Annotated in this window: 54 protein-coding genes, 1 other RNA gene and 1 pseudogene (1 of these 56 only partly in view); 23 read left to right on the plus strand and 33 right to left on the minus strand. The window is 61.1% G+C overall.

Going from position 1 to position 57,036, the window contains the following annotated elements; all coding sequences use genetic code 11:
- Positions 1-1,952, minus strand: a pseudogene (locus E4656_RS08980) (RHS repeat protein); the annotation flags it as partial.
- A 245-nt stretch (positions 1,953-2,197) separates the two neighbouring features.
- Positions 2,198-3,169: a helix-turn-helix transcriptional regulator gene (locus E4656_RS08990; RefSeq protein WP_135482897.1), complete on the minus strand. Its 972-nt coding sequence runs from the start codon at positions 3,167-3,169 to the stop codon at positions 2,198-2,200.
- A gap of 176 nt (positions 3,170-3,345) precedes the next feature.
- Here E4656_RS08990 and E4656_RS08995 point away from each other — a divergent pair, with 176 nt between their 5' ends.
- Positions 3,346-4,260, plus strand: a complete 915-nt coding sequence (locus E4656_RS08995; protein WP_135482898.1) for an SDR family oxidoreductase — start codon at positions 3,346-3,348, stop codon at positions 4,258-4,260.
- Between the two features lie 27 nt (positions 4,261-4,287).
- Here E4656_RS08995 and E4656_RS09000 read toward each other — a convergent pair whose 3' ends face one another.
- The 15 genes from E4656_RS09000 to gndA form a co-directional block, all read right to left on the minus strand.
- Positions 4,288-4,698 carry an NUDIX hydrolase gene (locus E4656_RS09000; RefSeq protein WP_135482899.1) on the minus strand — a complete coding sequence of 137 codons (411 nt, stop codon included), beginning with the start codon at positions 4,696-4,698 and terminating at the stop codon, positions 4,288-4,290.
- Positions 4,699-4,700: 2 nt separating this feature from the next.
- Entirely contained in the window at positions 4,701-5,696 is a 996-nt protein-coding gene (gntR, locus tag E4656_RS09005) for a gluconate operon transcriptional repressor GntR (protein WP_135482900.1), read from the minus strand.
- A 129-nt stretch (positions 5,697-5,825) separates the two neighbouring features.
- Entirely contained in the window at positions 5,826-6,323 is a 498-nt protein-coding gene (locus E4656_RS09010) for a gluconokinase (protein ID WP_135482901.1), read from the minus strand.
- 66 nt (positions 6,324-6,389) lie between these two features.
- Positions 6,390-7,490: an ABC transporter ATP-binding protein gene (locus E4656_RS09015; RefSeq protein ID WP_135482902.1), complete on the minus strand. Its 1,101-nt coding sequence runs from the start codon at positions 7,488-7,490 to the stop codon at positions 6,390-6,392.
- A 5-nt stretch (positions 7,491-7,495) separates the two neighbouring features.
- Complete coding sequence (locus E4656_RS09020; RefSeq protein ID WP_135482903.1) at positions 7,496-8,428, minus strand: carbohydrate ABC transporter permease; 933 nt, start codon at positions 8,426-8,428, stop codon at positions 7,496-7,498.
- A complete protein-coding gene (locus tag E4656_RS09025; protein WP_167856002.1) occupies positions 8,425-9,387 on the minus strand; it encodes a carbohydrate ABC transporter permease in 963 nt (320 codons plus the stop codon). Before E4656_RS09025 ends, E4656_RS09020 begins: the two co-directional genes overlap by 4 nt.
- Before the next feature lie 89 nt (positions 9,388-9,476).
- A complete protein-coding gene (locus E4656_RS09030; RefSeq protein ID WP_135482904.1) occupies positions 9,477-10,721 on the minus strand; it encodes an ABC transporter substrate-binding protein in 1,245 nt (414 codons plus the stop codon).
- 316 nt (positions 10,722-11,037) lie between these two features.
- Positions 11,038-11,532, minus strand: coding sequence for a gluconokinase (locus E4656_RS09035; RefSeq protein ID WP_135482905.1), 495 nt, complete (start codon positions 11,530-11,532; stop codon positions 11,038-11,040).
- Between the two features lie 11 nt (positions 11,533-11,543).
- Positions 11,544-13,046 carry a tripartite tricarboxylate transporter permease gene (locus tag E4656_RS09040; RefSeq protein WP_135482906.1) on the minus strand — a complete coding sequence of 501 codons (1,503 nt, stop codon included), beginning with the start codon at positions 13,044-13,046 and terminating at the stop codon, positions 11,544-11,546.
- A 74-nt stretch (positions 13,047-13,120) separates the two neighbouring features.
- Positions 13,121-14,086 (minus strand): Bug family tripartite tricarboxylate transporter substrate binding protein, encoded by a 966-nt coding sequence (locus E4656_RS09045; protein ID WP_135482907.1) that lies wholly within the window; start codon positions 14,084-14,086, stop codon positions 13,121-13,123.
- Between the two features lie 92 nt (positions 14,087-14,178).
- On the minus strand, positions 14,179-14,631 hold the full coding sequence (locus E4656_RS09050; protein ID WP_135482908.1) for a tripartite tricarboxylate transporter TctB family protein: 453 nt from the start codon (positions 14,629-14,631) through the stop codon (positions 14,179-14,181).
- Between the two features lie 224 nt (positions 14,632-14,855).
- Positions 14,856-16,010, minus strand: a complete 1,155-nt coding sequence (locus E4656_RS09055; RefSeq protein ID WP_135482909.1) for a hypothetical protein — start codon at positions 16,008-16,010, stop codon at positions 14,856-14,858.
- A gap of 79 nt (positions 16,011-16,089) precedes the next feature.
- Positions 16,090-18,447, minus strand: coding sequence for a GH36-type glycosyl hydrolase domain-containing protein (locus E4656_RS09060; protein WP_135482910.1), 2,358 nt, complete (start codon positions 18,445-18,447; stop codon positions 16,090-16,092).
- A 144-nt stretch (positions 18,448-18,591) separates the two neighbouring features.
- Positions 18,592-19,539, minus strand: coding sequence for a transaldolase (gene tal / locus E4656_RS09065; RefSeq protein WP_135482911.1), 948 nt, complete (start codon positions 19,537-19,539; stop codon positions 18,592-18,594).
- 89 nt (positions 19,540-19,628) lie between these two features.
- On the minus strand, positions 19,629-21,125 hold the full coding sequence (gene gndA / locus E4656_RS09070) for an NADP-dependent phosphogluconate dehydrogenase (RefSeq protein WP_135482912.1): 1,497 nt from the start codon (positions 21,123-21,125) through the stop codon (positions 19,629-19,631).
- Between the two features lie 181 nt (positions 21,126-21,306).
- On the opposite strand from gndA, the gene E4656_RS09075 reads away from it, so the two are divergent.
- Both E4656_RS09075 and E4656_RS09080 read left to right on the plus strand, forming a co-directional pair.
- Complete coding sequence (locus tag E4656_RS09075; protein ID WP_135482913.1) at positions 21,307-22,209, plus strand: PhzF family phenazine biosynthesis protein; 903 nt, start codon at positions 21,307-21,309, stop codon at positions 22,207-22,209.
- A 9-nt stretch (positions 22,210-22,218) separates the two neighbouring features.
- Positions 22,219-23,016, plus strand: coding sequence for a phosphotransferase (locus E4656_RS09080; protein ID WP_135482914.1), 798 nt, complete (start codon positions 22,219-22,221; stop codon positions 23,014-23,016).
- Here the strand turns inward: E4656_RS09080 and E4656_RS09085 are convergent.
- Both E4656_RS09085 and E4656_RS09090 read right to left on the minus strand, forming a co-directional pair.
- Positions 22,977-23,948: an aldo/keto reductase gene (locus tag E4656_RS09085; RefSeq protein ID WP_135482915.1), complete on the minus strand. Its 972-nt coding sequence runs from the start codon at positions 23,946-23,948 to the stop codon at positions 22,977-22,979. The genes E4656_RS09080 and E4656_RS09085 overlap by 40 nt on opposite strands.
- Before the next feature lie 6 nt (positions 23,949-23,954).
- Positions 23,955-24,920 (minus strand): EamA family transporter, encoded by a 966-nt coding sequence (locus E4656_RS09090; RefSeq protein WP_135482916.1) that lies wholly within the window; start codon positions 24,918-24,920, stop codon positions 23,955-23,957.
- A 57-nt stretch (positions 24,921-24,977) separates the two neighbouring features.
- Between E4656_RS09090 and E4656_RS20605 the strand changes: the two genes are divergently transcribed.
- Both E4656_RS20605 and E4656_RS09095 read left to right on the plus strand, forming a co-directional pair.
- Positions 24,978-25,112 (plus strand): hypothetical protein, encoded by a 135-nt coding sequence (locus E4656_RS20605; protein ID WP_276605967.1) that lies wholly within the window; start codon positions 24,978-24,980, stop codon positions 25,110-25,112.
- Between the two features lie 134 nt (positions 25,113-25,246).
- Positions 25,247-25,687, plus strand: a complete 441-nt coding sequence (locus tag E4656_RS09095) for a DUF2147 domain-containing protein (protein WP_135482917.1) — start codon at positions 25,247-25,249, stop codon at positions 25,685-25,687.
- Positions 25,688-26,038: 351 nt separating this feature from the next.
- On the opposite strand, the gene rpiA is transcribed toward E4656_RS09095, so the two are convergent.
- Positions 26,039-26,743 (minus strand): ribose-5-phosphate isomerase RpiA, encoded by a 705-nt coding sequence (gene rpiA, locus E4656_RS09100; RefSeq protein WP_135482918.1) that lies wholly within the window; start codon positions 26,741-26,743, stop codon positions 26,039-26,041.
- A 142-nt stretch (positions 26,744-26,885) separates the two neighbouring features.
- Here rpiA and ilvA point away from each other — a divergent pair, with 142 nt between their 5' ends.
- A complete protein-coding gene (gene ilvA / locus E4656_RS09105; protein ID WP_135482919.1) occupies positions 26,886-28,406 on the plus strand; it encodes a threonine ammonia-lyase, biosynthetic in 1,521 nt (506 codons plus the stop codon).
- A 185-nt stretch (positions 28,407-28,591) separates the two neighbouring features.
- Here ilvA and E4656_RS09110 read toward each other — a convergent pair whose 3' ends face one another.
- The 4 genes from E4656_RS09110 to E4656_RS09125 form a co-directional block, all read right to left on the minus strand.
- A complete protein-coding gene (locus E4656_RS09110) occupies positions 28,592-29,518 on the minus strand; it encodes a patatin-like phospholipase family protein (protein ID WP_135482920.1) in 927 nt (308 codons plus the stop codon).
- Positions 29,519-29,545: 27 nt separating this feature from the next.
- A non-coding RNA gene (ssrS, locus tag E4656_RS09115) (6S RNA) lies at positions 29,546-29,727 on the minus strand.
- Between the two features lie 56 nt (positions 29,728-29,783).
- Positions 29,784-30,065: a cell division protein ZapA gene (locus tag E4656_RS09120; protein WP_135482921.1), complete on the minus strand. Its 282-nt coding sequence runs from the start codon at positions 30,063-30,065 to the stop codon at positions 29,784-29,786.
- The gene (locus E4656_RS09125) at positions 30,062-30,271 is read right to left on the minus strand and encodes a TIGR02449 family protein (protein WP_135482922.1); all 210 of its coding nucleotides are present in this window, start codon (positions 30,269-30,271) and stop codon (positions 30,062-30,064) included. Before E4656_RS09125 ends, E4656_RS09120 begins: the two co-directional genes overlap by 4 nt.
- Positions 30,272-30,375: 104 nt before the next feature.
- Here E4656_RS09125 and E4656_RS09130 point away from each other — a divergent pair, with 104 nt between their 5' ends.
- Positions 30,376-30,930, plus strand: coding sequence for a UPF0149 family protein (locus E4656_RS09130; protein ID WP_135482923.1), 555 nt, complete (start codon positions 30,376-30,378; stop codon positions 30,928-30,930).
- A gap of 113 nt (positions 30,931-31,043) precedes the next feature.
- Here E4656_RS09130 and E4656_RS09135 read toward each other — a convergent pair whose 3' ends face one another.
- Both E4656_RS09135 and E4656_RS09140 read right to left on the minus strand, forming a co-directional pair.
- Positions 31,044-31,832: a tryptophan 2,3-dioxygenase gene (locus E4656_RS09135; protein ID WP_240753949.1), complete on the minus strand. Its 789-nt coding sequence runs from the start codon at positions 31,830-31,832 to the stop codon at positions 31,044-31,046.
- Between the two features lie 127 nt (positions 31,833-31,959).
- Positions 31,960-33,546, minus strand: a complete 1,587-nt coding sequence (locus tag E4656_RS09140) for an adenylate/guanylate cyclase domain-containing protein (RefSeq protein WP_135482925.1) — start codon at positions 33,544-33,546, stop codon at positions 31,960-31,962.
- Between the two features lie 151 nt (positions 33,547-33,697).
- Between E4656_RS09140 and E4656_RS09145 the strand changes: the two genes are divergently transcribed.
- Positions 33,698-35,083, plus strand: coding sequence for a DNA-3-methyladenine glycosylase 2 family protein (locus tag E4656_RS09145; protein ID WP_135482926.1), 1,386 nt, complete (start codon positions 33,698-33,700; stop codon positions 35,081-35,083).
- Positions 35,080-35,556, plus strand: a complete 477-nt coding sequence (locus E4656_RS20610; RefSeq protein WP_135482927.1) for a methylated-DNA--[protein]-cysteine S-methyltransferase — start codon at positions 35,080-35,082, stop codon at positions 35,554-35,556. The genes E4656_RS09145 and E4656_RS20610 overlap by 4 nt, the downstream gene beginning before the upstream one ends.
- 61 nt (positions 35,557-35,617) lie before the next feature.
- Here E4656_RS20610 and E4656_RS20225 read toward each other — a convergent pair whose 3' ends face one another.
- On the minus strand, positions 35,618-35,761 hold the full coding sequence (locus E4656_RS20225; RefSeq protein ID WP_167856003.1) for a hypothetical protein: 144 nt from the start codon (positions 35,759-35,761) through the stop codon (positions 35,618-35,620).
- A gap of 137 nt (positions 35,762-35,898) precedes the next feature.
- On the opposite strand from E4656_RS20225, the gene E4656_RS09155 reads away from it, so the two are divergent.
- On the plus strand, positions 35,899-36,717 hold the full coding sequence (locus tag E4656_RS09155; RefSeq protein WP_135482928.1) for a mechanosensitive ion channel family protein: 819 nt from the start codon (positions 35,899-35,901) through the stop codon (positions 36,715-36,717).
- On the opposite strand, the gene E4656_RS09160 is transcribed toward E4656_RS09155, so the two are convergent.
- The gene (locus tag E4656_RS09160) at positions 36,665-37,276 is read right to left on the minus strand and encodes a gamma-glutamylcyclotransferase (RefSeq protein WP_135482929.1); all 612 of its coding nucleotides are present in this window, start codon (positions 37,274-37,276) and stop codon (positions 36,665-36,667) included. The two genes, E4656_RS09155 and E4656_RS09160, sit on opposite strands and share 53 nt — an antisense overlap.
- Positions 37,277-37,337: 61 nt before the next feature.
- On the opposite strand from E4656_RS09160, the gene pepP reads away from it, so the two are divergent.
- The 3 genes from pepP (at position 37,338) to tkt (ending at position 41,586) form a co-directional block, all read left to right on the plus strand.
- A complete protein-coding gene (gene pepP, locus E4656_RS09165; RefSeq protein ID WP_135482930.1) occupies positions 37,338-38,699 on the plus strand; it encodes a Xaa-Pro aminopeptidase in 1,362 nt (453 codons plus the stop codon).
- Positions 38,700-38,826: 127 nt separating this feature from the next.
- Positions 38,827-39,456, plus strand: a complete 630-nt coding sequence (locus E4656_RS09170; protein WP_135482931.1) for a DsbA family protein — start codon at positions 38,827-38,829, stop codon at positions 39,454-39,456.
- A gap of 135 nt (positions 39,457-39,591) precedes the next feature.
- Positions 39,592-41,586, plus strand: a complete 1,995-nt coding sequence (gene tkt / locus E4656_RS09175) for a transketolase (protein WP_135482932.1) — start codon at positions 39,592-39,594, stop codon at positions 41,584-41,586.
- Between the two features lie 110 nt (positions 41,587-41,696).
- Here tkt and E4656_RS09180 read toward each other — a convergent pair whose 3' ends face one another.
- Both E4656_RS09180 and E4656_RS09185 read right to left on the minus strand, forming a co-directional pair.
- On the minus strand, positions 41,697-42,698 hold the full coding sequence (locus E4656_RS09180; protein WP_135482933.1) for a LacI family DNA-binding transcriptional regulator: 1,002 nt from the start codon (positions 42,696-42,698) through the stop codon (positions 41,697-41,699).
- Positions 42,699-43,416: 718 nt separating this feature from the next.
- Positions 43,417-44,271 carry a helix-turn-helix transcriptional regulator gene (locus E4656_RS09185; RefSeq protein ID WP_135482934.1) on the minus strand — a complete coding sequence of 285 codons (855 nt, stop codon included), beginning with the start codon at positions 44,269-44,271 and terminating at the stop codon, positions 43,417-43,419.
- A 217-nt stretch (positions 44,272-44,488) separates the two neighbouring features.
- Between E4656_RS09185 and E4656_RS09190 the strand changes: the two genes are divergently transcribed.
- A complete protein-coding gene (locus tag E4656_RS09190) occupies positions 44,489-45,238 on the plus strand; it encodes a FecR family protein (protein ID WP_167856004.1) in 750 nt (249 codons plus the stop codon).
- Positions 45,239-45,256: 18 nt separating this feature from the next.
- On the opposite strand, the gene E4656_RS09195 is transcribed toward E4656_RS09190, so the two are convergent.
- A complete protein-coding gene (locus E4656_RS09195; protein WP_135482936.1) occupies positions 45,257-46,135 on the minus strand; it encodes a hypothetical protein in 879 nt (292 codons plus the stop codon).
- 229 nt (positions 46,136-46,364) lie between these two features.
- On the opposite strand from E4656_RS09195, the gene E4656_RS09200 reads away from it, so the two are divergent.
- On the plus strand, positions 46,365-47,177 hold the full coding sequence (locus E4656_RS09200; protein ID WP_135482937.1) for a TatD family hydrolase: 813 nt from the start codon (positions 46,365-46,367) through the stop codon (positions 47,175-47,177).
- Positions 47,178-47,183: 6 nt separating this feature from the next.
- Here E4656_RS09200 and E4656_RS09205 read toward each other — a convergent pair whose 3' ends face one another.
- Positions 47,184-48,578 (minus strand): aminotransferase-like domain-containing protein, encoded by a 1,395-nt coding sequence (locus tag E4656_RS09205; RefSeq protein ID WP_135482938.1) that lies wholly within the window; start codon positions 48,576-48,578, stop codon positions 47,184-47,186.
- A 146-nt stretch (positions 48,579-48,724) separates the two neighbouring features.
- Here E4656_RS09205 and E4656_RS09210 point away from each other — a divergent pair, with 146 nt between their 5' ends.
- From E4656_RS09210 to E4656_RS09245, 8 genes are all read left to right on the plus strand, one after another.
- Complete coding sequence (locus tag E4656_RS09210; RefSeq protein WP_135482939.1) at positions 48,725-49,333, plus strand: LysE family translocator; 609 nt, start codon at positions 48,725-48,727, stop codon at positions 49,331-49,333.
- Positions 49,334-49,418: 85 nt separating this feature from the next.
- The gene (locus tag E4656_RS09215) at positions 49,419-50,612 is read left to right on the plus strand and encodes an MFS transporter (protein WP_135482940.1); all 1,194 of its coding nucleotides are present in this window, start codon (positions 49,419-49,421) and stop codon (positions 50,610-50,612) included.
- A gap of 108 nt (positions 50,613-50,720) precedes the next feature.
- Complete coding sequence (locus E4656_RS09220; RefSeq protein ID WP_135482941.1) at positions 50,721-51,836, plus strand: GGDEF domain-containing protein; 1,116 nt, start codon at positions 50,721-50,723, stop codon at positions 51,834-51,836.
- 96 nt (positions 51,837-51,932) lie between these two features.
- On the plus strand, positions 51,933-52,895 hold the full coding sequence (gene pfkA, locus E4656_RS09225) for a 6-phosphofructokinase (protein WP_135482942.1): 963 nt from the start codon (positions 51,933-51,935) through the stop codon (positions 52,893-52,895).
- 74 nt (positions 52,896-52,969) lie between these two features.
- Positions 52,970-54,292, plus strand: a complete 1,323-nt coding sequence (locus tag E4656_RS09230; RefSeq protein ID WP_205849158.1) for a sensor histidine kinase — start codon at positions 52,970-52,972, stop codon at positions 54,290-54,292.
- On the plus strand, positions 54,282-54,863 hold the full coding sequence (locus tag E4656_RS09235) for a response regulator (protein ID WP_135482943.1): 582 nt from the start codon (positions 54,282-54,284) through the stop codon (positions 54,861-54,863). The genes E4656_RS09230 and E4656_RS09235 overlap by 11 nt, the downstream gene beginning before the upstream one ends.
- Position 54,864: 1 nt before the next feature.
- Complete coding sequence (locus tag E4656_RS09240; protein WP_135482944.1) at positions 54,865-55,584, plus strand: HD-GYP domain-containing protein; 720 nt, start codon at positions 54,865-54,867, stop codon at positions 55,582-55,584.
- On the plus strand, positions 55,565-56,323 hold the full coding sequence (locus E4656_RS09245) for a DUF6901 family protein (RefSeq protein WP_135482945.1): 759 nt from the start codon (positions 55,565-55,567) through the stop codon (positions 56,321-56,323). Before E4656_RS09240 ends, E4656_RS09245 begins: the two co-directional genes overlap by 20 nt.
- 6 nt (positions 56,324-56,329) lie before the next feature.
- On the opposite strand, the gene E4656_RS09250 is transcribed toward E4656_RS09245, so the two are convergent.
- Positions 56,330-57,036, minus strand: the 3' end of a protein-coding gene (locus E4656_RS09250) for an EAL domain-containing protein (protein ID WP_135482946.1). 1,474 nt of this gene lie beyond the right edge of the window; the window shows 707 of its 2,181 coding nt (coding positions 1,475-2,181); its start codon lies beyond the right edge, outside the window; it ends in the stop codon at positions 56,330-56,332.

Consider the following 57,036-nt stretch of genomic DNA (forward strand, 5'->3'; position numbering starts at 1 on the left):
TCGTCAATGCGATGTTGCAGCAGGCCGTCCTGCCAGCTCTGCCGGATGCGCTCGCCGGTGGGCAACTGAATCTCGGTGACCTGGCCCTGGCTGTCGCGCAGGTAGCGGGTGGTGTGGCCGGCCGGGTCAGTAACGGCAATCAGCCGCCCCGCGCTGTCGCGTTCAAAGGTGGTGGTACGGCCTTCGGGGTCGGTCTGGTGGGTGACATTGCCCCGGTCGTCATAGGCCAGCTCCGTGGTGCCGCCCAGTTCATCGATGATGCGGGTGCGGTTGCCGCGGTCGTCGTAGGCGTAGCGCAGTCGGTCGCCGGAGGGAAGATCCGTCTGCTCCAGAACTCGGTTGTGGTCGCCATAGTGGTATTCGATGCGCCGCCCGTCTGCGGGCGCTGAACGCTGGTGTACCACAGTGCGCTGGCCCGCAAAGTCGTAGTCATAGGTGCGGCTGTGGCCTGCGGGGTCAGTCTGTTCGTCGATGACGGTCTTGCCGTCCTGTTCGCGATAGCGATATTCGGCTGTGTCACCTTCGCCGTCGGTGACACGGGTAATGGCCAGGTCATTGGCTGCGTATTCATAGGCATAGTTCCAGATGCGGCCGTCGAACTGGTTGACGGCGCTCAGGCGGCCCTGGCCATCATAACTGAATGACAACTCTCGACCCGCCGGGTCGGTAATACGCTGCAGGCGGGCCCCGTTGTAACTGACGGCATAGGACAGGCCACGTTGATCGCTAATGGCCGTGATGCGCTGCTGGCTGTCGCGCGTGACGTCCACTACACCACCGCCGCCGTCGCGCTGCTGCATCAGCAGGCCGTGCTCGTTGTAGCGATACCGCACACCTTCAGATCCCTGGACTTCCAGGCCTTGGCCTTGCTCGGTGATCTGATAGGCATTGACGCCAATCGGGCGGTAGCCATGGGCTTCCACCGCAAACAGCAGGCGATCCCCTGTCGGCCCTACCCACTTGAGATAGTCGATACCGACTTCTTCCTCGGCGCGATGGGCAGGATCTGTGGCGTACTGATTACGGTCCCGATGAGCCTGGCTCCTGGCCAGTTCCTGTTCCAGTGGTCCGATACGGCTGTCGATGTCGTCGTACAGGGCTTGTACATCGGCTGCATAGCCGTCCAGCATCACAAGGCCGTTTTCAGCCGCTTCGACCACAAAATCGAAGTTGTGGTCGAGATAGCCTTCATAGAAGGCACGTCGATCTTCAATATCATCGAGCAGGTTTTGGAGGTTGGCGCGTGTCGTGGTCAGTGTGGCCAGGCGTTCCTGCACCAGAACGGCAGTACCCCAGATGATGCGACTGTCATAATTCCAGTGCCAGCCCGGCCCGAGTGACCAGGCGGAATGATGGCTCAGGCGATGGCGTCGCGAGAACTGGATAAACTCACTGCCGCCATCCGCGCCATGGGTTACCTTGCTGCCACAGCTGAATGATACCGGGCAGCCGTCAGTATCGGATGCCGCGCCTTCATCGCGGTTGGTTTCTTCTGTGGTTTCGGCTTCCGCCGTCAGTTGGTCGGTTTCGTCCAGGCTTTGATCAGTACCGTCTGTTACCTCTTCGGTCGCTGAGTCAAGGTCTTCGTCATCCTCGTCCTTCTGTTGCTCAATATCTTCTTCATCTTCCTTTGCGGCATTCTCTTCCTGGCATTGTGTGTTACAGCCGTTTCCTCCACCTCCACCTTCGTTTTCGCCTCCACCTTCGCCTTCGCCGTCCCCTTCTCCTTCGCCATTACCATTGCCACCACCGCCACCTCCTCCACCTCCCGGAGGTGACCAGTCACCGCAATCAACTCTGTCGCAACTGCCGTGGCTGAGAGGGCGGATTTGGCCGATGCCGTCATCAGTGCTGGGTTCCGAGTCACTGGTGTCCTGGCACGCCGACAGCAAGATGGCGAGACACAGGGTTGAAAGCGCACGGAGGGCGATACGAAGGGGCTTGAAACTCACGGTAGGACTCTCCCTGATACAACAACATCCTGCGTAACTCAGGTTTTCTGCCTTGTTTCCTTTACCTGAAATATACGCAACATTTACAAAATAAGCTGCGTCTTTACAAAGATCAAAGAAGAGTCTCTTCGGAAGCGTTATTTTGTGATGAAGATCACAAACAGGGGGATATATAAAGAGTGGTGACCCAATGTTCGGCTGGGAGTCCCAAGGCGGGGTCTGCCTCACACCCTTGACTCGTTTTATCAGCCCTTTGGGTTGCTATACAGCTCAATGACTTGTTTTGCCTGTTGTACAATGTCGGGAATCAACTGTTGTGGACTCAGCAACCTGACTTGTCCGCCGAAACCCAGAATGTAGCTTACCGCATCCTGTTCGGTATGAAAGTTCAGGGTTACACGCACCTCTTTCTGGTCAGCAGAAGTTTCGGAATGAATCCTGGTTACGAATTGATTGGCAAAAGTCATCCGCCGGAGAACATCGGGAGGCACTGAAACCTCCACCTGAAAGGTGGGCAGCGCGTCGGCAAAGGCAAGCTTGCTTTGCTGCCAGTGGTCCGCCAAAGAGAACGATTCGGGTCTTGTGAAGCGCTCCGCCAGCAGCTCTGCCTGGACAATGCGTGAAACCCGGAAGTTGCGGAACTCGCCCTGTTCATTGACCGCGGTGAGATACCAGGCGCTCCCTTTTGCGACCAGACCTAGCGGACAGACCGTTCTCTGCGAACGATCACCATTTACTTTTTCATAGGTCATGTTCAGTTTGCGGTCTTCCCACAGTGCCTGTTGTACGATTTGCAGCGCTGCATTTTTCTCTGCGGAAGGCTTCCAGGTTTCCGTGTCTATGTACAGCTTCTCCATGTATTGTCCGGCTACGCCCCTGACATGCTCCGGCACGACTGACAACAGCTTTTGCCTGATGTCCACTCGCTGCGGTGCTACCCCCAGATCCTGCAGCATTTTTGCGGAAGCCGGAATGAACAGAGCCTTCATGTCTTCCAGATTGATTCCGCTCAACTGGCTGCGAAAATGATCCATCAGTCTCCAGCCGCCCGCTTTCCCCCGCTCGGCAACAACAGGAATGCCGGAGACGCTCAGGGCATCCATGTCGCGCAGAATCGTCCGCTGAGACACCTGCAGATGATCAGCCAGTTGCTGTGAGGTCATTTTCCCGCAGTTTTGCAGCAGGATCATGATATTGACAAGCCTTTCGGCTTTCATCGCGCTCTCCTCATCTCACCTCACCTCTCATCCTGAATACTTTCCGGCAACCATTGAACCTGGGCGGTCGCCGCAAGCGATCAACTCCGGTCATTCTCGGGTTTTAATATGACAGGCGGTGTCATATTCATACTGTACTCTTTTCCTGCAGGCAATCAGAACGGAGGCCAACTCGAATGAAAGACTTGCATGGAAAAATTGCCCTGGTGGCAGGTGCCACTCGTGGTGCAGGACGCGGAATTGCACAGGAACTGGGAGCGGCAGGAGCAACCGTATACGTGACCGGACGCACAACACGGAACCAGTCTTCGGAATACGGACGGCCTGAAACGATCGAGGAAACAGCCGAACTTGTTGACCAGGCGGGTGGTCGTGGAATCGCCCTTCAGGTGGATCACCTGCAGTCCGATCAGGTGCAGGACCTGGTCAAACGCATCGAGCGAGAACAGGGCCGTTTGGATATTCTCGTGAACGATATCTGGGGGGGCGAGTACCTTGTAGAGTGGGGGGAGCAACCGATTTGGAAACACTCACTTGAGAAAGGGTTGCGCATGTTGAGGCTCGCTGTCGAAACACATCTCATCACGAGTCACCATGCACTGCCCTTGCTGATCAAGAATGAACAGGGCCTGGTCATCGAGATGACGGACGGGACCGAAGAATACAACCGCCAGCATTACAGGGCGCCGCTGTTCTATGACCATGTGAAAACGTCGGTGATTCGCATGGCCTGGGCACTCGCGCAGGAATTGCGTCCGTTTGGCTGTACAGCGGTGGCGCTGACGCCAGGCTGGATGCGTTCAGAGATCATGCTGGAGCACTTTGGCGTTGCGGAAGAAAACTGGCGGGATGCGGCATCCAAAGAACCGCATTTTGCGATTTCGGAAACACCACGCTATGTGGGACGGGCCGTAGCGGCGCTGGCCGGTGATCCTGATGTTGCCCGCTGGAACGGGCAATCCCTTTCCAGCGGTTTTCTCGCCCAGGTTTATGGCTATACAGATCTGGATGGCTCGCAGCCGGACTCCTTCCGCTACCTGCAAGAAGTTATGGAGGCAGGCAAACCGGCGGATGTGAGCGGGTATCGTTGATGTCGTGCACACTCTCCCGGTGCGTCGTTACACCAGCCGCGCCACCTCGACCACCTGGTCGATCAGGTCCAGTCCGGATGTTTCCAGGTCGTTGACGGATACCCAGCGGACTTCGGCGGCATCGCTGGCGGCTACGGCTTCGCCGCTCTGCCACTGGCAGGCGACGGCAACCAGCAGGTAGTGGTGACGCAGTTCCCCTGTGGGGCCATGGTCCAGGGCGTCGAGGGTGGTCAGCACGCGGCCGGCGCGGGCCTGGAGGCCGGTTTCTTCCGCCAGTTCGCGTTCGGCGGCGGCAGCGATGGTTTCGCCGGGTTCGATCTTGCCGCCGGGGAAGCCCCAGCGATTGCGGTTGGGTGCCTGGCCGCGCCGCACCAGAAGCACTCTGCCCTGATCGTGCACTACTGCAATCACGGCGGGAATCGGGGTGACTGCAGACATGGTCAGAGCGTGCCTCCGACCTCGATGCGGTAGCCCAGGTCTATCACGGTCTCGCTGATCGGGCGGCCCTGAATGCGGTGCAGCAGTTCGCGCGCCGAGGTTTCCCCCACCGCTTCCCGGGGGGTCACCACACTGGCCAGACGCGGCGCCATGACCTGCCCCACATCATGGCCGTGAAAGCCGGCAATGGAGATCTGGTCCGGTACCGGAACACGGCGCCGCAGGCACTCGAAATAGGCGCCCACGGCCACGTCGTCATTGGTACAGAATATCCCATCCGTGTCGGGGTGCTGCTGCAGCAGTTCCGCCATCAGGCTGGCACCGACACTGTAGGAAGAGCGTGCTGTGCTGCGCAGGGTTTCCGGGCGCAGGCCATTCGCTTCCATGGCCTGTACATAGCCCTGCTGGCGTTGCAGTGTGCGGGCGTCCAGGCGCAGGGCCAGGTAGACGATATGGCGTCGGCCGCGTTCTATCATGGCGCTGACCATGTCGAAAGAGGCGCGGACATTGTCGAACCCGACGGCCTGCTGCAGCGGCGGCAGGTGCGTATCCATGATCTCGACGGCAGGAATGCCCGCCGTATCCAGCATGCGCCGGGTGCGTTCGGTGTGCTGGCTTTCGGACAGGATGACGCCGTCCACATTGTAGGACAACAGGGAGGACAGGCTGCGCTCTTCCAGTTCTGCACTGTAGCCGTAGTGCGACAGCATCAGGTGGTAACCGGCCGGTTCGGTGACCGACTCTATGCCCTTGATGACATCGGCAAAGACCTGGTTGGTCAGCGAGGGCACCAGTACGCCAATGGCGCGGCTGGTCGACTTGGACAGGATGTCCGGGCCGCGGTTGGGAATGTAGCCCAGTTCCTCGGCCACGGCGAAGATCTTGTCCCGCAGGTCGGGCGAGACGGAATCGGCCTGGCGCAGGCAGCGGCTGACGGTCATCTTGGTGGCACCAACGCGGTCGGCAATGTCCTGTAGCGTCGGGCGTCTGTTTTTCACGATCTGCAATCCCACCAAAGTTCTGGACAAATGGCGCGCTGGCCCTGTTGTCGTGCCCGTTTCGAGATTGAACGAGGACAGGCGTCCGATACTATCAGACTATGGCCGGTTGATGCAGTGCGCGCCGCTTCAGACCGTGGCCTCCAGACGGCTCAGGCAGTCGGCGACCACAGCCTCGGGGCTCTGCGCGATATCGACGGCATGAGCTTCCGCTGCTGCCGGTTCTTCAAGTTGCTCGAACTGGTTCCGCAGCATGTCGGAACCATTGAAATAGTGGTCCTGGCGCTGGGCCAGGCGGGGCCAGATCAGATCAAAATCGCCTTTCAGATAGAGAAATACGATGGGCCCGGCAGCCGCGCGCAGAAAGTCCCGATAGGATTTCTTCAGCGCGGAACAGGCCAGCACGCAGCCGCGTTCGTTCTGCAGCAGTTGCGCCAGGTCGTTCAGCCAGGTCTGCCTGTCCGGGTCGAGCAGTGGCCTGCCGCTGGCCATTTTGCGAATGTTCTCGGGGCTGTGGAAGTCGTCAGCATCAAAGAAGGTACGACCGAGCGCCTGCGCCAGGTGCTGGCCGACCAGTGTCTTGCCACTGCCGGACACACCCATGACGATGATAGTGATTGAAGCCATATCAGTCTGATCTGCAAAAGATGAAAAAACGCCCGGGGCCGAAGCCCCGGGCCAACTCAGGACACGCTACAGTCTCAAGGTGCTTTCCCGGTCGAAGACCGAGGCTCTTACTGGATCGAACCCGATGGTCACCGTCTGGCCTGGCTCGACCAGCACATCACTGTCACAGCTGAAAGTGATGGTTTGGCCAGCGATCTGCGTCCAGACCAGGGTTTCGGAACCCATGGGTTCCACGATGTCTATCTCGACCTGCTGCTGGAAGGGCAGCGGGCGATTGTCGTCCGCGATATTGATATGCTCGGGACGCACACCCAGGACGGCCGGCAGACCGGCGTCTGGTGCCTCGGCAAAGGGGTAGCCGGCGAGGGGTATTCTGAGCCCGCTGTCGGTGACGAAAAGCGGATCGTTCGCACCACTCTCATGCTGGATTGCGCCCTGCAGAAAGTTCATCGACGGCGAGCCGATGAATCCGGCCACATAGAGGTTGACCGGCTTGTGGTAGATGGTGTGCGGGTTGGCCAGCTGCTGAATTTCACCTTCCTTCATGATGGCGATGCGGTTGGCCAGCGTCAGCGCCTCGATCTGGTCGTGGGTCACATAGACCATGGTGTTCTTCAGCTTCCGGTGCAGGCGCTTGATCTCTACTCGCAGATCCGAGCGCAGCTTGGCATCGAGATTGGACAGTGGTTCATCGAACAGAAACACATCCACATCCCGCACCAGGGCGCGGCCGATGGCCACGCGCTGGCGCTGCCCGCCGGACAGCTCCACCGGCTTGCGCTTCAGCAGCGGCTGAATCTGCAGAATTTCTGACGCCCGCTGCACGCGTTCCTGAATCTCGGCCTTGCCGAAACCGGCCACGCGCAGACCGAAGGACAGGTTCTTTTCGACCGTCATCTGCGGATACAGGGCATAGGACTGGAACACCATGCCGATGCCGCGGTCCTTGGGCTCGGCCCAGGTGACATTGCGGCCGCTGATGTGAATCTCGCCGTCGTCGATGTCGAGCAGACCCGCGATGCAGTTCAGCAGGGTCGATTTGCCGCAGCCGGAAGGCCCCAGCAGGACAATGAATTCACCCTGCTCGATGTCCAGATTGAGCTTGTCGAGGATTCGGGTGTTGCCAAAACTCAGCGACAGATCCCGGATGGAAACACTGGTTTGCATGATGGTTACCCCTTGACCGCGCCGGCAGCGATGCCGCGCACGAACCATTTGCCGGAAATGAAATAGACTGCCAGTGGCACCGCTGCCGTCAGCATGGTCGCCGCCATGTGCACGTTGTATTCGCGAATGCCGGTGGTGGTCTGCACGATATTGTTCAGTTGCACGGTCATGGGCATATGGGCCCGACCGGCAAAGATGGTGCCGAACAGGAAGTCATTCCAGATGCCCGTCAGCTGCAGAATGACGGCCACTACCGTTATGGGTACGGCCATCGGCACCATGATCCGGAAGAAGATCTGCCAGAAACCGGCGCCATCGACGCGGCCGGCCTTGAACAGTTCCGGTGGCAGGCTGGAGAAGAAGTTGCGGTACAGCAACGTCAGGATCGGCATGCCGAAAATGGTGTGCACGATGACGATGCTGGGGAAGGTGCCAAATATTCCCATTTCGCGCATGGCGACCACCAGCGGATAGATCACCACCTGGTAGGGCACAAAGGCGCCAAACACCAGAATGCCAAACACCAGATTGGCGTAGCGGTAGCGCCAGAATGACAGTGCATAGCCGTTGATGGCCGCAATCAGTATGGACACCACGGTGGCCACGGCGGTGATCTTCACCGAGTTGATGAACCCGGGCTGCAGACCCCGGCAGTCACGGCCGGTACAGGCCGAGGACCAGGCCTGAACCCAGGGTTCAAAGGTTATTTCGCGCGGCCAGTAGAAGAGGTTACCCCCTTCGCGGATCTCGGGCAGCGTCTTCAGCGACGTCACCAGCATGACCCACAGCGGGGTCAGGAAGAACAGGGCCGCAATGATCAGAAACCCATAGATGCCAATGCGGGCCATGGTGATCTGTTGCTTGCGCGGGCCTCGCGGGCCGCTGAGGACTCTGTCCAGCGGCGCAGTAGCCTCGGGTTGGACAATGGTCTGAGTCATAGCGCTTTCTCCTTCGCAACACGCCCGCGCCACTGCACAAAGGCCAGCAGGCTGAGCAGGAAGACAACCGGTACCAGCATCATCATGGCGGCGGCCATACCCAGGCCGACGTTCAGACGATCGGTAATGTGTTCGATGACAAAGACGGCCGGCATCTGCGTCGCAATGCCCGGCCCACCCTGAGTCATGGCGATCACGATGTCGTAGACCCGGACCATGCCGACACACTGCAGTACGAATGCGGTGAAAACGGCGCCCTTCATCATGGGCAGGACGATAAAGATATAGGTGCGCCAAGCCGGAATGCCGTCGACGCGGGCGGCCTTCCAGATTTCCCCGTCAATGCCGCGCAGGCCGGCCAGCATGATGGCCATGGTGACCCCTACACTGTTCCAGATGCTGCCCACGATCAGGCCGTAGATGGCGGTATTGGCATTGACCAGCGGCGCGAAACGGAAATTCTCGAAGCCCCAGCCCTGTACCGCCGACTGAATGCCCAGGCCGGGGTCGAGCATCCAGCGCCAGGCCAGACCGGTGACCACCAGAGACATGGCAAACGGATACAGAAAGATGGAGCGCAGCAGGCTTTCGTGGCGGATCTTCTGATCCATGAACACGGCCAGCAGAAAGCCGAACACCATGCTCAGCCCCACCGACAGCAGGCCGAACAGCCAGATGTTGTTGACGGAAATCAGCCAGCGGCTGGTGTTCCAGAGTCGTTCATATTGCGCCAGGCCCACAAAGTTGTAGGACGGCAGCATGCGGCTGTCGGTAAAGGACAGCACGCCGGAATAGATGATGCAGATCACGAACACACCAATGGCGGTGACGATCATCGGTGTGGTGCCGATGATGCTCATCAGGGTGCTCAGGCGAAAACGCGGTCGACGCCCGTACTCGGGCCGCCGGGTGGCGTTTGTCTCTCGCCGTGCTGCTACGGCGGAAGCGGATTGAGCCATGAGAACTATACCTCGGGTTCAGGTTCGACCGGAGAGAAGGTGACAAAGTAGCCAGACCCGGGCCCAGTGGCCCGGGTGGCTCGGGTGCTTCAGTCTGCGTTGGCCAGGATGTTGGCAAAACGCTGCTGGATGTTCTCGACACCCATGTTCGGGTTGTTCCAGACTTCCAGCCACAGGTCGTCCATTTCGCCGCGCGTGTCTTCAGTGATGTACATGGAGTCCGGCGGGATGATCCGGTCCGGATCGGCCAGAATTTCCAAACCCTGCTGCATGCAGACATCGGCAATGGACATGTCGACATCGTCACGCACCGGCAGTGAACCCTTGGCGTTGTTGAACAGCGCCTGTACGCGCGGGCTCAGCATCATGGATGCCAGCTCGAACTGGGCCGCTTCGATTTCGGGATCGGACTGCTTCGGGAACACAAAGACGTCACCGCCGGTGTCCAGATAGGGATCTTCGGACGGGCCGGCCAGACAGGCATAGTCCACTCCTGGCTCCATGCCGGCCATGGCAAACTCGCCGCGCGCCCAGTCGCCCATGATCTGCAGGCCGGCCTGGTGGGTAATGACCAGGTTGGTAGTGTCATTCCAGTTGCGGTTGGCAGAACCGTCATCGGTGTACTGCTTCATGTTCTGGAAGATCTCGATGGCGGCGGCCATTTCCGGGCCCATGGCCACTTCAGGATCCTTGTCGCGGTAGAAGCGCAGATAGCCTTCCTTGCCCAGTTGAGACAGCAGTACGACACGGGCCGCACCATTGATCTGCCAGCCTTCGCCACCGATGGCGAACGGCGTGATACCGGCTTCCTGCAGGGCCGGTGCCACTTCGATGAATTCGTTCAGCGTGCCTGGAAGATCAACACCGGCCTGTTCGAAAGCCGGAATGGACGCCCAGGCCCACTGCCAGGAGTGGATATTCACCGGCAGACAGTAGATGCCGCCTTCGAATTCACAGACTTCGAGAATGGACGAGGGACGGATGATGTCATACCAGCCTTCCTGTTCTGCCAGCGGCGACAGGTCCAGCAGCATGCCCGCTTCAGCCAGCTCTTCGAACTGACGCGAGATATTGAACTGTGCGGCGCCCGGAGGATCGCCACCCAGCATGCGTTGCAGCGCCGCACCACGGGCTGCGGAGCCGCCAGCGATGGCTGCGTCGATCCAGTTGTGGTCGGTAGAGGCTTCGAATTCATCGGCGAAGACAGTTACAGCAGCCTGTTCGCCGCCGGATGTCCACCAGTGAATGACTTCGAGATCCACGGCCTGCACGGCAGCGCTGGAACTCAGAGCGGCAGCCGCAATTGCGGGCACCAGTTTACGAGTGAAGTTCATGGTTGTTCTCCTTGCCGGGCTGCCGTTGCGGAGCAGCCGACGACTCTGATTGTTTTTGTAGTTCAGTTGTTACCAGTAACAACTTTGGTTGGAGTTTTGAGTTACTGGTAACATCCAGAAGTATATTTCATCTTTTATGTAAGCGCTACCATAAAATGTAAGCGATATCATAAATTTGCATTCATTTGTAAAAGCCCGGGAACGGGAGGTCTCAGGTTGCCAATGCGGTCTGGTTGAGTGCCGCCAGACCATCACTATCACGCTGTGCTTTCAGCGCACTCAAAGCCCTGGCGGCTGCGTCATGAGTGTGGACAGGTCAACGGTTGTTGATCTTGCGCAGGCATTCTTCCAGCACCGAGTCTGCAGGCTGGTCGATCGAAATCCGGATCGCCTCGTGGTGGTCCGGTTCTTCCAACTGGTCGAACTGACTGCGCAGCATGCTGTGCCCGCTGAAATAATGGTCTTCGCGGCGCGCAAGCCGAGCCCAGATAGTATCGAAATCCCCGCACAGGTAGAGAAAGGTCACTTCCGGAGAGGCTTCCTGGAGACGCCGTCGGTAGTCCGCTTTCAGAGCCGAGCAGGCCAGTACCAGCCCGGGTTCCGCTTGGAGCAGGGCGGCCAGTTGCTGCAGCCAGCCAGCCCTGTCCTGGTCACTCAGGGGAATGCCATCCGACATCTTGCGTATGTTGTCAGCTGTGTGGAAGTCGTCCGCGTCGTAAAACGGCAGCTGGAGCTCGCGGCCCAGACGAGCGCCAATCAGACTTTTGCCGCTTCCGGAAACGCCCATCACGATGATTTTCTGAGTAGACATGCTTGTTGAGATCAACTCCCTTGTTGCTCCTCTGCCCGAGCAGATCGGATACGCATGCGGATGACGATCACCAGCAGAACAAGGACCATCACCAAGAGGCCGATGGCGAGTGGTGATGCCAGAAGATATTGCGGCAGGGACAGATCCCGGGCGCTGGCAATGCGCATGGAGCGCGCGAGATTGGTTTCAATCAGCGGCCCCAGTACGACGCCGATAATGATGGGGGCGAGCGGCACTTCCATCTTCTTGAATACGGCACCGAAAATGCCGAGCACGATGGCGACGCCGACATCGAACAGGCTGTTGCGCACGCTATAGGCACCAAACAGGGCCAGCACCAGCACTGTGGGCACGATGTACTGCATGCGAATCTTGAGGATGTACGAGAAGTACTTGATACCGACCGCCCCAATGATGGTCATGGCCAGTACCGTAAGCAGCATGCCGTAGAGAAAGGTGTAGGCGACGTCCGGCCGGTTGACGAACAGGCTGGGGCCGAGAATGATGCCGTGTATCACCAGGGCGCCGGCGATGATGGCGCTGGTCGGGCTGCCCGGGACGCCGAGTGCCAGCAGCGGTACCATGGAGCTGCCAACGGTGGCATTGTTGGCGCTTTCTGCCGCAATAATGCCTTCCGGATTACCTTTTTCGAACAGTTCCGGCTGTTTTGATACCCGCTTGGCTTCCCCATAGGACATGAACACTGCCAGGGTGGTGCCGACACCGGGCAACAACCCGATCAGGGTACCGATGAGGCTGGATTTGATGACCAGGAATTTTTTCCGGACTATGGCCATGACTACGGTCAGTCGGGCGATGGACTGATCCTTGTACTGCACCTGCTCGGTCGACTTCTTGCCGATGTTGAGAAACATCTCCGCAAAACAGAACAGGCCCAACACCACCGGTACTACCGAGACCCCCGAACGGAGCTCTGCCTGACCAAAGGTGAAGCGCTCCCGGCCCATGATCATGTCGATACCGATGGTGCTGATAAAGAGTCCGAACAATACGGCAAAGGCGGCCTTGAACAGGCTGCCGCTGAGCGCACCGACAATGATCAGCCCGCTGAGGGAGATAAAGAACATTTCCGCCGGTCCGAACTGCAGGGCGAAGCGGGCCAGAGGTGGGGTGAAAAGGATCAGCACCAGAACACCGATAAAACCGCCGAACATGCTGGAAAACACGGAATAGTAGAGCGCCTCCTTGGCTCGACCTTGCTGTGTCATGGGGTAACCTTCCATGGCAACTGGGGCAGCCACCACATCGCCTGGCACATTGATCAGTATGCCGGTAATGGAACCGCCATACATGCCACCCATATAGATACCGCCCAGCAGAAGCAGACCCAGTTGGGGCTCAAGTGTGAAGGTGAGCGGCAGCAGCAATGAGATGCCGATAGCACCGTTCAGACCGGGAATGGCCCCGACCAGAATGCCGACGAGCACACCGCTGAAGACAATCAGAAAGACACTGGGCTGAGCCAGATAGCCTAACAATTCAATCAGTTCCATAAATCATTACTCATGGCGGTCATCAAGCCGGCGCCCGTAGGCGGCGTTGCCGCTGAAGGCGCCGGCGGCTTTCATCAGTTGTCGGTGAACTGATCCAGGTTGTCCTGAATGATGGGGGTCAGGGTGGCGTTGGAGTCTTCCAGCACCTGGTTGACCGCCTCATGATCCAGGTAGTTGTAGGGAATGGCCGCGTTCTCGAAGTTGCGGATCATGGTTTCGTTGGTGCTGATCGCATCCAGGGCTGATGTCAGAGCGTCGCGAACATCATCCGGAATGCCGGCCGGAGCCACCAGAACCCTGGACACACCCATGACGAGGTCCACACCCTGCTCACGGAAGGTCGGGACATCCGGGAACATGTCCATGCGCTCGGCGGCAGCGAAACCGATGGGCGTGCCGCCGGCATCGACAATGGGGTCATGGCTCATGGACGATGTGGACGCCATGTCGACATGGTTGCCCAGCAGCGCGTTCATCAGCTCGCCGCCCCCGGAGTACTTGATATCTGTCACTTCTATATCCAGGTGGTCGGCAAAGGCCAGAATATGCAGCAGGCCCAGCGCGCCGGACTCACCCACTGTCAGCGACCCCGAGTTGACCTGACCATAGGCGCGAACATCGTCCAGAGTGGTGTGCTCGCTGTTGGGTGAGGCGAATATCCCCATGGGCATGTCATCGAAACCGGCCAGGTATTCGAGATCATCGAAGGAGAAACTGGTCTCCCGGGTCTGTTCCAGGACAAAGTTGTCGGGGTACCCGAAGACACCCAGGGTATAGCCGTCCGGGTTGGCACGGGCGATCTCGGCAATGCCGATTTCACCACCGGCACCTTCGCGGTTGACGACATTGACCTGGCGGTCAAGCTCGTCACTCAGTACATCGGCCACGATGCGAGCGACGGTGTCGCCACCCCCGCCAGCGCTGTAGGGTACGATGATCTGGATATTGCGGCTTGGATAATCCTGAGCCTGGGCTCCGAATGCGGCGCCAAGGGTCAGGGCAAGGGCAGTGGTCAGGACGATTGCTGGTTTGTTTTGCATGATAATGTTCTCTTGTTGGATTTGTTTTGTGTGGTCGGTGAGTGTGTGTGTGTGGTGCAGGGGCCGATCTCGGGAGAAAAAGCCGATCACACCTAGGGTGTGGGTAATCCGAGAAGCACCGAAAACACCACAAAGGACATCCCGGTCATCACGACCGAGAAGGTGACAGCCCGGGCATATATGGGCCAGCCCAGGCGCACTTCGCCAGCCCGGTAGGTGTGGTAGCAGAACACCACGAATACCAGGAAGGCGGAAGCCATGTAGAAACCGAGGGTGCGCAGCAGCAAGAAGGCGATGGTCAGCAGTGCGCCGGGGATAACAATCTGGAACAGCAACGCCTGCCCGATGGCCCTGTCATCGTCCGAGGTCCTGTGCCGCAAGCCTTTCCACAGCGCACCACCCATGATGGCCAGGCCGGAAATACCCATGCACCAGAGCACCGCTCTGGGAAACAGGGCTGAACGTTCCGGCAATCCCGAGGTCAGGCTGTAAAAGTAAACTGAAAAGGCGACTATTACTGCACCCAGAATAATGTTGCTGCGCATGTAGAAGGACCTGTTTGTCGTTGGGCAATTGAGCCCATTATCTTTGTTATTCAATACTGCATCACGACCGGGTTACCGGTAATGTTACCGGTAACTTAGAGCCTACGGTAACGAACCTTTGGGTTGATTTCAAGTTCAATTTGGTAACTACACAGGAAACGAAGCCGGTTGCCGGCCAGCCGTGTGCCATCCAACTGGATGGCACACGCCGTACACTGGTGGTGTCAGGGTTCCAGAAAGGAGTGCATAAACCGAATCAGGGTGGCGTAGTCTGTGTCCCAATCCGCCTCTATAGCAGACAGATAGAACGCTGTTGGATTGTGTGGACCCAGTTGTGCAAAGGCTTCCCGATCAAAATCACCATCGACGATACTCATCGTAAAGGCTGCTCCGGAAACACCAGCCCTGTAAAATGCTGCCATCGCAGTCTCGTCAACACTGATACGTGATGGGCCAAGATGATCAGTAGCAATGTCAATTTGTCTGATCACTCCGCCATGTTCAGTATTCAATCGAAATTGCAGATCAGAGGAAGAGTACAGGTCTTGATTGGCTGCCATCTGGCTGGCAAGGGCATCCACATCACTCTGGCGCAGCGCCTGATCAGTATTGAAGGTATTGATCATGGCATCCAGCTTTTCCATGATGGGCGCCAGCCCCTCCCAGGCGGCCTGGGATACCGGACCCTGAGAGTCCATTGTGAAGGTCAGGGTGCGTGACATGCCTTTGTGGACGCCCATTTGGGCAGCGTGAGTGCCAGCCTCGTTGATAAACTCCTCAATGGAAAGGTGTATGTCGATGGTGCCGCCATCAGCGGTTTGCAGGATGAAATTTACCTCAGGGGTGTGGTGGTAGCGGCTTCGATTGAACGAGTTGTGTACCATGCCCTCTGGAGAGTACATTTGCGGTCCGTGTACATCGCCCATCTCCACGCGAGAGCGCAGGGTCAGGTTCTGTACGTCGCCGTCATAGGCGCCGAGCAGCGCCAGGTTTTCGCTAAGGCTGATGTCGCGTTTGGCGCTGAGCTCGAGCAGGTCGTACAGGCCGCCCGGCGGGTTGCCGGGCTGGCCATTTACCTTCGCCTCGACCATGGTCCGGCGCAACTCCAGGTCGGGGTTGGCTTCAATAGCAGGGATGTCTTCTCTGACCATCACGCCTGGTAGGGGTTCGAATAGCTGTTCCGTGGGTCTGGGGGGCGGTGGAGGCTGTGGCGGCGCCAGGGTGACCACCGCACTGCTTTCTGTTTTGGCGGAATTCCGTAACCGCTCGCCAGCTGCCGCCAGTTCTTCTCCTTCCAGGCGCCGACCATAGGCCTTCTCATTTGTTACACTGACAGGCGCCGACATGTTGCCGTAGGCACCATAATAGTGATCAATCATCCCTGTTCCTCCCACTCTGTCCGCTTGCATAGGCTTTTTACAGCTGTCCTGCAAGGTATCGGCAGAACCGGCGGCCACTTTAGGGCAAGGTGACCTGCACCTGATAATGCTGCCCGGCCCTGGGCTCCGGTATCAGGTTGTCCTCCAGTCGAGTGCCATCCAGATGCACCGTGACGGCGGTGCACTGGCTGTCGCGCCGGTAGCTGACATCGAAGACCGCACCGCGGAAGGTGCGCTGGACCTGCAGGCTGTTCCAGTCTCCGGGCAGGCTGGGCGAGATTCTCAATCCGCCACGTTCGCCTTTCAGGCCCAGCAGCCCTTCGACCACACAGCGGTAGTACCAGGCCACGGTGCCGGTGTTGAACAGATGGCTGGAACGGCCGGCGGTGCGCGGGTGCTGGCGCCAGGCGCCGCGATAATAGTTGGGGATATAGACCGGAAGCTGACCACGGCGCAGGTAATCCTCTGCATCCGGGCCGGGGATCATCTGGCGCAGCAGTTTCCAGGCCCGGTCGCCTTCATCGACCTGATACAGGGCGTAAATATAGAAGGCGGCGGCATGGTTGTAGACCGAACCGTTTTCCGCCGAGCCGGGGAATTTCTGCGTCACTCGACCCACGTCATCACGCATGGCGGTGTAGGCCGGGGCAAACATCTGGATGCCATAGGGCGTTTCCAGTTCACGCTCGGCGGCCGCGATCATGGCCTGCTGCTGTTCCTCGTTGCAGGTACCGGCCAGCATGGCCCAGCTCTGCGGGTTGAGATAGATCCTGCCTTCCGGGTCGGACTGTATCCCGAAGGTGACATTGTCATCCGTGATACCGCGGCCGTACCATTCGCCATCCCACAGGTGGTCGTTCACGGCCTGGTTGATGTCTGCGGCGGCGGTGCGGAATTCCTGTTCCAGGGCGGTCTCCTGCCGTTCGGCACAGATGTCGGCCCACAGGTTCAGCGCCCAGGCGCTGGCCACCGAGAGCCAGCCGGAGACGCCCTGCCCCTTGTAGCCCACCATGTTCATGGGATCGCACCAGTCGCCCTGGGCAATATAACTCAGGCCGCGCTCGTCGCGGGCCTCGGCCAGCCAGCGCATGGCATTGCTGATACGAACAAAGACGGATTGTTCCCGATCTCCCTCCCAGTCGCGCACGACTTCATCCAGCAGCTCATAGTCGCCGGTCTCGTCCAGGTAGGCGCGCAGGCAGACCGGCAGCCAGACACAGTGGTCGGTGTGCGGCACCTGATTGATGTATTTCAGCTCGGCATCGCGGCGCAGCAGGATGCCGTCCGGCATCGCGCCTGAGGGCTCCTGCTGACTCAGCGCGTGCATGAAGGCGGCCCGGGTGACCTCGGGCTTGAAATAGCTCAGGCCCATGTTGTCCTGCAGATAGTTCCGCGTCTGCGGGTCCGTGCTCAGCCGGTTGACGTCACCGTGGTAGAACACCTGCCGGGTCAGCCAGTGGTTCACGAATTGGTTGAACTCGGGGTCGGGGGTGTCGACCTTGAGGTGGTCCTGACCCTGGGTGACATAGCGGTGATAGTCCGCCTGCGCCTGCTTGAAGGCATCCGGGGTCAGCAAGCGCTCGCGCACCGACCTGATTTCCGCCTCGTCCAGGGCCGGCCCGAGCACAAAGTGATAGGTCTCGCTCTGCCCGGGTTTCAGGGCGAGCCGATACTGCAGTATGGCCGCCGGGGTCTCATAGAGGGCATCACCGTTGCTCAGGCTGTCTTGGGCGATGCCGTCCGGGTAGCGCAGGCCGCCCTCCCCTTCGAACAGGTTCTGGTTCACCTCCCAGGCATCCGGCTGGCGGTCGTGCAGCAGATAGGCGATGTCCTTCAGGTGCATGTTCTCGAAATACTGTTCCACCTTCTGGTAGGGCGTGATGCAGCGGCCAAGCACGGCGCCGAGTTCGGAGTCATAGGCACCGGACTGGTTCATCCAGCTGCGGTAGCCGAAGGGCATATAGGGGTAGAAGCTGATACGACGCGACTGTTCGGAGATGTTCTCCACACTGACTTCCCACAGTTCGGCCACGTCCTCCGGCGGCAGTGTCAGGCGCAGGGTCACCCGCAAGCCGAACTTTTCCACCACCCAGCACAGGTCACTCTGACCAACAGAGAACAGGAACTTGTCGGGTTCGGCGCGCACCGGCTCGTGCGGGGCGGAGAACAGCTCGCCCGTGACCTCGTCCTTGAAATAGAAGAAGCGGCCCGGGTGATGGGCATAGTAGGGCTGCTCCGGCTGCATGAAGGTTTTTGCTTCCAGAGCCGGGCCGGTGGTGTACTTGGCCGGTTCGGGCTGCATGAACTGGGCGGTGGCAAAGCCTCTGCAGTTCATCTGAATCATCATGCTGCGGTTCCAGAGAAAGCCGCAGGCATTGGGCATGGCGGTGGGCGACAGCAGGTCGATCCGACCCTGGTCAGCTTGCACAGGGGTCATGGGTATGGTCCTTGTCAGCTCTTGTTGTGATTATTGATTCTGGAAATGAAGTTACCAGTAACATCAGTTTGTGTAAACGGTTTCACGGCCGCGCTTGTCCAGCGACGTGCGGGCACCACAGAATCCCGTGGTGCCCCGGTGCTATCAGAGCTTGCCGGACAGCAGCTTCTGCAACTCGAGATAGTCCGCGTGGAACTTGCGAATGCCTTCGGCCAGTTTTTCGGTGGCCATGGCATCCTCGTTCATATGCCAGCGGAAGGTCTGCTCGTCCAGGGACTGCTTCGAGTCGTCACTGCCCTGATCCGGGCTCAGCACGCGCTTGAGCTCGCCGTTGTCGGCGGCCAGCTGTTCCAGCAGGGCCGGGCTGATGGTCAGGCGGTCACAGCCGGCCAGTTGTTCGATTTCACCCTGGTTGCGAAAGCTGGCGCCCATGACCACGGTGTCGTAGCCGTGCGCCTTGTAGTAACGGTAGATGCGCTGCACTGACAGCACGCCGGGGTCGGTCTCGGCGCTGTAGTCCTGCCCTGTGCTGGCCTTGTACCAGTCCAGAATGCGCCCGACAAAGGGCGAGATCAGAAACACGCCGGCCTCGGCACAGGCCACGGCCTGGCTGAAACTGAACAGCAGCGTCAGGTTGCACTTGATGCCCTGCTGCTCCAGCTCGCGGGCGGCCTGTATGCCTTCCCAGGTGGAGGCGGTCTTGATCAGGATGCGATCCCGGCTGACCCCCTGCTCCTCGTAGAGTGCGATCAGGTGGCGCGCCTTGGCCATGGTGCCCTCGGTATCGAAAGAGAGCTTGGCATCCACCTCTGTGGAGACATAGCCGGGCACCACCTCGGTGATGCGCTGCCCGAAGTTGATGGCCAGCTTGTCCATGGCCGCTTCGACCTGCTTTTCGTGGACACCACCCTGCTTGCGACCATAGGCCAGCGCATCCTCTACCAGTTCGGCATAGGCACTCTGCTGCGCTGCTTTCAGCAGCAGCGAGGGGTTGGTGGTGGCATCGGTGGGTTCGAACTGCTTGATGGCTTCGAAGTCACCGGTGTCAGCCACCACTGTGGTCATCTGCTTGAGGGCGTCGAGTTTGTTCATGGGGTAGTCGGTTCCTGTTGTATTCATGCTGCGGGGCGACCGGGTTTGCCCCGGCTGCCTGTTATCGTACCGTTTTATGCCCCGCCTTGTCAGCGCCGGGTCTGGCGCCGGGGTTGTGCCTGCCACTGCAGGTGAAAGCCGACGCCGTCTTCGGCATCCTTGCGTTCATAGGTATGGGCACCGAAATAGTCGCGCTGCGCCTGCAGCAGGCTGGCCGGTGAGTCGGCCGTGCAGTAGCCGTCGAACCAGGCCAGAGCGCTGCTCAGGGCCGGCGTCGGCACACTGCTGTCGATGGCCAGTTTCAGCGTACTGCGCCAGCCCGCCTGCAGGGCCTGCAGGTCGGTTCTGATGCGGTCGTGCAGCAGCAGGTTGGTCTGACCCTCGGGGCTGTCCAGGACCGTACGCAGCGTATCGAGCAGGTCGGCCCGGATCACGCAGCCGCCGCGCCAGATACGCGCAATGGCGCTCAGATCCAGCTGCCAGCCATGGGCCTCGCTGGCCTGGCGCAGCATGGCAAAGCCCTGCGCATAGGCACACAGCTTGCCCGCCAGCAGGGCATCGTGCACATTCTGTTCGATGTCAGATGTGTGCTCCTGCACGATGGCCGTGACCCGGTTGCCGTTGTAGGCCCGGTCTGCAGTCTGCCGTTCGGCCTTGCGGGCCGACAGGGCACGGGCAAAGACGGATTCGCTGATCAGACCCGCCGGCGCGCCGAGGCGGGCGGCATTGATCACGGTCCAGACGCCGGTGCCCTTCTGCCCGGCCCGATCCAGGATCACATCCACCAGCGGCTGACCGGTCTCGGGGTCGGCGGTCTGCAGGATATCGGCGCTGATCTCCATCAGGTAGCTGGCCAGTGGTCCGCGATTCCACTTGGCGAAGAGTGTGCCGATGCGCTGCGGGGCATAGCCCAGGGTAGAACGCAGCAGGTGGTAGGCCTCGCAGATCAGCTGCATGTCGGCATACTCGATGCCGTTGTGCACCATCTTGACGAAATGGCCGCTGCCACCCGGGCCGACGCGGGCCGCACAGACCGGATCAACCGTGTCATCGCTGGACCGCGTGGCTGCCCGTGCGGCGATGGCCTGCCACAGGGGCTTGACCCGTTGCCAGTCCGCCGCGTCGCCGCTGGCCATCAGCGAGGGCCCGTGGCGGGCGCCTTCTTCACCGCCGGAGACCCCGGTGGCAAAGAAGCGCAGTTTGCCTGCAAGCTCCCGGAAGCGCCGTTCGGTGTCTTCCCAGTCGCTGTTGCCGCAGTCGATGACCAGGTCGTCAGGCCCGGCTCCGGCAGCAACAAGGTCGGCACAGACCGCATCCACGGCCGGCCCTGCGGGCACCATCAGGATCAGGATGCGGGGTGCGGGCAGTTCAGCCAGCAGCTCTGCAGCCGAAGCAACAGCGCGCGCTGGCAGATCCTCCTGAGCCGCCTGTGCCCGCAGCGCCTCACCATTGGCCGCCTGCAGGTCCTGACCGACCACCGAGTAGCCGTGCTGGGCCAGGTTGAGGGCCAGGTTGCGGCCCATGACACCCAGACCGACGACGCCTGCGGACGGTGGAGCGGGAGTGGTCTGGGTGGTGTCGGTCATGGTGGGGCCTCGGGCAGTATTTATAGTATGTTACCAGTAACATACTATAAATCATGCAGCGCTTGCTGACAACCATGGCCGGGACAGGAGTACAGTTGTTTGGCGCGTCGGCACGCCACTGTGTCGTGTCAGCCCAGTCCGATTGCGCTAGAGTAAAAGAGAATCTGTATGGAGCGGCATCATGGAACTCAACTACTATACCTGCGACGTCTTTACCCGTACCCGCTTCGGAGGCAATCCGCTGGCCGTGGTGCCGGATGCGCGCGGGCTGACCACAGAGCAGATGCAGGCCCTGGCCCGCGAGTTCAATTACTCCGAGACCACCTTTGTACTGCCGCCGCAGGACCCGCAGCATACCCGGCAGGTACGCATCTTCACGCCACGCATCGAGGTGCCCTTTGCCGGCCATCCCAATGTCGGCACGGCCTTCATGCTGGCGGCCCTGGATCAGGTGTCGATGGTCAACGAGCATGCCACGCTGCATTTCGAGGAGAAGGCCGGCCTGGTCACGGTCACCGTGGCCCGACGCAGCCAGGGTGATGTCTACTGTGAGCTGCAGGCACCGCAGGCGCTGAGCCTGGGCGAGGCCGTCAGTGCCGATGAAATGGCCGCCGTGGTGGGTCTGGCTCCCGGCGACATTCTGACCGCCACGCATGAACCCTGTGTGGCCTCGGTCGGCCTGCCGTTTCTGATCGCCGAAGTCAGTGATCGGGCAGCGCTGGCGCGGGCCAACCCGAATATCAATGCCATGCAGGCCCTGCAGGCACGCGGCATTACGCCGGATGTGCATCTCTATACCCGGGACGGCGCCGGCTTTGATCTGCGCACGCGCATGTTTGCACCGCTCGACGGCGTGTTCGAGGACCCGGCCACCGGCAGCGCCAACTGCGCTCTGACCGGCCTGCTGGCCCACTGTCAGCCCGAAGCCGAGGGGGACTGGCAGTGGCATATCGCTCAGGGCGTGGAAATGGGTCGGCCCAGTGATTTGTATGCCCGTGTGCGCAAGCAGGGTGGCGCGGTGCAGACCATCATGATGGGTGGCTTCAGTGTGCGCGTGGCCAGCGGCACCATTCGGGTGAACTGAGGCGCGGTGATGACTGAACAGGTCGGGCCGGCTTTGCCACCGGCCGTGCGCGCCCGGTTGCCGGAAGACATGCAGGCACAGCCGATGGCGCCCGGGGCGACCAATCATCTGTGGCGCCTGGAAGCTGACGGCCAGCGCTGGGTGTGGCGGCAGTTCGTGCCGGCGCCCGGGGTGGATCGGGCGCGCGAGCAGACCATCATGCGTGCCCTGCAGGGTTTTGCCTGGATGCCGGACCTGCTGGCCTGGACGCCGCAAGGCATGCTGCTGCCCTGGATTGACGGCGCGCCGGCGCCGAACACGAAGCCGGACCCGGATCAGCGCGCAGAATTGCTGACACTGCTGAACGAACTCTGGGCCCGGCCACTGCCCGAGGTCGCTGCCTGGGATTACGAGCAACTGGTGTGCGACTACGAAGCAGCCTGCCCGGATGACGCGCGCTGGCATCAACTGGCCGATCGGTTGATCAGCGCCTGCCGGCAATGGCCGGCGGCCACCCCCTGCCTGATGCATCATGACCTGCACCCCGGCAACCTGCTGCTGTCAGGTCGGCAGTGGACGCTGCTGGACTGGGAGTTTGCCGCGCGCGGCAACCCCTGGATTGATGCGGTCTGTGTGGACCGCTGGCTGGGTCTGAGCGGGCCCGAGCGCGCTGTCCTGATGCCCGTGCTGGCGCCGCATGCCGTCACCGCTGACCCCTGGGCCCACTATCGGGACTGGGTCGAGGGTCTGGAAAAGCTCTGGTATGCGGCTGTTGCGCGGGAAACGGCTCAGGGCATCCGCACGCCGCGCGCTGCTACAAAGAGCTGATACCACTCCTCGCGTGACAGCGTGACTTCCGAGCACTGGACACAGGCCGCGATGCGTTCCGGCCGGGTGGTGCCAATTACCGGCTGGATGCCGGCCGGGTGGCGCTGCAGCCAGGCCAGCACGATGGCTTCCCGGCTGGTGCCGTGCTGTTCGGCCAGCTGTGTCACCAGTTGTGCCGTCTTCTGCACCGACTCCGGCTCCCCGGAGACATCGCGCCCGGTCAGGCGGCCCTGACTCAGGCAGCCCCAGGCCTGCAGCTGAATGCCCTGCAGGCGGCAGTATTCCAGCGTGCCGGCATTGAAAGTCAGATCGGCGCCCCATGGCGTGTTGGTGTCCACGCCATGGTTGAGCCAGTCCAGCGCGGTCAGGCTCAGCTCCAGCTGGTTGGCCACCAGAGGGGTGTTCATGAAGCTGCGCAGGAAGCGCATCTGGTGCTGCTGCATGTTGGACACGCCAAAGTGTCGTACCTTGCCTTCGTCCTGCAGGGCCTGAAACAACTCCGCCACCGGCTCGGCCTCCATGAGTGGGTCCGGGCGGTGGAGGAGATAGATGTCCAGATAGTCGGTATTGAGCCGCTGCAGGGTCCCTTCGATGGAATGGCGAATCCACTCCGGGCTGAAATCGAAGCGCTGCGGGCCCTGCTCGTCGGCAAAGCGGATGCCGCACTTGGACTGCAGAACCATGCGCTCGCGCAGTTCAGGGCGTCGTTTCAGCAGGGCACCGAAGACGGCTTCCGCCTTGCCGCGGGTATAGATATCGGCATGGTCGAATACCGTGATGCCGGCATCCAGGGCGGCTTCCACGGCAGCTTCGGCCTGTTGGTGGTCGGCGGCGGTCAGCAGTGGGCTGGCGCCGTCACCGCCCAGTCCCATGCAGCCGTAGACCAGTGCAGAGGCATTATTGAAGTAGTAACTCAGGGGCAGTGAATACATAAATCCTCAGCGATCAACAGTGGGTTCGGGGCTGTGCAGGGCCAGTTCCGGGTTGTCGGGTGCCTCCGGCGTGGCCCGCTGGGCCAGCCAGGCACCCAGCACTACCACGGCAGCGCCCGCAAACTGAACCATAGTCAGGGTTTCATTCAACAGCAACCAGGCCAGCACAATGGCAGTCACCACTTCCAGATAGGCCACCCCGCCGGCGACCGGGGGTGACAGCCGTCGAATGGCCGCGACGCCGGTCCAGTAGGCCAGTGCCGTGGCGATCAGGCCCAGCCACAGTACCGATACCATGGCCGGCGCCTGCCGGCCCGCAATGGTGATTTCACCGCCCAGTACCGACCAGGGCAGGGTCCAGGGCTGGGCGATCACGGTCATGATCACAAAGGCGACACAGCCACCGATGGCGATCAGCGCGATGGGCTCAACATCATCGCTGGCGGCATCGGACAGCAGGAAGAAGCCGGCCTGACAGGCCGCAGCCAACCCCGCCAGCAGCAGACCCAGCGGGTCCAGCACCAGGCCCTTCCAGACCTCCAGCAGGCCACCCAGCCCCAGTACGGCCAGCGCCACGCCCAGCATGGCCGAGCGCGCCACCGGCTGGCGGCGGATCAGCCCCACCCAGAGCAATACCAGCACCGGGCCCAGAAACTCGATCAGCAGGGCAATGCCGACCGGGATACGGGCGATGGCCGCAAAATAGAAGGCCTGTACCCCGGCAATTGGGAAAATGCCATAGGCCAGCAGCAGCTTCCACTGGGTGCGCAGCAGACTCCGATAGTACCAGGCCACCGGCAGCATCAGCAGCGCCATGCCGAGCAGCCGCAGCCAGGTGACCTGCAGCGGGTCGACGCCGGCATCCATCAGCGGGCGGGCAAAGGGCCCGGAGCCGCCAAAGGCCAGCGCCGACAGCAGGGCGAAGCCGAGACCGGACAGTTTGCGGCTTGCAGGCGTGCTCGAGGATGCCATCTTGAGCTCCAGTGACGGGAAAAACCGCGCAGTTTAATCTGAAATGGCGGTCAGGTCATGCCTTTTGCGGGTCTTGTCGGCAATCCGAACGCGGAGGTCGGGTACGGACAGGGCACGCTTACCGGGCTCGACATCGAGGCCTGCATTGGCCAGACCGGCATCGTGCCGCATTATTGTCTGCCCGCCATCTGAATTGCGCTGCCTCTGGCGCTGATTGTGGAGTCTGAGTCAGCAATGCACTGGCCTGACGTGACTTGCCGCACTTTTGGGTCTAACTTGCGTTGCATAGTCTCCGAACTGACAAGTACAACAAAGAGGAAAGACCCATGCGTTGGATCATTGCTTTTGCGGCCAGCTTCATGCTGCTCACTGCCCATGCCATGCCGAGTCCGGAAGGGGTCTGGCGGACCATTGATGATGATACGGGGGAGGCTCGCAGCCTGGTGGAGATCCAGGTGGTGAACGGTGAGCTGCGGGGCCACATCATCGAGATCATCCAGTCGGATCTGCCGGAAGACGAGTGGTACTGCACCAAGTGCAGCGGCGACAAGGAAGGCCAGCCCTTTGTCGGCCTGCGTATTCTGGAAGAGATGACCTGGAGCGAACGCCACGGTGACTGGCGTGACGGCACCATCACCGACCCGGCCAACGGCCGCGAGTACAGTGCGCGGCTGTCGGTAATGGACGATGACCAGTCCCTCGAGGTGCGCGGGTTTGTCGGCTTCTCGCTGATCGGCCGCACCCAGACCTGGGAGCGGGTGGAGTAGGTCGGCGACCTTGTAGGTTGTGGAAGCTCCGTCGCCTTTATTCCCGTCGCCAGGCTTGGGTACAGGCCGGCGACTCTAGCCGTGCCTCCTAGCCCTTGGCCGCAGATGCGTGACGTCGGACCACACAGCCTGCAGAATAGCCTCTGTTGTAGTGAGCGACGCGAGTCGCGATGGGCGGCGTAGCCGCCCCTTATTCGGGGCCTTTGCCCTTGAATCGGCACTTGCGTGCCTCGCTACATACAGGCTTTGATTCAACCCCGAGATATTGGAACCATGGCGCTGCAGGTACCCCGCCATCAGGCGGCAAAAGGCGCAAGTCGTTCCCGAGGCGCGGCAGCGAATCAAGGGTGCTCAGTAATAATCCCCCGAGCGCGAGGGGGTGTTGATCACCGAGCTGGTCTTGACGCCGTCAGGCGTGCCCAGCAACAGCAGGTCGGCGCCGCGATTGGCGAACAGGCCATTGGTCACCACGCCGACGATGGCGTTGATGTCGTTCTCCAGCTTTTTCGGGTCGGTGATCTTCAGGTTGTGCACATCCAGAATCACATTGCCGTTGTCCGTCACCACGCCCTGACGGTATACCGGCTGGCCGCCCAGGCCCGCCAGCTTGCGCGCCACGTAGGAGCGCGCCATCGGAATCACCTCGACCGGCAGCGGGAACTGGCCGAGAATATCGACCTTCTTGCTCTCATCGCAGATACAGATGAACTCGCGCGCCACGGCGGCAATGATCTTCTCGCGGGTCAGGGCTGCACCGCCACCCTTGATCAGATGCAGATGCTCGTTGGCTTCATCGGCACCGTCGATATAGAACGGCAGTGAATCGACATCATTGAGTTCGAACAGCTCGATATCCCGCGCCTTCAGACGCTTGGCAGTTTCCTCTGAACTGGCCACCGCGCCGCGGAAGCTGCCCTTCAGCTCGCCCAGGGCCTCAATGAAATAGTTGGCGGTAGAGCCGGTACCGACACCCAGTACGCTGTCCTTGTTGATCTGGCCGCGAATCTCTTCCAGTGCGGCTTCGGCCACGGCCTTTTTCATGGCGTCCTGATTCATGGTGGACCTCCCCAGTATTGTTTGGCGCAGTATAACGCATCGGCGGGCAGTTCTCTGCGTGTGCGGCTTCTTTGGTTGTGAACTGTTCTGCTACACTGCTCCGCTCGCTGTACGACACTGAATCAAACCGGAAGAGAGCACAATGACACTCGAGGACTACGTCAAGAAAATCCTGAACAGCCGGGTCTATGAAGCCGCCCGGGAAACGCCGCTGGAGTTCGCCAAGAACCTGTCCCATCGCCTGGACAACGAGATCTGGATCAAGCGTGAAGATCTGCAGCCGGTGTTTTCGTTCAAGATTCGCGGCGCTTACAACCGTATGGCGCTGCTGAGTGACGAAGAGCGGGAACGTGGTGTCATCTGTGCCTCAGCCGGCAATCATGCCCAGGGCGTGGCCTATGCGGCGCACCAGCTGAAAACCCGGGCCGTGATCGTGATGCCCAAGACCACACCGGATATCAAGGTGCAGGCGGTGCGGTCGCATGGCGGCAAGTATGTGAAGGTGGTACTGCACGGGGATGCCTTCGACGAGGCCTCCGAGCATTCACGCAAGCTGATGGACGAACAGGGCCTGACCTATATCCATCCCTATGATGACCCGGACACCATCGCCGGCCAGGGCACCATTGCCCGTGAAATTCTGCATCAGCACAACCAGCCGCTGGATGCCATCTTCGTCTGTGTCGGCGGCGGTGGTCTGGCGGCCGGCATCGCCGCCTATATCAAGTATCTGCGCCCCGAAATCAAGGTGATCGGCGTCGAGTTCGAGGAATCCGCCTGTCTGGCAGCGGCCATGGTCGCCGGCAAGCCGGTGAAGCTGGAGCAGGTGGGTATCTTTGCCGATGGCGCTGCCGTCGCCCAGGTCGGTGCCGAAGCCTGGAAGGTCTGTCAGCATCATATTGATGAAGTGATCACGGTGACCGCCGACGAGATCTGTGCCGCGGTCAAGGACATGTTCGACGACACCCGCTCCATTGCGGAGCCGGCCGGGGCGCTGGCGCTGGCGGGCATGAAGAAGTATGTCGAGCGCGACAGCACGACCGGTGAAACCTATGTCGCCATCTGCAGCGGCGCCAACATGAATTTCGACCGCCTGGCCTTTGTGTCCGAGCAGGCCGAGCTGGGCGAGAAGCGCGAGGCGATTCTGGCCGTCACCATCCCCGAACGGCCGGGCGCGTTCCGGGAGTTCTGCTCCACTGTCGGCAAGCGGCCGGTGACCGAGTTCAACTATCGCTACGACGATGATCAGGCGGCCAACATCTTTGTCGGCATCAAGGTCGAGGATGCGGCAGAGAAGGAAGCCCTGATCGAGGCTCTGCGCCAGGTCGACTACAAGGTGCTGGACCTGTCGGAAAACGAGATCGCCAAGACCCATATTCGCCACATGGTGGGCGGCAAGTCGCACCATGCGGCCGACGAGGTACTGTATCGCTTCGAGTTTCCGGAGCGTCCGGGCGCCCTGATGAACTTCCTGCGTACCCTGGGCGGGCGCTGGAACATCTCGCTGTTCCACTACCGCAACCATGGGGATGCCTACGGTCGTGTGCTCTGTGCCTTCCAGGTGCCGGAGGCGCAGCGCGATGAGTTCGGGGACAAGCTGGAGCAGGTGGGTTACACCTACTGGGCCGAGAGCGACAACCCGGTTTACCGGATGTTTCTTTGAACGTCTTCGGCCGCCGTATTTGAGCTTTTGGGTATGCCGCCAACTGGCAGGGATTAGTCGACAGAAGACAGTAGACGGTCGACAGTTGTTTGTAGTCGACAGATGACGGTCGACAGTAGACAGTGAGGGTTTGACAGCCTTCTGTGGTTTGGAACGATTCTACCGTCTACCGTGAACTCAACCAGTCAGGCCTCGTCGCGGCTGATCCGGGCGCGTGGCAGATGATGGCCGAGGGCTTCTTCGGCCAGTCGGTAGCCGGTCCTGATCAGTTGGTCCGCCTTGTCATAGTCGAAAAAGCCGCCTTCCGCGCGCTCCAGATTGATGACGATATCCGGCCGGTAGGCGGCCAGGCGGCTTTCGGTGATCTGGGCCTGCATGATATCGAAGGAACGGAACAGCACGTCCACCATGTTGAGGCTGTTTTCCTCTTCCGGCACGCCCTTGTGCAGGCTGCGGATGCTGTCCAGGATGCCGCTGAACCACTGTTGTCCACCACCGTTTTTGAGGCTGTTGCCCAGCGGCTCGGGGTCGCCTTCGGGGCGCTCGAAGGGCAGCTTCAGATCCTGCGTCGGGTGGTTCAGGTTGACGGCCAGGTTGAGGTCTGCCGGCACATGGCGGGTTGCGGCGACCGGTACCGGGTCGACCAGACCGCCATCCACCAGCCAGCGGCCCTGATGAAACTGCGGCGTGAACACCGTCGGTACCGCGATGGAACTGCGAATGGCCTTGAACAGCGAGCCTTCATTCAGCCACACCGGGCGCTCCCGATTGATGTCGGTGGCCACAGCGGTGTAGGGAATGGGCAGATCTTCGATCAGGGTGTCGCCAATCATGCTGCTCAGGTGAGCAATGATTTTTTCGCCCTTGAACAGGCCGGCGCGGGAAAATGAGAGGTCCAGCATGCGCAGCACATTGCCGCGGCCCAGGCTGCAGACCCAGTCACGATAAACAGGGAGTTTGCCGGCGGCATAGATGCCTCCGACCAGAGCGCCGATGGAGGAACCGGCGACGGCGACAATTTCAAAATCGTGCTCTTCGAGCCACTGAATCACACCAATGTGCGCCAGTCCACGCGCACCACCGCTGCCCAGCGTAAGTGCCACTGTTGGCATGCATCATCTCCTTGGGGTGTGTCTGCGAGGTTCCCCGGTGCTACCGCTGTTGAGTAAGGCCTTGAACCGTTAAGTTCAAGGTGGGTGACTCTAGTGATGTATCAGGCTTTCCGCACCAGGACGGACATGCTCAACAACGTCAGCGAAGAGCCCCCTGTCGTATAAATACGGCTCGAGGACGAATCAACTGGCGAGTAGCCCAGGGTAGCAACCATTATACGCTTAATTCCCGGGAATACAGTGTTGACATTCAACGGGTTTTTCATCAAGTTTCCAGCGCGTTGTCGAGCTTGCTCAGCAGACGGTCCAGAGTAGCTTCCGGCAACTGCTGTGCCTGCAACTCCTGGCGCAGTTCATGGATCAGGTTGAGGGCGGCCATGACGGCCACCCGCTCCACACCCAGTACCTTGCCGCTGTGGCGGATCTCGGTCATCTTGTCGTGCAGGTGTCGCGCCGCCGCGCGCAGACCGTCTTCGGCCTCCGGCGGGCAGGCAACGGTGTAGTCGCGGTCCAGAATGCGGACCTGAACAGTATGCTGATGTCTCATGACGCTTCTTCAAATTCCTTCAGGCGGGCGATGACGTAATCCAGACGTTCTCGTGCCTGTTCATGTCGCTTCTGGAGACTGGCGCGCTCAGCCTGCCACTGCTGGCGCTCTTCCTCATGGGTGGCCGCCAGCCGACGCAGCCGCTCATGTTCGCGCAACAGTTGCTCCAGGCGGGCTTCCAGCGCCATCAGTTTCTGGTGTGACATCCGGAACTCCGGTCGGCTGTGATTATCGGTTTCTGCCATGTCATTGGCATGGTGGGTAATGCTAGCATATCGCCCTCTGACAATGGCAGCATTCGGAGGCCCCGGTGGCACTGGATTACTACGAACTGGACGATGTACTGGCTGAATTCGATCCCACCGAATCAGTGGCGTTTTTGCATGGCAGCCTGATGGCTCGCCTGGCCTGTGGCGAGCGGCTGGACCGCCCGGGCTGGCTGGAAACGGTCTGTGCCCTGCTGGAGATCGAAACCCCGCCCACCGAGGACCAGGCAACGCCTTTACACAATCTCTATGATGAAGCCCTCTCCGACCTGCAGGGCCTGCAAACCGACAGCGACGGCCCCATGCCGCTGCTGCCGGATGACAAGGCGCCGCTGCCCGATCGGCTGGAAGCGCTGGCGGACTGGTGCGCGGCCTTTGTCAGCACCCTGGGTATGGTGGGCAAGTTGCAGGCGCCGGATGAAGACGACCAGGAACTGCTGACCGACCTGATCGCCATCTCCCAGCTCGACAGTGACAGTGTGGAAACCTCGGAAAACGCCCAGCAGGATTTCGATGCGCTGCTGGCGCATGCGCGTCTGGCCGGTCGACACTTTTACGAACGTTTTGCGCCGCCGACCGCCGATACACCCATCCACTGACCGCTCAGGGGTCTTTACTCAGCCGCTCAGGGGTCTTTACTCAGCCGCTCAGGGGTCTTTACTCAGCCGCTCAGGGGTCTTTACTCAGCCGCTCAGGGCTGTCTCTTGGGCGCTCAGGGCTGCTCGATCCGGTTGCGGATATCCCACAGGTCGGGGAAGACCGGCCGGAACAGGGTCTTCATCAGGTACTCGGCACCGCTTGAGCCGCCACTGCCCATCTTGGCGCCAATGGTGCGCTGCACCATCTTGACGTGGCGATAGCGCCACTCCTGCAGGCCCTCATCCAGATCCACCAGCAGTTCACAGAGCTCGGACAGCTGATGGTCCCGCTGATAGACACGGATCAGGGCGTTCTGGACGCTCGGGTCGGTGCCGTTGGGTTCGGTGACCGGCTGCCCGAACAGGGTATCGGGCAGCCTGTAGCCCGCGCGCTGCAGTACGCCGAGAAAGACCCGCCACAGGGATGGCGTGCGATAGGCTTCTTCCAGCAGTTGGCGGCCGTAGGAATTCGGCGGCTGGTGTTCCATGGGCTCCGGCCGCTTGTGGCCGAGCAGGAACTCGATCACGCGGAACTGGTAGCTCTGGAAGCCACTGGCATTTTCCAGACGGTCACGAAAACTGCCGAATTCCAGTGGGGTCATGGTTTCCAGAATATCCACCTGGCTGACCAGGGTCTTCATGATTTTCAGAATGCGCTTCAGGGTATGGAAGGCCCGTGGCAGGTCATCATCATTCAGGCGTTCGGCCAGAAAATCCAGTTCGTGCCGCAATTGCTTGAACCAGAGTTCATAGGTCTGATGGATGACGATGAACAGCATTTCATCATGCTCTTCCGGCTCCGAGCGCGGGCGCTGCAGGTCCAGCAGTTCATCAATGGCGAGATAGGTGTTGTAGGTCAGCATGGTCATTGCCCTCGAAGCACTGACCGCCACTGTATCCGCCCGGAGACAGCGCTGCCTAGCGCCCCGGCTGGTGTTGCCGGGGCGCCGGGGGTGTCAATTGTAAAGTCAGCGGTACAGTCGGCAGCCGTCAGAGCCAGCGCTGGGCCAGGGTGCGCTGCAACTGCTCGGCCTGGTGGCGTTCCTCGGGTGTCAGGTCGGCGGCCATGTCGAGCCGGGCCTCGTTGAGTATCTCGGCTATACGCGCGCCCTGCTCGGGTTCATCGATGGCCTGCAGGACTTCCATGCTGGCCAGTGCCTCCTGAAAATTCAGCAACTGGTGCAGCGCCTGGTAGACCGGTACTTCGGCACGCGGGTCATCGCGGCGGGCCAGAATCTCCAGGCTGTTGGCCAGGGCAGCGCCACTGCCGTCGGCGAAGGCTTGTTCCGTCCAGTTCACCAGTTCGGCCTCCGGTCCGGCCTGCAGCAATTCATGCGCCCGCTGGGCGTAGCCGCTGGCGGGCAGGTTGCGTTCCAGCGTGGTGGTGGCCACGGCCAGAATGTCGGCCTGCAACGTCTCGTCGGTCGGGTAGCCGGTCCGCTCGACCAGCACCTGATAGGGCCACAGCCGGGTTTCCACAATCTGCCGGTTGCGGCGCTGGATGTCTGCTGCAATCAGCGGTACCTCGGCTGACTCCGGATAGCGCTCGAGCAGATCACGAAAGGTCTGCCAGAAGACATTGCCGCGCCCGCTGTCAAAGGCAGCATTCAGTTCCACCCGGCTGTGCAGGGCAATGTAGTCGGGCCGCAGCGGCTCCAGATGGCTGTGTTCGGCCATGCGCTCGCGCAGCCAGTCACGCATGGCGGCCGGGTCTTCACCACGTTCCTGCAGGTGCGCCAGATGCTGACGGGCTGCCTGCAGCCCGAGGGCGCGGATTTCGGGCTCATGGGCCCGCTCGGCCAGCAGTTCATCCAGATGGCGCAGCGCCGGGGCGGTATCACCCATCTCCAGCAGGCTTTCGATGCGTTGCACGGCCTGGCGTTCGGCCCAGATCTGGTAGCCGACCACAGTGGTCACCGGGCCCAGCAGCACCGCAACCAGCACCGCCGCCACCCAGGGGCGCCAGTTGAAGGCACGCGCGGTACGGTCGCGCAGGCCTTCCAGTTTGGGCACGCCGCGCTCGAGCCGCACCGCCTTGTCGATCTGGCGGATCTGGTCATTGGGTGGGTCGGACAATACCTTGAACACCCGCACCGGGCGCGGAATGCCCTTGAAGGTGCGCTCGCCTATCTCGGTGGTGGGGACCTCCTTGCGGTTCATGGTCAGATAGACCGCCTCGGTAAACCAGACTTCGCCCGGCTCAGCGATGGCTTCCAGGCGGGCGGCCACATTGACCGGCTCGCCCACGACATCACCGTCCTGCAACTCGACGTCACCGGTATTGATGGCCACGCGCACGGCGATCTGCTCTTCGGGCGGAAGGCCCGCATTGTGCTGTTTCAGTACGGCCTGCAGAGCCAGGCCACAGACCACGGCATCGGTCGGACTGTCGAAACGGACCAGAAAGGCATCGCCGATGGTCTTTACCACCACGCCGCCGAAATAGCGGAATACCGGGCGCAGCAGACGGTCGTGTTCTTCCAGCAGGCTGCGGAAGCCCTTGCGTGTGGTTTCAGAGGTGCGGGAGGTGAATCCCTTGATGTCGGTGAACATCACCGCACAGTTCCTTGTGATCATCCGATAAGCTCCTTGGCAACAGATTCAGTGGGCGGTCGCCAGAATACCAGTAACCGGCGGGGGGTTCACCTGCACAGTACAGTTCCGTTTCCAGCCAGCTCCGGGAGCAGAATCGGTTACACTGCGGGTCTGTTCACAAGGAGGCCTGTCCGTGCAGACTGCGCACTACCAGCAAGCCCGCCTGACCCGTGACCCCAGGTTCGACGGGCGTTTTTTCGTGGCTGTGACCAGCACGGGCATCTATTGTCGGCCCATCTGCCCGGCACCGCTGCCGAAGGAAGAGAATGTGCGCTATTTCGACAGTGCCGTGGCGGCGGCCGAGGCCGGGTTCCGGCCCTGTCTGCGCTGCCGGCCCGACAGTGCCCCGGCGTCCTGGGCCTGGAAGGGCACCGACACCACGCTCGAGCGCGCCCTGCGCCTGATCGACGAGGGTGCCCTGGTGCAGGGATCGGTCAGCCGGCTGGCCGAGCGGCTGGGTATCAGCAGTCGGTATCTGACCCGGCTGTTCCAGAACGGCACCGGGACCAGTCCCAAACGCTATGCTCTGTATCAACAGCTGCTGTTTGCCAAGAGCCTGCTGCAGCAGACCGGGCTGCCGGTCGCCGAGGTGGCCTTTGCCGCCGGTTTCGGCAGCATCCGGCGGTTCAATGACTGCTTTCGTGAGCGCCTGCAGATGACTCCGAGTGATTTGCGGCGACAGCCTGGAAAGGCCGGCGACAACGGCGAACTGACGCTGTTTCTCAGCTATCGGCCGCCCTACAACTGGCAGCATCTGCGCGATTTCCTGCGGCCGCGCCTGATTCCCGGTCTGGAATGGATCACGGACCACAGCTACGGGCGTTCGCTGACGCTGGACAATGGCCAGCACGGGTACTTCACTGCCACCCATGACGCGGCACGACACGGCTTCAGGGTAGCGCTGCACCTGAGTCAGCCCACAGTGCTGCTGCCGGTGGTCAGAACCCTGCGCCGGCTGCTGGATCTGGATGCGGACAGCGGCTGTATCGACGATCATCTGCGCCCGTTGCTGGCGTCTCTGGGCGGGCCGGTACCCGGTCTGCGGCTGCCGGGCACGCTGTCTCTGTTCGAGGCCGGAGTGCGCGCCATACTGGGCCAGCAGGTCAGCGTGTCTGCGGCGCACAAGCTGGTGGCGCAACTGGTCGAGGCCTATGGGCAGACCGGTCCGGGCCCGACCGGGGAGATGCGACTGTTTCCGTCGCCCGAAGTGCTGGCGGAGACGGATCTGGCCGAACTGCGTCTGCCGGGGCGCCGCAAGCAGACGCTGATCGATCTGGCCTGCCTGTTTCGCGATGAGCCGCAGACCGCAGCAGACCCGGGCCGCTGGCTGCAACTCAGCGGCATCGGGCCCTGGACTGTCCAGTACGCCCGCATGCGTGGCCTGAGCGAGAGCGATATCTGGCTGGGCGGCGATCTGGGCGTGCAGCGCGCCCTGCGTCAGCATGATGTCACCTTCGACCCCGCCGCCGCCGCACCCTGGCGCAGCTACCTGACCCTGAACCTCTGGAGCCTGACATGACCCTGTACTGCCAATACCTGAGCAACACCCCCGTGGGTGATCTGGAAATAATAGCCACCCACAAGGCCATTACCGCCATCCGTTTCCTGCCCGGTGCCGGCGAGCGGACGCCGGACAGTCGACCCAGCCCACTGACGGCACAGGCCGAGCGCGAGCTGAACGAGTATTTTTCGGGGCAGCGCACCCGCTTCGAGTTGCCGCTGGCACCGATCGGCACCGAGTTCCAGCAGGCCTGCTGGCAGGCCTTGCAGGCCATCCCCTACGGGCAGACCGCCAGCTATGCCGATCAGGCGGCGGTCATTCAGAGACCCAGAGCCGTGCGCGCGGTCGGTGCCGCCAATGGCGCCAACCCGCTGCCCATTGTGATTCCCTGCCATAGAGTGATCGGCAAGAACGGCCAACTCACCGGCTATGCCGGGGGCATGGCCCGCAAGCAGTGGCTGCTGGCGCATGAGCGCGGCCAGGTGGGTTGAAAATCGGCTTCAGGGTGTCCACTGATACAGGATGAAGTCACTGACGCCGTTGGTGTAGCGGTCATAGAAGGCGCGGCCGCAGGCAGGCCCGGATATGAGCCATGCCCACAGCCTTGCCGTCAGCGTCACGCACCAGCAGATCTTCCAGTATATGGTGCGGGTCCAGCAGCCACTGCCAGACCTGATGGCTGATTTCATCGGTCATGGTTTTGTGTCCTCTCTGGGTCGATATGACGTGTGGCGCCGTTAGGGTTACCCTCTTTATACGTCAACATACCGGACTGGTGCACGTTGCGACGGTGCTGGTTGGAAAAATCCGTAATTTGAACAAGGAAACCGCTTATGCCCGAGCTCAGCTCCAACGAATTCTGGCAGAATTTCATCATGCCGTGGGCACCCAGTGTGCTGCAGGCCATTCTGATCTTTGTGGTGGGCAGGATAGCCGTCACTCTGGTGGTCAAGGTCAGTGATACCCTGATCCGCCGCACCCCGCTGGACAATATTCTGATTCGCTTTGTGACCAATGTGCTGAAAGTGCTGCTGATGCTGATGGTGATCATCGCCGCACTGAATCCGCTCGGGGTCGATACCACTTCGCTGATTGCACTGATCGGTGCGGCCGGCCTGGCCATTGGTCTGGCCATGCAGGATTCGCTGAAAAGTCTGGCTTCCGGTGTCATGCTGATTGTCACGCGCCCGTTCAAGGAAGGCGATTTTGTCGATACCGCAGGCACCATGGGCGTGATTGAGCAGATCAATATTCTGTATACGGTCATGCGCACCGGCGACAACAAGCACATCATCGTGCCCAATTCGCAGATTTTCGGCCGCAGCATCACCAATTTCACCACCCGCCCGACGCGCCGGGTCGACATGACCTTCGGTATCAGCTATGACTCGGACCTGAAAAAGGCCAAGGAGATTCTGCAGCAACTGGTCAGCGAGGATGAACGGGTGCTGCCCGAACCGGCGCCGGCGGTCATGGTGGGGGAACTGAATGATTCCAGCGTCGACCTGCTGTGCCGCCCCTGGGTCAGCAATGCGGACTACTGGGGTCTGTACTGGGATATGCAGGAAAGGGTCAAGCTGGCCTTTGATGATGCCGGGATCAGTATTCCCTATCCGCAGATGGATGTGCATGTGAAGAATCCGACGCCCTGAGGTGACGGGCTATGGCAGCGACATGGGGGTCTTCGGCGCCCATGTCCTGCAGGGCGGCATCCAGTTTCAGTACATAGTCGTCATTGCGGCCGCTGGGGCCCTGTGAACGGGCAATCTGCCGGGCGATGGCCGCTTCACTGGCCGGCCCCAGCCAGGCTGCATTGTTCGGCCCGGCGATATAGATCAGGCCATTGGCGTGCCTGCCCTGATGCGGTGGCCGGATAAAGGTCATGTCGATGGTCAGGCGCAGATAGCCGTTCTTTTCCCGGTGGTCCAGATGCTCGAACACATCCGGCGTCACCCGGTAGGCGACGCCGACGCAGGTCTCATCCGGGGCCTCGACCAGGGTCAGTACGCGGCCGGGCGCCTCGGGGGTGCCGCGATGGTCATGCGAGCCCTGCCAGAAGCGCCGGGCCCAGCCCTGAATGCGTGCATCCCGCGCTTCCAGAAACGGAAAGTCGACCTTGTGGATCAGGGAACCATACCCGAACAGCCAGATATCGCTGCGTCCGGTAAAGTGATCCTGCCGTCGGTTCAGTTCGCGTGTGTCATGAGCCATGGGTTCTGCTGCATTCGCTGGTTATACTGTGTATCAGTCGTTTCACAACCGAGAGTTTAACATGCCCGATTCGTCCGCTGGCGTCATCCTGCCTGCCATCTCTCTGGAAGAGTTCGCCCAGCGTCGCAAGCGCCTGCTGGCGCAACTGGAGCCCGATTCCGTTGTGGTGCTGCCGGGCGCCACCGAGCAGCGGCGCAACAATGATGTCGATTTTCCGTTCCGTCAGCACAGTGACCTGCTGTATCTGACCGGTTTTACCGAGCCGGATGCCTGGCTGGTGCTGGTGCCGGAGCGCGCGGCGGGCGAAGCCATCATGTTCTGTCGGCCCCGGGATCGTGCCCTGGAAATCTGGAACGGCTATCGACTGGGTCCGGAAGGTGTGGTCAGTGAACTCGGGATCGACGAGGCGCATCCGATCGAGGATCTGGATGACCGCCTGCCGGAGCTGCTGGCGAACAAGACTCATGTCTACAGCCCGCTCGGGCAGGACGAGACGGTGGATGCCCACCTGATGCACTGGGTCAACCAGGTACGGGCGCAGGCGCGCAAGGGGGTGCAGGCGCCAGCGCACTTTCATGATCTGCTGGCACCGCTGCACGAGCTGCGGCTGATCAAGAGCGAGCAGGAGGTGGCCGTGATGCGTGCCGCCGGTGAGATCAGTGCCGCCGCCCATCAGCGCGCCTGGGCAGCCTGTGTGCGTGGCGACCAGCGCGCCACCACCGAATACCAGTTGGAGGCGGAAATCCGTCATGCCTGTGCCTGGGCGGGTGCTCCCGAGTTTGCCTATCCGGCCATTGTCGGCAGCGGCGCCAATGCCTGCGTGCTGCACTACACTGAGAACACCGATGTGCTGCGGGACGGCGAACTGGTGCTGATTGACGCCGGTTGCGAGCTGCATGGCTATGCTTCGGACATCACCCGCACCTTCCCGGTGAACGGGCGCTTCAGTCCCGAGCAACGGGCGCTCTACGAGCTGGTGCTGAAAGCACAGAAGGCGGCGCTGGCGGAGGTGAAGCCCGGTGTACCCATGCGCCAGCCGCACGAGGCCGTGGTGCGCGTTCTGGTCAGCGGACTGGTGGAACTGGGCCTGCTGGAAGGCGATGTGGACCAGCTGATCGAGGACGAGGGCTACCGCGACTTCTTCATGCACGGGACCAGTCACTGGCTCGGCCTGGATGTGCACGACGTCGGCCCGTACAAGATAAACGGCGACTGGCGGCCGCTGCGCCCCGGGATGTGCCTGACCATCGAGCCCGGGCTCTATGTGGCACCGGACAATGACCGGGTGGAAGCGCGCTGGCGCGGCATAGGGGTGCGCATCGAAGACGATGTGGTGGTCACTGCCGAAGGCCATGACAATCTGACCGCCTCGGTGCCGGTCGATCCGGACGTTATCGAGCAATGGATGATACTGCAGCGCTGAGTTCATGCAGAGCTGTGAAACAGTACACAGCTCTGACTGATAGCGAGACTGATATCTGGCTGTTGTCGAGGGCCTTTGCTAGCCTTGGCGCCGCCGATTCTTCATTTCAAGCTCAAGGGACTGTCTTATGAAACCATTCAATATCGTACTGCTCATGATGCTGGTGCTGCTGGCCGCCTGTGCTTCGGCACCTGCACAGCGCGACCAGGTGCGGCAGGACTACCCGCAGCAGGCGGATCCGGATCGCGACGAAGTCATGGTGTTTTTCGGCTATCAGTGCGGCCCCTGCCATCAGTTCTACGAGCAGGAGCTCACCCACTGGCTGACGACTGCCGATGACAATGTGGATACCCTGCTAGTGCCGGTGGTATTCAGTTCCAGTGTCGAGGCGGCAGCGCGCGGCTTCCATGCCGCCGAACTGATGGGGGCCAACCCGGACTTCCACCGCTCCATCTTTGTGGCCTTTCAGTCCAACCCGGAGCGGGTGGCGACAGCGGAACAGGTCATCGAACTGGCGGGCCATTGCTGCGGACTGGATCAGGAGGAATTCCGCCGACTCTATGAATCGGAAGCGGTGGATCGGCGCATGCGCCAGGCCGAGACGCTGACTCGCGGCCATGGCATCAGCATGACCCCCTCCGTGATGGTCAACCGTGAGCTAGTGCTTGATCCCTATGATGTGCAGATGGGCGAGCGCCTGATCGACCTGGTCGATAACGCTCTGCAGGGTGATTTTCCATCCGGCAGAGGCATCTGATTCGGCTGTTGCGGCACTGTACGGTCGGGTTGCTGGTCAGATTCTCACCATTCGGGGTTTAATTCGGGGCAACCTTCGGCGACAATACGCGCCCGCTATGGACCCTATCGAGACCCTGGACAGAGAGATATCCTGATGCCCAATCGTACAGAGCTGGCGAATGCCATCCGCGCCCTCAGCATGGACGCCGTGCAAGCGGCGAAAAGCGGCCACCCCGGTGCCCCCATGGGCATGGCCGATATTGCCGAGGTGCTGTGGCGCGACTACCTGAATCACAATCCGCAGAACCCCGACTGGCCCAACCGTGACCGCTTTGTGCTGTCCAATGGTCACGGTTCCATGCTGCTGTACTCTCTGTTGCACCTGTCGGGCTATGAGCTGCCGCTGGAAGAGCTGAAAAACTTCCGTCAGTTGCACTCCAAGACCCCCGGTCACCCTGAATATGGTTATGCGCCCGGTGTGGAAACCACCACCGGCCCGCTGGGCCAGGGCCTGGCCAATGCGGTCGGCATGGCACTGGCCGAACGTGTGCTGGGGGCCCAGTTCAATCGCAAGGGGCATGCGGTGGTCGATCACTTCACCTACTGCTTCCTGGGTGACGGCTGCATGATGGAAGGCATTTCGCATGAAGTCAGCTCCCTGGCCGGCACTCTGGGTCTGGGCAAGCTGATCGCCTTCTATGATGACAACGGCATCTCCATTGATGGCGATGTGGACGGCTGGTTCACCGACGACACCGTGGCACGTTTCGAAGCCTACGGCTGGCAGGTGATTCCGCGTGTGGACGGCCATGACCCGGACGAGATTCGTACCGCCATCGACACCGCGCGCAAGAATACCGATCAGCCGACACTGATCTGCTGCAAGACCATCATCGGTTTCGGGTCGCCCAACAAGGAAGGCAAGGAGTCTTCTCACGGGGCGCCGCTGGGTGAAGACGAGATCCAGCTGACCCGCGAGCGTCTGGGCTGGAAACACGGCAGCTTTGAAATTCCGCAGGACATCTATGACGCCTGGGATGCGCGCGGCAAGGGGCGCCAGAAGGAGCAGGCCTGGAACGAGGCCATGGAGATCTATCGCCGTGAGCACCCGGAGCTGGCAGCAGAACTGGAGCGCCGCCTCAACGGCGACTTGCCGGCCGACTTTGCGGCCAGGGCACGTGACATCATCCAGGCCACCAATGAAAAGGCGGAGAAAGTGGCCAGCCGCAAGGCCAGCCAGAATGCGATTCAGGCGCTGGCGCCGCTGCTGCCCGAATTTCTTGGCGGCTCGGCCGACCTGGCCGGCAGCAACCTGACCAAATGGGAAGGCTGCAGGCCGATCACCCGCCTGGACCCGGAAGGCAACTATGTCTACTACGGGGTGCGCGAATTCGGCATGACCGCCATCATGAACGGGGTCGCCCTGCACGGTGGCTTCATTCCCTATGGCGGCACCTTCCTGATGTTCATGGAATACGCCCGCAATGCAGTGCGCATGTCGGCGCTGATGAAGCTGCGCAGCATCCTGGTCTATACCCATGATTCCATTGGCCTGGGTGAGGACGGCCCGACCCACCAGGCGGTCGAGCAGCTCACGGCACTGCGCAGCACGCCGAACCTGGAAACCTGGCGCCCCTGTGACACCGTCGAGACTGCGGTGGCCTGGGTGCAGGCGGTGCAGCGCACCGAAGGCCCGGCGGCGCTGATCTTCTCGCGCCAGGGTCTGCCGCATCAGAACCGGGACGCAGCCCAGATCGATGCCATCGAGAAAGGGGCCTATATCCTGCGTGACTGCGAAAGCACCCCGGAGGCCATTCTGATTGCCACCGGTTCCGAGGTGGGCATCACCATGGAAGCCGCTGAGCAGCTGTCTGCGGCGGGTACTGCGGTGCGCGTTGTGTCCATGCCCTGCGCTGAGCGTTTCGAGGCCCAGAGCCCCGAGTACCGCGAGAGCGTGCTGCCTGCCGCCGTGCGCAGGCGGGTGGCGGTGGAAGCGGCCAGCAAGGATTTCTGGGCCAAGTATGTCGGCCTGGATGGCGCCGTGGTGGGCATGGATTCCTTCGGTGAGTCGGCCCCGGCGGAAGCGCTGTATCAGCACTTCGGCCTGACGCCGGAGAATATCGTGCAGACGGTGCGCAACCTGGGCTGATGAATCACCGGGCTCTGCCCGCTGGTTGTCGAGCGCTCGCAACAAAAGGCCGGTTTTCCCTGGAAAGCCGGCCTTTTTTGTGGCTGTGGTTCGCGTTTCGGTGCCGGGGTTCAGCCCCGACGCGGGGCCGCACTGCTGTTGCGCGCCACCAGCGTTGGCTGGAAGGCGAACTGCACATCAAAACCGCGGCCGTACACCCGGTTGAGAATATGTCGGCCTGCCATGGCGGCCATCTCCGCGATGGGTACGCCCACTGTGGACAGCGAGGGCGAGAAATAGTGTGCATAGGGCACATCGTCGTACCCGATCACGGACATGTCGTCCGGTACCTGATAACCCTGCTCGGTCAGCCAGCCCATGGCCCCGATGGCGATATCATCATCACCCGCCACAATGGCGGTGGCCTGCGGGAACTGCTGCAGCAACTGTTTGGCCGCCCGATAGCCACTGCCTTCGTCGTAGTCGCTTTCGACAATCTGTGCATCGGTTACCGGCAGGCCCGCCGCCTGCAAGGCATTGCGATACCCCTGCACACGATCCATGGCGTCCTGTTTCCAGGACGGACCGGCAATGCAGCCGATATGCCGGTGCCCCAGGCCAATCAGGTGCTCGGTGGCCAGATGTCCCCCCATCAGGTTGTCGAGATGCACGCTGTCTACCTGAGCCGAATCGATATGGCGATTGAGGCAGACCAACGGCACGCGCTGGGCCAGGTCTTCCAGGGCTTCGTCACTGAGTCGCTCGGCGTGCAGCACCAGGGCGTCACAGCGGCGACTGAGCAGGAAGTCGACCGCCTCCTGCTCCATCTTCTCGTCACTATGGCTGGAGGCAATCAACAGGTACTTGTTGTTGTCCCGCAGCACTTGCTCGAGCCCGCCCATCAGCGGGCCGTAGTAGGGGCCGTGCAGCTCGGAGACGATCAGGCCCACGGTGTTGGAGCGATTGGAGGCCAGAGACTGGGCAAAGGCGTTGGGCGTGTACCCCAAGGCAGTCATGGCAGACTCGACGCGTTCACGCGTCGATTGCGATACCCGGGCGCTGCCGTTCATTACGCGAGAGACGGTTGCCTGTGAAACGCCGGCGAGTTCGGATACCTGTTTGATGGTGGCCATAGACTGCTCTGTTGTCATATTTGTTGCCGCTATTCTCGGGCTTTCAGCGACGATGTTCAAATCGGTCAATATGGGCGTTACCTTAGACTCCAGTGCGTCATGGTTTTGACTGTCATTCGGTAGCCGTGGCTCTGAAAGGGCCTGCGGCGCTTTTCCCCAGTTCCTGTGGATAAAGATGTGGTTAAAGCGGGTGAAACACTGCAGAACGCAGTGATAGCGAGCCCCTTGTCAGATTGTTCAAAATTTAACCAGCTTATTAAACACCTTTAAAATCATATAGTTATGAATGTCAACCTGTGAATGTCTGGTTGCCGGGCGGTTTTTGGCGGGACGCTGTTGCTTTTATAGCCAATGTGCATAAGACAAACTGAAGTGCACCGAAACAGGGCGAATCAGGTGCCAAAATGAGCAGCCCGCAAGGGAGCAGAAATCCCGGGTCTGAGCCGCCGAACTTTTGGAATAGTCAGGGTTGGACAAAAGTTGGATAAAAAAAGGGGCTTGAAGAAGCCCCCCAATAGATGCCACTGAGTGCCCTGGCGGGCACTGATTACTCATCACACAGACAGGCAACCGGGAGTTCAGTTGCCTGAGACAGACCGCAGGCGATCTCTGCAGTCTGGGTTAACAAGGTAGCGAGGCCGGGCGGCAGGGGCCATAGAGAAACAGATACAAACGGTGGGCCGGGAAGTCGCGTTCTCGCCAGAGGTCCTGTTCAGGGCTACCTTTGTCTCTGACTCAGGCGGTACAGGGTCATGGTACCGACAATGTGGTCCAGCACGGATTCCTTCAGGTCGTCGGCGACACACTCGAACAGGTCGAGGGCGGTATTGTAGCGCGTGGACAAGGCCTGGCGGGCGGCGTAGTAACGGGTGTTGATTGCCAGTGCCAGGGGCGGCAGCTGCATGGCATAGGAGAAGCGAGGCAGCATGGCGAACGAGTAGGTTACATCCCCGCGTTCAATGGACAGGTAATGACTGGTGGAAATGCCCAGCCCATTGGCCATCTCTTCCTGGCTGTAGTTGAGCATCTGCCGTACCAGACGCAGGTTGGCGCCTACGGTCAGATAGAGGTTATGGCTCATGACTTCGGCTCGTGCTTCCTCCAGCAGGTGGTCATCCAGGCAGCAGCTTGCCGGATCGGGCAGCAGTTCCGGCAGATCCAGCAGGCGCTGAATCTGTTGCAGGGTGTCACAGAAGACCAGGGTAGGCGATTCACACAGCCACTGGGACAGGCGGAAAAAGTGCGGCGGAATAGCGCGTTCATTCTGGCCGTAGCGGCTGGGGCTGAGCAGGACGCTGGGTGGGGCACCGAAAATCAGGGACCACAGACTGATGGTGTGCAGCCTCGGCATGGCGACGCCGGACTCATAGCGCAGATACTGGGCCCGACTGATGTGCAGCTGTTGGGCGGCACAGCGCTGAGACCAGCCACGATCACTGCGGCTGCGCCGTAACATATTGCCCACATGGCCGGGCAGGTCTGCCTCCAATGCACTGTACTGGGCCGTTCGTATGCCCTCATGGGCGCGCAGAAAGGCGGCCAGTTGGTGCAGGGTCTCAGTTGCTTTTTCCACCGTTTTTACCGCTCCGGCCGGGCAAACTAGTTGGCATGATGCCGCCAAATGTGAAGTCCGTCAAAAAAACGGAATTCAGGTTGCTGTTTTTTTGACCGTTCTGGCGTGTCAGGCCGTATGTCCTGCCGGTGTACTGAATGTGGCCAGATTGTTGGTCCATGGTCCATACTGGTCAGTCACTACCCACAGCCCCGCAGACAAGGAGATTTCCATATCCATGTTCAAAGTATCGGCTTTTCCCCGCCGCACGCTGATGGCTCTCGTTCCCTCTGCGCTGATGGCTCTCGCTCCCTCTGCGCTGATGAGGTTTGCTCCCTCTGCGCTGATGGCTCCTCTTCGCTACTCGCTGATGGCTCTTACCCTGCTTGGGCTGGCGTTGCCGGCAGCGGCCGATGATGTCATTGCCCGTGTGGTATCGCTGCAGGGGGCCGCCCAGCTGAATTCTGATGCAACTGTTCAGCGCGGCACGGCCCTGCGGGTCGGTGACAGCATAGTGACGGCGCCGGAGGCCCGCGCACGACTGCGGTTTATCGGCGGTAGCCTGCTCACACTGGGCGCTGATACCGAACTTGAAATTGCCCGTTATGAGCCGGCCACCCAGACCGCCGAGCAGCAGGCGCACTTCCGGGTTCTGCGGGGCGTGTTTCTGGCTGTCGCGGAGGGCGTGAGCTCTGCTGACAGCGCGTACCTGATTGAAACCCCGGCCGCCACCATGGGCATTCGAGGCACCATTGTCTGGGGCGGTTATTTTATTCCCGGCCAGGCTGACTATGTGCTGTTTGGCGGCGGCCCGGTCGAAGTCTTTAATGAACAGGGCACTGTGCTGCTGACCGAAGGCGGTCAGGGTACGACAGTACGCGTGGACGCCGACGGCCGGCCGCTGGCCGAACCGGATGCCCCCGGGTTCTGGACGCCGGCCAAGGTGTTTGAGGCCACTACCACCATTGCAGCTCCGGGCGGGCAGTAGCGCGCGTTCAGGCCTGGCTCAGAACTGCCAGTCGGAGTGCGAGTTGCCTACTTCGATCCGGTACCAGTCGTGAACTGCCGGCTGCAGAAAGCCCGCATCGATATAAGCCTGTTCGGTGCGACCTTCTTCCTTGAGTCGCAGCAGGCCCAGTTGCAGCGCCGAGTTGAAGAAGGCGCCGTTGGCGTGCTGGCGCGAGACAGCCAGATGGCGGCTGCCCTGCAGGGCTAGCTTGATGCCGGGTACCGGGGCCAGGGTCCGGTCATCCAGTTCCAGCAGCATGTGCTCATTGGACTGAAAAGGTGCGATCAGGAAGCTGATCTCGCCGGAGCGCACGGATTCCACCTGTGACGGCCAGGCGTCCCAGTGGACCAGGGCGTCGAAGCCGGTTTCGGTGAGGCGCTGCCAGTCCTGCTGCCACTGGCGGGTGGAGATCTGACGCAGGCTGCTGACATCCTGGCCTTCCAGGACCACGGAGTCAGGGTGGACATAGAAACCCACTTCGAACTGGCCGCGACTGATGACCGAGGTGGAAATGCGGACATCTTCATGCAACGGGGTCAGTTCGCCCAGCCAGAAGCTGGTACCGGCGGCTACGGCGCTGCCGTCACGCAGGGCATCTTTCATGGCGCTGCCGCTGTCCACGGCCACAAACTCGATAGGCAGTGTGACTTCGGCTGCGGCAAGCGCCTGCTGCAACAGCACCATCTCCACGACTTCGCGGCTGCTGTAGCGGCCACTGTAATCGCGAATATTCAGCGGGTCTCGACCATCCAGAAAGCGTTCATAGTCGGCGAGAGCGTCGGGTGGGACCACTACGGTGTTGCGGGGTTCGTTGTTGGCCAGGCCGAGCTGGGCGCACAGCAGTGCCAGGCCGATCAGCAATATCATGCGGATCATGCGTCTAGTATCTCCGGTGAGTCGGCGACTGATACCACGCCTATTCAAACCGCCGGGTTTATAGTTGTGTCACGGTTCTGCGGCTACTGTATATCGTTTGGGCCGGACAGGTCCAGAGCTACGGACCCTGACGACCGGGGTGGTAGTGCTTTATACTGGGCTGGTTGGCTGCGGGTGATTCCGCGCCGCTTTTCTTTCTGATCTGATCATCGAATTGTTGTGAGGTTGCATGTCCGGCAAGAGCAAGCGCAAAGAGATACCGGTTTTCCAGACCCCGCTGATAGAGACGCATTGCCATCTGGATTACCTGCAGCAGGACAGCACCGAAGCCATTCTGCAGCAGGCGCGTGAGCGCGGCGTGGAGCGCTTCATTACCATTGCTGTGGCGCCCGACAATCTGGATACCGTGCGCACCCTGGCGGATACGCACGATGCCGTGTACTGCACCCAGGGTGTGCATCCGCACGAGGCCAGACTGTACACCGCCGAGGTCGGGCAGCGCATTCGCGCCGGCGCCGAGTCGGAGCGCGTGGTGGCCATTGGCGAAATCGGTCTCGACTACCACTATGACAACTCGCCGCGTGCACAGCAGCGCCAGGCCTTTGCCGAGCAATTGCAGATTGCTCTGGATATGGCGCTGCCGATCGTGGTCCATACCCGGGATGCGGATGACGACACCATGGCCATTTTCCGCGAGTTCAGCGGTCAGGGGCTGCGCGGTGTCATCCACAGTTTTACCAGCAGCCCGGAACTGGCCGAGTTCTGTCTGCAGGAGGGGTTTCATCTGGGCTTCAACGGCATCATCACCTTCAACAAGGCGGAGAATGTCCGTGCCGTGGTGGCGGAGACGCCGGTGGAGCGTATTCTGCTGGAGACCGACTCGCCCTTCCTGACGCCGGTGCCGTTCCGGGGCAAGGAAAATGCCCCCTTCTATCTGCCGCTGGTGGCCGAAAAGGTCGCCGAGCTCAAGGACAGCCCCCCGGAGGCCCTGATCAGGCAGACCACGCAGAATGCCAGGGACCTGTTCTTTCACGGCGCCTGACTCTGCTCAGACCGTGCTGTCGGCCAGCCAGTGGTCGTCGGCCTGGGGCTGCCCCAGACAGTCACGCAGGCGCGTCAGGGCGGTTTCCAGCTGCCATTCCGTGGTGTCACCGCCAATACAGAGGCGAATCGCTTCCGGCGCGGGGAACTGGCCGACAGCGAACACATCCGCCGCTTTCACTTCAATGCCCTGCCGGTGCAGATGCTGGGTCAGATCGCGGGCGCGCCAGTGTTCCGGCAGCATCAGCCAGCCGCTGAGCGACTGTGGGTGCGCCCGATAGTCGAACCCCCGCAGCAGCGTCCTGGCCAGGTCATGCCGGCGGGCACTCTGGGCGCGCTGATGCCGCAATGAGGTGTCGAGCCGGGGGTGTTCAATCCAGCGTGCGACCAGCTCACTGAGCAGCGGTGGCACCATCCAGCTGTTGACCCGAATGGCGACCCGGAAACGATCCATCCACGAAGGCGGAGGCAGCAGAAAGCCGACCCGCAGCCCTCCTGCCAGGGCCTTGGTGCAACTGCTGATGCCCACCACCTGCTCCGGTGCCAAGGCCACCATGGGCGGCCCGGCGTCAGTCACCAGTGCACTCTGTACATTGTCTTCAATGACCATGACGCCATAGTGCCGGCAGATGTCGAGCAGCGCCGTTTTGCGTGCCTGTGACATCTGGCTGCCGGTGGGATTCTGCAGCTGTGGCATCAGGTAGAGCGCGCGCGGTCGGTAACGCTCGCAGGCAGTCTTGAGCGCATCGGGGTGCAGGCCCTGCTCGTCCATGTTCAGACCAATGTGGCGCAGCCGCAGGTGGCGGGCGGCGAGAATAAAGCCGCTGTAGGTCAGCCCTTCACTGAGCACGGTGTCTCCGGTATCGCACAGCGTCGTGAGGGCGGTAAACAGGCCGTTCTGGCCGCCGCTGCAGAGCAGAATGTTTTCCGGTGAGCGCTCGGTGCCCTCCCGCGCCAGCCAGCGACTGGCCGCCGCCCGGTGCCGGTAGAGACCGGTTTCGGGGCCGTAGCCCAGCAACTCTTCCAGCAGGACCGGATCCTGGCTGATGGCCTGCAGGTTATCCTGCAACAGCGGTAGCTGCTGGTCGCGCAGTGCCAGGGTGAAGCCGAGGTCGATGTCGGAGCGCTGCTCACTGAAACGAAAGGAGTCGACCTGACTGCACTGGCGCACATAGGTGCCGGAGCCGACGCGGGCCTCCAGCAGACCCAGGCGTTCGGCTTCGGCATAGGCGCGGGTGACCGTGCCGGTAGTGACGGCCAGCATGTCCGCCAGACGGCGCTGTGGCGGCAGGCGGGTGCCGGGGCTCAGTGTGCCCTGCTCAATGGCCTGGCGGATGACAGCCGCAATGGCCTGATACTTGGGCAGGTCGGCGGGCAGTTGTTCGGGCGTCCATATTGTCATGGTGTCAATAAAACAATTGCAGAATATGAGTGTTTATATAGTATCAATTGTTCTGCAGAGTGTCGCGCAATATCAAAATTGTACCCATACAAATTGCAATCAGTTGCCGCTTTCAGGCGCTATGAAAGGAAAGGAGCCTTTGTCGGATGACCCTGTCGTATCTGCTGTCCCTGTTCATGTTCACGGTCGTGGCCACCATTACGCCGGGCCCGAACAACCTGATGGTAACGGCCAGCGGGGCCAATTTCGGTTTCCGTCGCACCATCCCGCATATTCTGGGCATTGCAGTGGGGTTCTCGGTGCTGGGGTTGGTGATTGCATCCGGGCTGGGGGCTGTATTCGAGCGCTGGCCGGTGATGCAGCGCATTCTGCAGGTGGTGGGGGCGACCTACCTTTTGTTTCTGGCCTGGAAAATATGGCGTGCGGGTCGCGTGCAGCTCAGTGATGTGGAGGTCTCAGAAGAGGCGCGACCACTGACCTTCTGGCAGGCCGCGGCCTTCCAGTGGGTCAATCCCAAGGCCTGGACCATGGCCATCACGGCACTGTCGGCTTTCGCCCTGGCCCCGCCCATGCACATCTGGTCGGCTGCGGCCGTGATCCTGATGTATTTTGTGGTGGCCTTCCCCTGCACCTCGTTCTGGACCCTGCTGGGCCGGGAGGTGGTCAAGTGGCTGCACAGTGATCGGGCCCGGCAGTGGTTCAATTCGACCCTGGCGGCGCTGACGGTGGCATCGGTCGGCCTGATCTTTATCTGAGGCTCATGTTACCCTCGGCGCTCTGTCGTCGACGCCCTCCCGCAGGGCGTCCGAACCTGCTTACTGTGGAGTGTGCTGTAGTCTCATGTTGCATCGGCTGTCCCTGTCCCTGCGTACCATCCTGCTGCTCTGGTTCAGCGGTCTGTATCTGCGCCTGATGTTGCTGGTCACCGCGCCTTTGGGGCCCCGAATGGCAGAGGACCTGGGGCTGTCGGCCACCGTCATGGGCATGCTGACCACGTTGCCGGTGCTGATGCTGGCCAGTGGGGCCATTGCCGGAGCCTGGGTGGTGGCACGTCTCGGCGTGAGGACCACGCTGATCTTCGCACTGCTGCTGGCGGTGGCCGGTTCGATTGCACGGGCCGGGACAGACGGGGCCCTGACCCTGCTGTTGGCCACGGCCGTCATGGGGCTGGGTATAGCGGCCATGCAGACGTCACTGCCGTCTCTGGTCAGGCAATGGACTCCGGGGCGGGTGGCGCTGGCCACGGCCATCTACATGAACGGCCTGTTGATGGGCGAGGTGCTGGCCGCCGGGCTGACGCTGCCGCTGGTATTGCCGCTGACGGGCGACAGCTGGCGCCTGACCCTGATGGTGTGGAGTCTGCCTGGCCTTCTGGTGGCGGCGGCTCTCTATGGTATGGGCGCACCCACAAGCCGCCTGCCCAGAGCCGAGCAGCAGCGCCACCACTGGCTGCCGGATTTCCGGCAGCCAGTGGTGTGGGCCATGGGGCTGGTGGTCGGCATGTCCAGCACGCTGTTTTTCGGTCTCAATGCCTATATGGCCAATGTGCTGCAGGATCGGGGTGAAGGCCATCTGCTGGCTTCCGGGTTGCTGCTGTTCAACAGTGCCCAGGTCGTGGCCTCTTTTCTGGCCCTGCGCTATGCCGGTCGGTGGCTGGGCCAGACCAGTCCGCTGCTGACCCTGACCCTGGTCTCTATCGGTGGCACCCTGCTGTTCGGCTTCGGTTCCGGATGGTGGGCACTCTGGGCCGCCTTCGCCACCAGCCTCTGTGTCGGTATTGTGCTGATACTCATGGTATCCCTGCCTGCTGCCATGGCGGTGGCAGATCGGACCGCACCGCTGGCGGCCGGCATGTTCACCATTGGCTATGCTTTGTCGTTTGGCGTGCCGCTGCTCAGCGGTACCCTGGTGGACCACACCGGAGTCGCGAACTGGGCCCTGGCGCCGCTGTTGGCCGTGGCGTTGCTGGCCGTGCCGGCCTGTGCCGTTGTCGGTCACCAGTACCGTCTGGCGCGTTATCGTACCGAGGTCTGACATGGGTTCTTGAACACCTGTTCAAACTCCCCTAAATTGAACTCTGGTACACAGCACCAAAAACAATAATGGCGGTCCGTACTGCCGCCGGTTCTCGGGAGTGCCTTGTTGAGCGCGCCTACTCAGACTCTTGACCCTGTTCAGCGTGCGCAGCGTCTGCGTTTGCAGCGTACGCTCTGGGCCTGTGTGCCGTTGTCGGTGCTGGCTGGCTGTGTGATCGTGATCTACCTGCCACTGGGGCTGGTGCCGCTGGTGCGGGCTGTCGAGTACCTGGCTATCATCCTGCTGTCCTGGTCCCTGTTCTTCGGCATGATACTGACCGGCCTGAACCGGCGTCTGCCGGACCCCAGCATGACGGTGTTGCAGATCTTCACCGGCATATTTTCGCAGCTCTATATCATGTTTTTCCTGACCGACCCGCTGGCCCGGGTGCCTTTCCTGTTGCTGGGTACCGTGAACATGATGTTTGCGGTATTCGCGCTTGGGCTCTGGCGCATGCTGGCGCTGAATGTACTCGGTGTTGGGTCATACGCCGGCATGATTCTGCTGAAGGCCCACTGGTATCCGGTCGGCCTGGCCGATTGGCGGGTGGAAGTGGCTGCTGTGGTGGCCTTCGTAGTGGCCGTCAGCATGAATGCCTATATCGGCAGTGTGATCACCAGCCTGCGGGATCGCCTGCGTTCGCGAAATCGGGAGCTCGAGCAGGCCATGCACCGGCTGGAAGACCTCGCAACCCGTGATCCACTGACCCAGTTGCCCAACCGGCGTTCGGTGATGGAACAGATGGATCTGGAGCAGGCGCGCCTGCAGACCCCGGAGGTGGGCAATCGGCTGTGTCTGTGCATGGTGGATGTGGACCACTTCAAGGCCATCAATGACAACCACGGCCATCATGCCGGCGATGCCGTACTGTGTTGGCTGGCGCGACTGCTTGATGAGAAGGTAGAGGATCAGCATTTCATTGGCCGTTTTGGGGGAGAGGAGTTCCTGTTGCTGCTGCCGGGCTATTCCCTGCACGCCGCGCGCGAACTGATTGACCAACTGCGCCGGGTGGTTGCTGAAGCTCAGCCCCCGACCTTGCCGGCAGGCCAGCGGATCACGTTGTCAGCCGGGGTGGCCGAATGCCGCCCGGAAGATGACATCGAGCACATTCTGCAGCGTGCCGATGAAGCGCTGTATGTCGCCAAGCATCGGGGTCGCAACCGGGTGGTGGCGGCTGACTGACTGCGTTGGCATGCGGGCGAAGCTCAGGGCAGAGACATTTGTAGTAAAATTACGTACACTCGCCCCTCAACCCAACCGAATCACGTTGAGGTAATCATGATCAGGAAAATCGGTGTGCTCACCAGCGGCGGTGATGCGCCGGGCATGAACGCGGCCATTCGCGCCGTGGTCCGGACTGCGCTGCACAATGATCTGGAAGTCTACGGTATCTTCAACGGCTACCTTGGCCTGTATGAAAACAACATCCGCAAGCTGGATCGGCAGGATGTATCAGACCGCATCAATCGGGGCGGTACCTTCCTTGGGTCTGCACGTTTCCCCGAGTTCAAGGAAGAGTCGGTGCGCCGCCAGGCCATCAAGAACCTGGAACAACACGGCATTGATGCGCTGGTGGTCATCGGCGGTGATGGCTCCTACATGGGGGCCAAGTGCCTGACCGAGATGGGTTATCCCTGTATCGGCCTGCCGGGCACCATCGACAATGATGTGCCGGGTACCGAATACACCATCGGCTACAACACGGCATTGAACTGCGTGCTGGATGCCATTGATCGTCTGCGTGATACCTCCTCATCACACCGCCGCATCTCCCTGGTCGAGATCATGGGCCGCCACTGTGGCGATCTGACGCTGGCGGCAGCCGTGGCGGGCGGTGCCGAGTACGCCATCATTCCGGAAAAACCGTTCTCGGAAGAATCCCTGCTGCGGGCCCTGGACAAGGGTGACTCCAAGGGCAAGAAGCACGCCATTATCTGCATTACCGAAAAGATCACCGACACCCACGAGCTGGCGCGCCGCATCGAGGCGCATACCGGCCAGGAAACGCGGGCCACCGTGCTGGGCCATATTCAGCGCGGCGGGGCCCCGGGCGCCTTTGATCGGGTGCTGGCCAGCCAGATGGGTGCGTTCTCGGTTGCCCTGCTGATGGAGGGCGAAGGCGGGCGTTGTGTCGGTATTCAGAACAATCGCCTGGTGCACCACGACATCATCGAGGCCATCGAGAAGATGCCGCGGCCGTTCAATCAGGATCTGTTCGACACCTTCAAGAAGCTGGTCTGACCCTTCAGGGGTAATTGCATGGGCTCAGACCGCAGTTATACTGAGGTCATGTCCATTGACCAGCGGAGGTGAAAATGGAAGTGCCACCTGTTGCAGAGGGGCACATCAATTCGCCCGCTGAACGGATACGCAGACTGAGTGCCGAGGTGGACGCCCGTGCCGCCGAGGCCCTGCAGTCAGGTCAGTTGCCCACTCTGTTGCCGGCTTTGGTCGAGTCGCTTGCGCAGCTCGCAGAGACCGAGCTGAGCGATGTACTTGCGCGCATTGATGTTGAATGGACCACCCCGACAGGTCACACAAGTGAGCTGGGATCAGGGTGCGTGGTCCGGGATTTCCTGACCCTGTCTTTCCGCCCGGGATGTGCGGTCTTTTTCCACTTTCTGCCGGATATCAGTGCCGAGCAGGGCGACCTGCTGGCGCAGGCCATCATGCATCAGTTTGATGTCTTGCAGCGGCGCGAGCTGGAGTACGCACTGTATGCGGATACGCCCGACCTGTTGCTGGCACTGGATCAGGCGCGGGCACAATCACAGGCCAGTCGCGAACAGGTCACTACCCTGGAAGGCCGTCTGTTGCAGAGCGAGAAACTGGCCGCCATCGGCCAGCTGGCTGCCGGTGTGGCGCACGAAATCAACAACCCGATCGGATATGTGGGTTCCAACCTCAATACCCTGCAGGAGTATGTGACCAATCTGCTGCAACTGGTGCAGCAGCTGCTGGCGTGCCTTGATGGCGAGCCGGGCAGCAAGGAGGCGCGTGCCAAGGTGGCGCAGCTGACCGAAGCCGCCGAACTGGAGTTCATCTCCACCGACCTGCCCGTGTTGCTGGGTGAGTCGCAGGAGGGTATCCAGAGAGTGCGCAGAACCGTGCAGGACCTCAAGGACTTCTCGCGTACCGAGCCCTTCCAGTTTGCCTGGGCTGACCTGCACCAGGGGCTGGAAAAAACACTGAATATCGTGCACTACGAACTGAAGCATCGGGCACATATCGTGCGCAACTTCGGTGTCCTGCCGCCGGTGTTCTGCTCCCTCAATCAGTTGAACCAGGTCTTTCTGAACATCCTGCTGAATGCAGGTCAGGCTATGGAAGCACAGGGCGAAATACAGATTACCACACGGGTCGGTGATGACTCTGATGACTGGGTGGTGGTTGAAATTACCGACAATGGCCCTGGTATGACAGACGAGGTACGCGCACGCATATTTGAACCGTTCTTTACCACCAAGCCTGCCGGTGAGGGCACCGGGCTTGGTCTGCCAATTTCTCTGCGCATAGTGGAGCAACACAAGGGACGTATCGAAATCCGCTCAACACCGGGTGTCGGTACCAGCTTCCTGGTCTGGTTGCCAATACAGCCGGATTTCAGATCTGACAGTGGAGACGATCATGGACAGTAACGTAAAGGCTGCCGTTTTACTGGTAGATGATGAGGCCGCCATCCTGTCGGCGCTGCAGCGCGTGTTCCGCAAGTCGGGGTATCAGATTCATACCGCCGAATCCGGAGAGCAGGCGCTGGATGTGCTGACGCGGGAAGCGGTCGATGTGGTGCTGACCGACATGCGCATGCCGGGCATGGATGGTTCCGAGCTGTTGCAGCGGGTGCGGCGCAACTGGCCCAATGTCAGCCGGGTCCTGATGACCGGACATGCGGATCTGAATCAGACGATCAGAGCCATCAATGAAGCCGGGATACACCATTATATCGGCAAGCCATGGGATGACGATGAATTGCTGAGTGTGATGGCAGAGGCGCTGGATCGGGCTCTGGTATACCGCGAGCATCAGCGCCTGCTGCAGGTGACACAGACGCAGAATGCCCGTCTGACCGATCTGACCAATGCGCTGGAAGCCAAGGTCAAGGCCAGAACCGCCGAACTGCAGGATGTCAATGAGAAGCTGGAGCGGACCAACAAATCACTGACCCGGGCCTATCGATCCACCATCAAGGTGTTGTCCGGCCATTATTGAAATGACGCCGGGCATTGAAAAGGGCTTTGCGCAGCAGGTGGCAGAAACGGCCTATGCCATTGGCCGCATCGGCGGCATTGAGCGCCGGGAACTGCTCTACCTGTACTTTGCCGCGCAGTTGCACGAACTGGGCAAGGTGGCGCTGGACCGGGAACTGATCTCGACCAGCCCGGGCGAACTGAGTCATGACGATCAGGCGCTGTATCGGCAATACCCCCTGCTCGGCGGGCTGGCGCTGGAGGGTGTGGACTACCTCAGTGACGTGGCCCGGTTTATTGCCACCCACCAGGAGAACTGGAACGGCAGCGGGTCTCCGCATCAGTTGAAGGCTCATGAGATACCCATGGGCGGTCGGATTGTGCGGGTGGCCCGGGACTACGTCCTGATGATCAATGGCCTGGAACGGGTTGCACCCCATGCCCGGCCGCGCCATGCCATGACGGAAATGCACAGCCAGGTCGGCGGACTCTATGACAGCGAGGTGCTGGTGTGGCTGGAGCGCTTTGTGGAACGTCGCCAGCGCGATGAGGGTACGGAAGATGAGCGGCTCACAGTGGCCCGACAGTTGATGCCGGGCATGGTGGTCTCGCGGGATTTCTATACCAGTCATGGCGTACTGATGCTGGCCCGCAACCATGTGCTGACAGAGCGGAATGTCGACCACCTGGTGGATTTGCAACAGATTGAAAAGGGTGAGATCAGTGTCTGGGTCCAAGTCTGAAAACGCCAGCTTTGTCTATCATTTCGAGCTGGCGGATAAATCGATTCGCATCGGTGTCTGGCAGGACGCGATGGGCCGCATTGTCGGCGTGGATACGGGCGGTGAGACACAGGTGGAGCCGGAACTGATCGCACTCGAGACGGAGCAATGCGTGCATTGCCCACTGCATGGTACCGATTCGCCGGCGTGTCCGCTGGCGGCAGTGGTCTGCCCCGTGGTGGCCCGGTTTGCACATCTGGACTCGCACACCCCGGCCCGCGTCGTTGTGCATTCATCGACACGCGACTACCATGTGGACACCAGTGTGCAGCAGGGTCTGCGCTCGCTGCTGGGCCTGCTTATGGGCGGCAGCAGCTGTCCGCACATGACATTCTTCCGCCCCATGGCCCGTTACCACCTGCCCTTCTCTGATGAAAGCGAAACGCTGTTCCGGGCGGTGACCAACTTTGCAATGGCCAGTTATCTGCTGTCCAGGCGGGAGGGCAGAGCCGCCCCGGACCTGATTCTGCTGCAGGACATCTACCAGAAAATAAAGGTGCTCAATCAGGGTGTCAGTGGTCGTCTGCGCCTGATGAGTGACTCTGACGCCACCTCGAACGCCATTGTGCTGCTGGACCTCTTTGCCAAGTATCTGGGCAGCTACCTGGATGAAGGCCTGGAAGCAGTCGGCGCGCTGTATGCCGATTTCCTGCAGGGCCAGGCCGACAACCCGCCGGAGCAGGGCCGGTCGAAACCCTGAGCCCGCTCAGGGGTCTGACTTGTCCTGATGCAGTTGGAAGGCCTGGCGCACGGTATCGAGCAACTCGTCATCGCGCCAGGGCTTGGTCAGGCATTTGTACACTGCGATGTCGTCTATCCCGCTGGCGATCAGTGCCGGATTGGAATAACCAGTCAGGAGAAGGCGAACAATGTCGGGTTGCTGCGATTCGACGTGGCGCAGCAGTTCGATGCCGGAAGAACCCGGCATGGCATGATCCGTCAGAATGACTTCCACGGTTTCCTCAGCCAGAATCACCGTGGCTTCTTCCGCCGATCCGGCCGTCAGTATGCGCAGTGGCTCGTGGCGGAACAGGCGCTGTAGAGCGCTCAGTACATTGTCTTCGTCATCCACCAGCAACAGGGTGGGCTGATCATCCTTTCCTCCGGCTCGCTTCTGCTGTTTCTCCAGCAGCAGGGCATAAATGCCTTCGGCGGCGATGGGCGGTGAGAAATAGTAGCCCTGAGCCTGATCACAGAAATGGCGGCTCAGGAAATTCAGTTGTGGCAGTGTCTCCACGCCCTCTGCAACCACCTCCAGATTGAGGTTGCGCGCCATGGCAATGATGGTTCTGACAATGGCACTGTCGTGCTGATCATCAGGCAGTCCGGATATAAAGCTCTTGTCAATCTTGAGGCGATCGATCGGCAGTTTTTTCAGGTAGCTCAGGCTGGAGTAGCCGGTGCCGAAGTCAT

This window comes from Natronospirillum operosum (assembly GCF_004768465.1).
In the GTDB taxonomy this organism is placed as follows: domain Bacteria; phylum Pseudomonadota; class Gammaproteobacteria; order Pseudomonadales; family Natronospirillaceae; genus Natronospirillum; species Natronospirillum operosum.

Coding starts and splice junctions, on each gene's coding strand:
- E4656_RS08990 (WP_135482897.1), bottom strand. CDS start 3,169: ATGAAAGCCGAAAGGCTTGTCAATATCATGATCCTGCTGCAAAACTGC.
- E4656_RS08995 (WP_135482898.1), top strand. CDS start 3,346: ATGAAAGACTTGCATGGAAAAATTGCCCTGGTGGCAGGTGCCACTCGT.
- E4656_RS09000 (WP_135482899.1), bottom strand. CDS start 4,698: ATGTCTGCAGTCACCCCGATTCCCGCCGTGATTGCAGTAGTGCACGAT.
- E4656_RS09010 (WP_135482901.1), bottom strand. CDS start 6,323: ATGGCTTCAATCACTATCATCGTCATGGGTGTGTCCGGCAGTGGCAAG.
- E4656_RS09015 (WP_135482902.1), bottom strand. CDS start 7,490: ATGCAAACCAGTGTTTCCATCCGGGATCTGTCGCTGAGTTTTGGCAAC.
- E4656_RS09020 (WP_135482903.1), bottom strand. CDS start 8,428: ATGACTCAGACCATTGTCCAACCCGAGGCTACTGCGCCGCTGGACAGA.
- E4656_RS09025 (WP_167856002.1), bottom strand. CDS start 9,387: ATGGCTCAATCCGCTTCCGCCGTAGCAGCACGGCGAGAGACAAACGCC.
- E4656_RS09030 (WP_135482904.1), bottom strand. CDS start 10,721: ATGAACTTCACTCGTAAACTGGTGCCCGCAATTGCGGCTGCCGCTCTG.
- E4656_RS09035 (WP_135482905.1), bottom strand. CDS start 11,532: ATGTCTACTCAGAAAATCATCGTGATGGGCGTTTCCGGAAGCGGCAAA.
- E4656_RS09040 (WP_135482906.1), bottom strand. CDS start 13,046: ATGGAACTGATTGAATTGTTAGGCTATCTGGCTCAGCCCAGTGTCTTT.
- E4656_RS09045 (WP_135482907.1), bottom strand. CDS start 14,086: ATGCAAAACAAACCAGCAATCGTCCTGACCACTGCCCTTGCCCTGACC.
- E4656_RS09050 (WP_135482908.1), bottom strand. CDS start 14,631: ATGCGCAGCAACATTATTCTGGGTGCAGTAATAGTCGCCTTTTCAGTT.
- E4656_RS09055 (WP_135482909.1), bottom strand. CDS start 16,010: ATGATTGATCACTATTATGGTGCCTACGGCAACATGTCGGCGCCTGTC.
- E4656_RS09060 (WP_135482910.1), bottom strand. CDS start 18,447: ATGACCCCTGTGCAAGCTGACCAGGGTCGGATCGACCTGCTGTCGCCC.
- tal (WP_135482911.1), bottom strand. CDS start 19,539: ATGAACAAACTCGACGCCCTCAAGCAGATGACCACAGTGGTGGCTGAC.
- gndA (WP_135482912.1), bottom strand. CDS start 21,125: ATGACCGACACCACCCAGACCACTCCCGCTCCACCGTCCGCAGGCGTC.
- E4656_RS09075 (WP_135482913.1), top strand. CDS start 21,307: ATGGAACTCAACTACTATACCTGCGACGTCTTTACCCGTACCCGCTTC.
- E4656_RS09080 (WP_135482914.1), top strand. CDS start 22,219: ATGACTGAACAGGTCGGGCCGGCTTTGCCACCGGCCGTGCGCGCCCGG.
- E4656_RS09085 (WP_135482915.1), bottom strand. CDS start 23,948: ATGTATTCACTGCCCCTGAGTTACTACTTCAATAATGCCTCTGCACTG.
- E4656_RS09090 (WP_135482916.1), bottom strand. CDS start 24,920: ATGGCATCCTCGAGCACGCCTGCAAGCCGCAAACTGTCCGGTCTCGGC.
- E4656_RS20605 (WP_276605967.1), top strand. CDS start 24,978: ATGCCTTTTGCGGGTCTTGTCGGCAATCCGAACGCGGAGGTCGGGTAC.
- E4656_RS09095 (WP_135482917.1), top strand. CDS start 25,247: ATGCGTTGGATCATTGCTTTTGCGGCCAGCTTCATGCTGCTCACTGCC.
- rpiA (WP_135482918.1), bottom strand. CDS start 26,743: ATGAATCAGGACGCCATGAAAAAGGCCGTGGCCGAAGCCGCACTGGAA.
- ilvA (WP_135482919.1), top strand. CDS start 26,886: ATGACACTCGAGGACTACGTCAAGAAAATCCTGAACAGCCGGGTCTAT.
- E4656_RS09110 (WP_135482920.1), bottom strand. CDS start 29,518: ATGCCAACAGTGGCACTTACGCTGGGCAGCGGTGGTGCGCGTGGACTG.
- E4656_RS09120 (WP_135482921.1), bottom strand. CDS start 30,065: ATGAGACATCAGCATACTGTTCAGGTCCGCATTCTGGACCGCGACTAC.
- E4656_RS09125 (WP_135482922.1), bottom strand. CDS start 30,271: ATGTCACACCAGAAACTGATGGCGCTGGAAGCCCGCCTGGAGCAACTG.
- E4656_RS09135 (WP_240753949.1), bottom strand. CDS start 31,832: ATGCTGACCTACAACACCTATCTCGCCATTGATGAACTGCTGGACCTG.
- E4656_RS09140 (WP_135482925.1), bottom strand. CDS start 33,546: ATGATCACAAGGAACTGTGCGGTGATGTTCACCGACATCAAGGGATTC.
- E4656_RS20610 (WP_135482927.1), top strand. CDS start 35,080: ATGACCCTGTACTGCCAATACCTGAGCAACACCCCCGTGGGTGATCTG.
- E4656_RS20225 (WP_167856003.1), bottom strand. CDS start 35,761: ATGACCGATGAAATCAGCCATCAGGTCTGGCAGTGGCTGCTGGACCCG.
- E4656_RS09155 (WP_135482928.1), top strand. CDS start 35,899: ATGCCCGAGCTCAGCTCCAACGAATTCTGGCAGAATTTCATCATGCCG.
- E4656_RS09160 (WP_135482929.1), bottom strand. CDS start 37,276: ATGGCTCATGACACACGCGAACTGAACCGACGGCAGGATCACTTTACC.
- pepP (WP_135482930.1), top strand. CDS start 37,338: ATGCCCGATTCGTCCGCTGGCGTCATCCTGCCTGCCATCTCTCTGGAA.
- E4656_RS09170 (WP_135482931.1), top strand. CDS start 38,827: ATGAAACCATTCAATATCGTACTGCTCATGATGCTGGTGCTGCTGGCC.
- tkt (WP_135482932.1), top strand. CDS start 39,592: ATGCCCAATCGTACAGAGCTGGCGAATGCCATCCGCGCCCTCAGCATG.
- E4656_RS09180 (WP_135482933.1), bottom strand. CDS start 42,698: ATGGCCACCATCAAACAGGTATCCGAACTCGCCGGCGTTTCACAGGCA.
- E4656_RS09190 (WP_167856004.1), top strand. CDS start 44,489: ATGTTCAAAGTATCGGCTTTTCCCCGCCGCACGCTGATGGCTCTCGTT.
- E4656_RS09195 (WP_135482936.1), bottom strand. CDS start 46,135: ATGATCCGCATGATATTGCTGATCGGCCTGGCACTGCTGTGCGCCCAG.
- E4656_RS09200 (WP_135482937.1), top strand. CDS start 46,365: ATGTCCGGCAAGAGCAAGCGCAAAGAGATACCGGTTTTCCAGACCCCG.
- E4656_RS09205 (WP_135482938.1), bottom strand. CDS start 48,578: ATGACAATATGGACGCCCGAACAACTGCCCGCCGACCTGCCCAAGTAT.
- E4656_RS09210 (WP_135482939.1), top strand. CDS start 48,725: ATGACCCTGTCGTATCTGCTGTCCCTGTTCATGTTCACGGTCGTGGCC.
- E4656_RS09215 (WP_135482940.1), top strand. CDS start 49,419: ATGTTGCATCGGCTGTCCCTGTCCCTGCGTACCATCCTGCTGCTCTGG.
- pfkA (WP_135482942.1), top strand. CDS start 51,933: ATGATCAGGAAAATCGGTGTGCTCACCAGCGGCGGTGATGCGCCGGGC.
- E4656_RS09230 (WP_205849158.1), top strand. CDS start 52,970: ATGGAAGTGCCACCTGTTGCAGAGGGGCACATCAATTCGCCCGCTGAA.
- E4656_RS09235 (WP_135482943.1), top strand. CDS start 54,282: ATGGACAGTAACGTAAAGGCTGCCGTTTTACTGGTAGATGATGAGGCC.
- E4656_RS09240 (WP_135482944.1), top strand. CDS start 54,865: ATGACGCCGGGCATTGAAAAGGGCTTTGCGCAGCAGGTGGCAGAAACG.